55 protein-coding genes, 1 tRNA gene and 4 pseudogenes (1 of these 60 cut by a window edge) are annotated in these 55,758 nt (G+C 61.1%); 31 read left to right on the forward strand and 29 right to left on the reverse strand.

Translation table 11 applies throughout. The features are described from left to right. Positions 1–54: 54 nt before the first annotated feature. Positions 55–305 (forward strand): annotated as a pseudogene (locus tag G9X68_RS06955) (hypothetical protein); the annotation flags it as partial. A 20-nt stretch (positions 306–325) separates the two neighbouring features. Here G9X68_RS06955 and G9X68_RS06960 read toward each other — a convergent pair. After that, positions 326–925, reverse strand: coding sequence for a hypothetical protein (locus G9X68_RS06960; RefSeq protein ID WP_171601774.1), 600 nt, complete (start codon positions 923–925; stop codon positions 326–328). Between the two features lie 280 nt (positions 926–1,205). Here G9X68_RS06960 and G9X68_RS06965 point away from each other — a divergent pair, with 280 nt between their 5' ends. From G9X68_RS06965 to G9X68_RS31635, 3 genes and pseudogenes are all read left to right on the forward strand, one after another. After that, positions 1,206–1,631, forward strand: coding sequence for a hypothetical protein (locus G9X68_RS06965; protein ID WP_171601775.1), 426 nt, complete (start codon positions 1,206–1,208; stop codon positions 1,629–1,631). 213 nt (positions 1,632–1,844) lie between these two features. Beyond that, positions 1,845–2,210 (forward strand): annotated as a pseudogene (locus G9X68_RS06970) (hypothetical protein); the annotation flags it as partial. After that, positions 2,208–2,288: pseudogene (locus G9X68_RS31635) on the forward strand (DUF982 domain-containing protein); the annotation flags it as partial. The pseudogenes G9X68_RS06970 and G9X68_RS31635, both read left to right, overlap by 3 nt. Positions 2,289–2,380: 92 nt before the next feature. Here G9X68_RS31635 and G9X68_RS06975 read toward each other — a convergent pair. The 6 genes from G9X68_RS06975 to G9X68_RS07000 all read right to left on the reverse strand — a co-directional run bounded on the left by G9X68_RS06975 (position 2,381) and on the right by G9X68_RS07000 (position 11,648). Then, on the reverse strand, positions 2,381–2,599 hold the full coding sequence (locus G9X68_RS06975) for a hypothetical protein (protein ID WP_171601776.1): 219 nt from the start codon (positions 2,597–2,599) through the stop codon (positions 2,381–2,383). 29 nt (positions 2,600–2,628) lie between these two features. Further along, complete coding sequence (locus tag G9X68_RS06980) at positions 2,629–4,560, reverse strand: hypothetical protein (RefSeq protein WP_171601777.1); 1,932 nt, start codon at positions 4,558–4,560, stop codon at positions 2,629–2,631. A gap of 562 nt (positions 4,561–5,122) precedes the next feature. Then, complete coding sequence (locus tag G9X68_RS06985; RefSeq protein WP_171601778.1) at positions 5,123–6,994, reverse strand: adenylate/guanylate cyclase domain-containing protein; 1,872 nt, start codon at positions 6,992–6,994, stop codon at positions 5,123–5,125. A gap of 590 nt (positions 6,995–7,584) precedes the next feature. Beyond that, positions 7,585–7,661 (reverse strand) — tRNA-Arg (locus G9X68_RS06990). Between the two features lie 122 nt (positions 7,662–7,783). Then, entirely contained in the window at positions 7,784–9,304 is a 1,521-nt protein-coding gene (locus G9X68_RS06995; protein WP_171601779.1) for an ATP-binding protein, read from the reverse strand. Between the two features lie 346 nt (positions 9,305–9,650). Continuing rightward, positions 9,651–11,648 carry a methyl-accepting chemotaxis protein gene (locus G9X68_RS07000; protein WP_171601780.1) on the reverse strand — a complete coding sequence of 666 codons (1,998 nt, stop codon included), beginning with the start codon at positions 11,646–11,648 and terminating at the stop codon, positions 9,651–9,653. A 417-nt stretch (positions 11,649–12,065) separates the two neighbouring features. On the opposite strand from G9X68_RS07000, the gene rpmH reads away from it, so the two are divergent. From rpmH to G9X68_RS07045, 9 genes are all read left to right on the forward strand, one after another. After that, positions 12,066–12,200, forward strand: coding sequence for a 50S ribosomal protein L34 (rpmH, locus tag G9X68_RS07005; protein ID WP_003545006.1), 135 nt, complete (start codon positions 12,066–12,068; stop codon positions 12,198–12,200). A gap of 20 nt (positions 12,201–12,220) precedes the next feature. Continuing rightward, complete coding sequence (rnpA, locus tag G9X68_RS07010) at positions 12,221–12,622, forward strand: ribonuclease P protein component (protein WP_171601781.1); 402 nt, start codon at positions 12,221–12,223, stop codon at positions 12,620–12,622. Next, positions 12,622–14,412: a membrane protein insertase YidC gene (gene yidC, locus G9X68_RS07015; RefSeq protein ID WP_171601782.1), complete on the forward strand. Its 1,791-nt coding sequence runs from the start codon at positions 12,622–12,624 to the stop codon at positions 14,410–14,412. Before rnpA ends, yidC begins: the two co-directional genes overlap by 1 nt. A 350-nt stretch (positions 14,413–14,762) precedes the next feature. Then, positions 14,763–15,527: an SDR family oxidoreductase gene (locus G9X68_RS07020; protein ID WP_171601783.1), complete on the forward strand. Its 765-nt coding sequence runs from the start codon at positions 14,763–14,765 to the stop codon at positions 15,525–15,527. A 219-nt stretch (positions 15,528–15,746) separates the two neighbouring features. After that, complete coding sequence (gene yihA, locus G9X68_RS07025) at positions 15,747–16,400, forward strand: ribosome biogenesis GTP-binding protein YihA/YsxC (RefSeq protein WP_171601784.1); 654 nt, start codon at positions 15,747–15,749, stop codon at positions 16,398–16,400. Between the two features lie 267 nt (positions 16,401–16,667). Beyond that, complete coding sequence (locus G9X68_RS07030; RefSeq protein ID WP_018244551.1) at positions 16,668–16,877, forward strand: cold-shock protein; 210 nt, start codon at positions 16,668–16,670, stop codon at positions 16,875–16,877. A 133-nt stretch (positions 16,878–17,010) separates the two neighbouring features. Further along, entirely contained in the window at positions 17,011–17,235 is a 225-nt protein-coding gene (locus G9X68_RS07035) for a hypothetical protein (protein WP_027666179.1), read from the forward strand. A gap of 121 nt (positions 17,236–17,356) precedes the next feature. After that, complete coding sequence (locus G9X68_RS07040) at positions 17,357–17,632, forward strand: hypothetical protein (RefSeq protein WP_171602174.1); 276 nt, start codon at positions 17,357–17,359, stop codon at positions 17,630–17,632. A 136-nt stretch (positions 17,633–17,768) separates the two neighbouring features. Then, positions 17,769–18,845 carry a sensor histidine kinase gene (locus tag G9X68_RS07045; protein ID WP_171601785.1) on the forward strand — a complete coding sequence of 359 codons (1,077 nt, stop codon included), beginning with the start codon at positions 17,769–17,771 and terminating at the stop codon, positions 18,843–18,845. A gap of 171 nt (positions 18,846–19,016) precedes the next feature. On the opposite strand, the gene G9X68_RS07050 is transcribed toward G9X68_RS07045, so the two are convergent. The 3 genes from G9X68_RS07050 to G9X68_RS07060 all read right to left on the reverse strand — a co-directional run bounded on the left by G9X68_RS07050 (position 19,017) and on the right by G9X68_RS07060 (position 20,966). Next, complete coding sequence (locus tag G9X68_RS07050; RefSeq protein ID WP_171601786.1) at positions 19,017–19,571, reverse strand: fasciclin domain-containing protein; 555 nt, start codon at positions 19,569–19,571, stop codon at positions 19,017–19,019. A gap of 139 nt (positions 19,572–19,710) precedes the next feature. Continuing rightward, complete coding sequence (locus G9X68_RS07055) at positions 19,711–20,430, reverse strand: anti-sigma factor (RefSeq protein WP_171601787.1); 720 nt, start codon at positions 20,428–20,430, stop codon at positions 19,711–19,713. Beyond that, the gene (locus G9X68_RS07060; protein WP_171601788.1) at positions 20,427–20,966 is read right to left on the reverse strand and encodes a sigma-70 family RNA polymerase sigma factor; all 540 of its coding nucleotides are present in this window, start codon (positions 20,964–20,966) and stop codon (positions 20,427–20,429) included. The genes G9X68_RS07055 and G9X68_RS07060 overlap by 4 nt, the downstream gene beginning before the upstream one ends. A gap of 143 nt (positions 20,967–21,109) precedes the next feature. On the opposite strand from G9X68_RS07060, the gene argB reads away from it, so the two are divergent. Together argB and G9X68_RS07070 are read left to right on the forward strand one after the other, a co-directional pair. Next, positions 21,110–21,997 carry an acetylglutamate kinase gene (gene argB / locus G9X68_RS07065; protein ID WP_171601789.1) on the forward strand — a complete coding sequence of 296 codons (888 nt, stop codon included), beginning with the start codon at positions 21,110–21,112 and terminating at the stop codon, positions 21,995–21,997. A gap of 69 nt (positions 21,998–22,066) precedes the next feature. Further along, positions 22,067–23,215, forward strand: coding sequence for an alpha-hydroxy acid oxidase (locus G9X68_RS07070; protein WP_171601790.1), 1,149 nt, complete (start codon positions 22,067–22,069; stop codon positions 23,213–23,215). A 67-nt stretch (positions 23,216–23,282) separates the two neighbouring features. Here G9X68_RS07070 and G9X68_RS07075 read toward each other — a convergent pair whose 3' ends face one another. From G9X68_RS07075 to bchE, 3 genes are read right to left on the reverse strand one after another with little or no spacing between them, the layout of a single operon-like run. Next, entirely contained in the window at positions 23,283–24,053 is a 771-nt protein-coding gene (locus G9X68_RS07075) for an isocitrate lyase/PEP mutase family protein (RefSeq protein WP_171601791.1), read from the reverse strand. Further along, entirely contained in the window at positions 24,050–25,126 is a 1,077-nt protein-coding gene (locus G9X68_RS07080; RefSeq protein WP_171601792.1) for a bifunctional transcriptional activator/DNA repair enzyme AdaA, read from the reverse strand. Before G9X68_RS07080 ends, G9X68_RS07075 begins: the two co-directional genes overlap by 4 nt. A 55-nt stretch (positions 25,127–25,181) precedes the next feature. Then, positions 25,182–26,711: a magnesium-protoporphyrin IX monomethyl ester anaerobic oxidative cyclase gene (bchE, locus tag G9X68_RS07085; RefSeq protein WP_171601793.1), complete on the reverse strand. Its 1,530-nt coding sequence runs from the start codon at positions 26,709–26,711 to the stop codon at positions 25,182–25,184. Positions 26,712–26,900: 189 nt separating this feature from the next. Between bchE and G9X68_RS07090 the strand changes: the two genes are divergently transcribed. Then, positions 26,901–27,608: a pyrimidine 5'-nucleotidase gene (locus tag G9X68_RS07090; RefSeq protein WP_171601794.1), complete on the forward strand. Its 708-nt coding sequence runs from the start codon at positions 26,901–26,903 to the stop codon at positions 27,606–27,608. Positions 27,609–27,713: 105 nt separating this feature from the next. Further along, positions 27,714–28,352 (forward strand): EF-hand domain-containing protein, encoded by a 639-nt coding sequence (locus G9X68_RS07095; protein ID WP_171601795.1) that lies wholly within the window; start codon positions 27,714–27,716, stop codon positions 28,350–28,352. 86 nt (positions 28,353–28,438) lie between these two features. On the opposite strand, the gene G9X68_RS07100 is transcribed toward G9X68_RS07095, so the two are convergent. Beyond that, positions 28,439–29,305: an LOG family protein gene (locus G9X68_RS07100; protein WP_171601796.1), complete on the reverse strand. Its 867-nt coding sequence runs from the start codon at positions 29,303–29,305 to the stop codon at positions 28,439–28,441. A 192-nt stretch (positions 29,306–29,497) separates the two neighbouring features. On the opposite strand from G9X68_RS07100, the gene dapD reads away from it, so the two are divergent. The 3 genes from dapD to G9X68_RS07115 all read left to right on the forward strand — a co-directional run bounded on the left by dapD (position 29,498) and on the right by G9X68_RS07115 (position 32,236). Continuing rightward, complete coding sequence (gene dapD, locus G9X68_RS07105) at positions 29,498–30,358, forward strand: 2,3,4,5-tetrahydropyridine-2,6-dicarboxylate N-succinyltransferase (protein ID WP_171601797.1); 861 nt, start codon at positions 29,498–29,500, stop codon at positions 30,356–30,358. A 101-nt stretch (positions 30,359–30,459) separates the two neighbouring features. Next, the gene (gene dapE / locus G9X68_RS07110; protein ID WP_171601798.1) at positions 30,460–31,653 is read left to right on the forward strand and encodes a succinyl-diaminopimelate desuccinylase; all 1,194 of its coding nucleotides are present in this window, start codon (positions 30,460–30,462) and stop codon (positions 31,651–31,653) included. Continuing rightward, a complete protein-coding gene (locus G9X68_RS07115; protein ID WP_171601799.1) occupies positions 31,640–32,236 on the forward strand; it encodes a hypothetical protein in 597 nt (198 codons plus the stop codon). The genes dapE and G9X68_RS07115 overlap by 14 nt, the downstream gene beginning before the upstream one ends. 6 nt (positions 32,237–32,242) lie before the next feature. On the opposite strand, the gene truA is transcribed toward G9X68_RS07115, so the two are convergent. The 6 genes from truA to G9X68_RS07145 all read right to left on the reverse strand — a co-directional run bounded on the left by truA (position 32,243) and on the right by G9X68_RS07145 (position 36,887). Beyond that, on the reverse strand, positions 32,243–33,055 hold the full coding sequence (gene truA, locus G9X68_RS07120) for a tRNA pseudouridine(38-40) synthase TruA (RefSeq protein ID WP_171601800.1): 813 nt from the start codon (positions 33,053–33,055) through the stop codon (positions 32,243–32,245). Beyond that, entirely contained in the window at positions 33,055–33,990 is a 936-nt protein-coding gene (gene fmt, locus G9X68_RS07125) for a methionyl-tRNA formyltransferase (RefSeq protein ID WP_171601801.1), read from the reverse strand. The genes truA and fmt overlap by 1 nt, the downstream gene beginning before the upstream one ends. Before the next feature lie 20 nt (positions 33,991–34,010). After that, positions 34,011–34,433, reverse strand: a complete 423-nt coding sequence (locus tag G9X68_RS07130; RefSeq protein ID WP_171601802.1) for a type II toxin-antitoxin system VapC family toxin — start codon at positions 34,431–34,433, stop codon at positions 34,011–34,013. After that, on the reverse strand, positions 34,430–34,714 hold the full coding sequence (locus G9X68_RS07135) for a FitA-like ribbon-helix-helix domain-containing protein (RefSeq protein WP_171602175.1): 285 nt from the start codon (positions 34,712–34,714) through the stop codon (positions 34,430–34,432). Before G9X68_RS07135 ends, G9X68_RS07130 begins: the two co-directional genes overlap by 4 nt. Before the next feature lie 63 nt (positions 34,715–34,777). Then, complete coding sequence (gene def / locus G9X68_RS07140) at positions 34,778–35,293, reverse strand: peptide deformylase (protein ID WP_020397424.1); 516 nt, start codon at positions 35,291–35,293, stop codon at positions 34,778–34,780. Between the two features lie 97 nt (positions 35,294–35,390). Then, positions 35,391–36,887, reverse strand: a complete 1,497-nt coding sequence (locus tag G9X68_RS07145; RefSeq protein WP_171601803.1) for a globin-coupled sensor protein — start codon at positions 36,885–36,887, stop codon at positions 35,391–35,393. Positions 36,888–37,094: 207 nt separating this feature from the next. On the opposite strand from G9X68_RS07145, the gene G9X68_RS07150 reads away from it, so the two are divergent. The 3 genes and pseudogenes from G9X68_RS07150 (at position 37,095) to G9X68_RS07160 (ending at position 42,010) form a co-directional block, all read left to right on the forward strand. Next, positions 37,095–38,321 carry a DNA recombination protein RmuC gene (locus tag G9X68_RS07150; protein WP_171601804.1) on the forward strand — a complete coding sequence of 409 codons (1,227 nt, stop codon included), beginning with the start codon at positions 37,095–37,097 and terminating at the stop codon, positions 38,319–38,321. Positions 38,322–38,425: 104 nt separating this feature from the next. Continuing rightward, the gene (locus G9X68_RS07155; RefSeq protein ID WP_171601805.1) at positions 38,426–39,325 is read left to right on the forward strand and encodes a ribokinase; all 900 of its coding nucleotides are present in this window, start codon (positions 38,426–38,428) and stop codon (positions 39,323–39,325) included. A 346-nt stretch (positions 39,326–39,671) separates the two neighbouring features. Then, positions 39,672–42,010, forward strand: a pseudogene (locus G9X68_RS07160) (methyl-accepting chemotaxis protein). Positions 42,011–42,083: 73 nt separating this feature from the next. Here the strand turns inward: G9X68_RS07160 and ptsN are convergent. The 7 genes from ptsN to lptC all read right to left on the reverse strand — a co-directional run bounded on the left by ptsN (position 42,084) and on the right by lptC (position 48,380). Beyond that, on the reverse strand, positions 42,084–42,548 hold the full coding sequence (ptsN, locus tag G9X68_RS07165; RefSeq protein ID WP_017995882.1) for a PTS IIA-like nitrogen regulatory protein PtsN: 465 nt from the start codon (positions 42,546–42,548) through the stop codon (positions 42,084–42,086). A 70-nt stretch (positions 42,549–42,618) separates the two neighbouring features. Then, positions 42,619–43,194 (reverse strand): ribosome hibernation-promoting factor, HPF/YfiA family, encoded by a 576-nt coding sequence (gene hpf / locus G9X68_RS07170; protein ID WP_017958734.1) that lies wholly within the window; start codon positions 43,192–43,194, stop codon positions 42,619–42,621. A gap of 292 nt (positions 43,195–43,486) precedes the next feature. Next, positions 43,487–44,410, reverse strand: coding sequence for a DMT family transporter (locus G9X68_RS07175; protein WP_171601806.1), 924 nt, complete (start codon positions 44,408–44,410; stop codon positions 43,487–43,489). Positions 44,411–44,536: 126 nt separating this feature from the next. Continuing rightward, complete coding sequence (gene rpoN / locus G9X68_RS07180) at positions 44,537–46,096, reverse strand: RNA polymerase factor sigma-54 (RefSeq protein ID WP_171601807.1); 1,560 nt, start codon at positions 46,094–46,096, stop codon at positions 44,537–44,539. Positions 46,097–46,249: 153 nt separating this feature from the next. Beyond that, on the reverse strand, positions 46,250–47,026 hold the full coding sequence (gene lptB, locus G9X68_RS07185; protein WP_003556077.1) for an LPS export ABC transporter ATP-binding protein: 777 nt from the start codon (positions 47,024–47,026) through the stop codon (positions 46,250–46,252). Positions 47,027–47,066: 40 nt separating this feature from the next. Then, the gene (locus G9X68_RS07190) at positions 47,067–47,699 is read right to left on the reverse strand and encodes an LptA/OstA family protein (protein ID WP_171601808.1); all 633 of its coding nucleotides are present in this window, start codon (positions 47,697–47,699) and stop codon (positions 47,067–47,069) included. A 15-nt stretch (positions 47,700–47,714) separates the two neighbouring features. Then, complete coding sequence (gene lptC, locus G9X68_RS07195; RefSeq protein WP_171601809.1) at positions 47,715–48,380, reverse strand: LPS export ABC transporter periplasmic protein LptC; 666 nt, start codon at positions 48,378–48,380, stop codon at positions 47,715–47,717. A 225-nt stretch (positions 48,381–48,605) separates the two neighbouring features. Here lptC and sppA point away from each other — a divergent pair, with 225 nt between their 5' ends. The 3 genes from sppA to G9X68_RS07210 all read left to right on the forward strand — a co-directional run bounded on the left by sppA (position 48,606) and on the right by G9X68_RS07210 (position 50,379). Continuing rightward, entirely contained in the window at positions 48,606–49,556 is a 951-nt protein-coding gene (gene sppA / locus G9X68_RS07200; RefSeq protein WP_171601810.1) for a signal peptide peptidase SppA, read from the forward strand. Positions 49,557–49,585: 29 nt separating this feature from the next. Then, a complete protein-coding gene (locus G9X68_RS07205) occupies positions 49,586–49,885 on the forward strand; it encodes an integration host factor subunit beta (RefSeq protein WP_003544934.1) in 300 nt (99 codons plus the stop codon). A 161-nt stretch (positions 49,886–50,046) separates the two neighbouring features. After that, positions 50,047–50,379 (forward strand): LapA family protein, encoded by a 333-nt coding sequence (locus G9X68_RS07210; RefSeq protein WP_171601811.1) that lies wholly within the window; start codon positions 50,047–50,049, stop codon positions 50,377–50,379. A gap of 41 nt (positions 50,380–50,420) precedes the next feature. On the opposite strand, the gene G9X68_RS07215 is transcribed toward G9X68_RS07210, so the two are convergent. Both G9X68_RS07215 and G9X68_RS07220 read right to left on the reverse strand, forming a co-directional pair. After that, complete coding sequence (locus tag G9X68_RS07215) at positions 50,421–50,855, reverse strand: GNAT family N-acetyltransferase (protein ID WP_168307935.1); 435 nt, start codon at positions 50,853–50,855, stop codon at positions 50,421–50,423. A 37-nt stretch (positions 50,856–50,892) separates the two neighbouring features. After that, on the reverse strand, positions 50,893–51,348 hold the full coding sequence (locus G9X68_RS07220) for an SRPBCC family protein (RefSeq protein ID WP_171601812.1): 456 nt from the start codon (positions 51,346–51,348) through the stop codon (positions 50,893–50,895). A gap of 112 nt (positions 51,349–51,460) precedes the next feature. On the opposite strand from G9X68_RS07220, the gene G9X68_RS07225 reads away from it, so the two are divergent. The 5 genes from G9X68_RS07225 to G9X68_RS07245 all read left to right on the forward strand — a co-directional run. Further along, entirely contained in the window at positions 51,461–52,051 is a 591-nt protein-coding gene (locus G9X68_RS07225) for an NUDIX hydrolase (RefSeq protein ID WP_171601813.1), read from the forward strand. Positions 52,052–52,237: 186 nt separating this feature from the next. Next, positions 52,238–53,323, forward strand: a complete 1,086-nt coding sequence (locus G9X68_RS07230) for a class I SAM-dependent methyltransferase (protein WP_171601814.1) — start codon at positions 52,238–52,240, stop codon at positions 53,321–53,323. Further along, a complete protein-coding gene (locus tag G9X68_RS07235) occupies positions 53,320–54,180 on the forward strand; it encodes a TrmH family RNA methyltransferase (protein WP_171601815.1) in 861 nt (286 codons plus the stop codon). Before G9X68_RS07230 ends, G9X68_RS07235 begins: the two co-directional genes overlap by 4 nt. Then, positions 54,177–54,680 (forward strand): signal peptidase II, encoded by a 504-nt coding sequence (lspA, locus tag G9X68_RS07240; protein ID WP_003544911.1) that lies wholly within the window; start codon positions 54,177–54,179, stop codon positions 54,678–54,680. The genes G9X68_RS07235 and lspA overlap by 4 nt, the downstream gene beginning before the upstream one ends. 55 nt (positions 54,681–54,735) lie before the next feature. Further along, a protein-coding gene (locus tag G9X68_RS07245; RefSeq protein WP_171601816.1) for a PAS domain-containing hybrid sensor histidine kinase/response regulator crosses the window boundary here: on the forward strand, positions 54,736–55,758 show its beginning. The gene runs 1,260 nt beyond the window's last position; the window shows 1,023 of its 2,283 coding nt (coding positions 1–1,023); the start codon lies at positions 54,736–54,738; its stop codon lies off the right edge, out of view.

Raw genomic sequence — 55,758 nt, forward strand, 5'->3', positions numbered from 1 at the left:
GATGGCTTGCCTGCGAATTTCGGTCGGTCGGCGCCGCCTTGAGGTTGGAGACGGCTCGGCATGGATGTCGTCTTCGTCGGCGAATATGTGTCGACACAGGTGCACGCGCTCAAGGACCGAATTCCCCCACTTATTGGCTCTATGAGGCTTTCTGCCTTCTGCTTCGCACGACTTCGGCTGGGAAGATCGGGGGGCGGGAAACGGAGTTCCTGATCGTGGCGAAGTGTTTCGCTGGAGCCTCCCCCGCCAGACTCTATATAGCACTTCGGAATCCCGAAATTGGTTGGGGCATTGAAATCATTTAATGTTTCCTCATGTCGACATCTCACAAAGCGCGGCGGATTTCGGAATCCCGAAGTGGTGGGATTTCGGGATTCCGAAGTGGGACTTTTTTCTTCCTGCCGACGCGACCGCGTTTGTCGGCGGCAAGCTTGCGGTCGGTCTCGGACCATTTCCGGCATCTTTCCGCCGTGCATCGTTTCCATTCATCCGTCGGTGGCGCACCCTCGTGATCACCGACAAAGGTCAGCGTGAATCGGTTGGGATGCGCGACACCGCTGCCCGCCCGGTCGCGGCGAACTTTTATCAGCCCCTTATATTCGAGCTCATCGATCGCATCGGCCACATATTCGCCGGTCACGCCGTAAGACACGAACTGAGGATGGGTCACGATCAGCTTGCCGTTTTCGAAGGCGGCGTGGGCCGCGTGCTCGATGACGATGCGGAAGAAGGCGCGGCAGGCATTCGCACTCAATGTGGTGAAGGCCGGGGATTCCAGCAGCTGAATCGTCAACCACTGCCAGCGAAGGCTACCGTCGTCGCGCCCGCTTTCTTCCGATCTGGGCGGAGCGGTATGCTTGCGCACCATCGCCCGCGTCTTGCCCGCATTGGTTCGGCTCTTGTCACGAGGGTTGAATTCCGCCATCAGCCCCTCGCCCCCGCCGCCAGCCGATCCTTCGGCAATCTGCCTGTGCTGCGAGACCGGCAATTCTGTTCATAAAGCGGGCGACGGCCCGGGCTCGTCCCGGCGACCAACTCGCCGATAGGGAAAAATTTGCTCGACATCCGGCATTCCATGGTTGCAATCACGGGCAACCTAGCGCAAGAACGATCCATGAACTAGGAAAATATTCTTAGTCTTGATCTTACATTGTTCGGTTGCGCCTGCTACGATCAGCGCCTGAATATCGAGGGGTAGGAGCGCGATGGGAATGATCGGCATGAGGGAAAAGAGCGTGGTGGTTTGCGGCAAGCGGCTGCTGGCATTGATTTCGATCCTGCTGGGAAGCGCCGTTCAGGCTTTTTCCTGCGATCAGCCGGTCGTGATCTCGAATTGGTCCTTCTGTGCGACCGGCAATGTGAGCGCTGAGGGCGGCGCCGCTGATTGGAAAATCGTTCCCGCGTGGACTCGCAAGGACGCCATAAGCGCGTATTTCGGAAATGATCCGCGGCTCTTGGCAAACCACGGGCTTTGCAACGCCAAATTCCAGCGCGTCGTCCTCTGCCAGCCGGGATGGCAAACGGGCAACCCGGATGAGTGCTCATATCTGGTTTGCAGCGGCTATTACTCATCCTTGTTCGGGAAGGAAGAAAGGGAAGCCTATGAGAGAGACCACCCGACCGCTCAATAGTTTTCGCTTCACTGTCTTGGGGCAGAGACTGGAGCGGCCGATGAGAAGTACTTATCCTTGATCTCCCGATCTCGATCTTGAAAACCTGAAGCAGTTTCGCGCAAAACGATTATCGCAGCGTCGGCACTACCCATTCTCTTCATCAGCCAATAAGCTCGCGGCCGGCAGCCGGAAGGCGCCCTACAACCTTCAATGTTCAGAGGCCCTGCCCGCATGACATCACTGTGCTGGAAGAGATTTGTCTGGTTTTGCGTTTGCCTCATACTCTCCCATCCGGCATGGTCCGCCGGCGGCATCGAGATCCTGAGCTACGCGCCGGCGACGGGCGTCGAGCGCAGCTACCGCGTTCAAAAAGCGACCGAGACTGATATGTCGTTCTGGTTCGACAAGCCAGGCGCCTCGGCCATGACGGTGCGCGGCGCGTTTCGCCAGCGTATGACGGTCCTGTCGCGGGTTGAAGACGGCATGCGGGTCCGCTGGTCCCTCAGCGCCGACTTGCCGGAAGGCATTGCGGGCCTTGCCGATAGCTACCAGATGAACCTGCTATATCGGAATTCCCCCACGGCCTATGGCACCGCGGGCAAACGAAACCGGGAAGAGGCGCGGCAGGCGTTCATCGATGCTGCGATCGAAGCCGGAATACCGATCAAGGAATAAAGCCGCGACCCGTGCGGTGCCTATTTGGCGCTGGAAGGCGAGCGGTCATCTCGGCCCGCCATCCAGCGTGATGACGCAGAGATTATGCGCGATCAGCCATCATAATGGCCCGACAATGCTGCGTCCGCGGACTTGACAACCACGGCCAGATTGACACCCTTCGTCACGATTGACCCGGTCGCGCGAAGGTCGGTCACCGCTTTCAGCCCACCCGACTGGGGAGACGGAAGAGGCACAACCGTGCCGGCATCCAGATCAGCGATCCAGAGATCATCGTCGCCTTCAACACTAATAACAACAACTCTAGCCATGCTTTTTTCCCACTTCTAATGATTGATGTTTAAAATCCAGCTTTCTTCAGGCCTTCTCGGTAAAGATCCTTATGCCATTGCTCCTTACTCGGAACTGCGGACAGCCATTTGTCCACATCGAAGTCCGGGTTGACTTCGCGAAACCTCCTTACGAACGTCCGCGCCTTATCCTGGTGGCCCAACATGGCCCAGTTTGCGGCCGATAGCCTGTCGGCCAAGCTGGCATCGGCCATTTGCCCAATGTAATCCAGCGAAGCTTCGAATTCGCCAAGGGCATAATTTGCTCCGGCAGCCGTCCAGAAATAGGTGTCGGGGCTGAGCGGGTTCAAATCGATTGCCCGCTCGATCTTTCGCAAGGCGATGGCAGGGAGCGAACAATGAACCAAAGTGTCCGCGTAGTCGGCAATAACATCCGCATAATGCGGGGCAAGGCTCTCTGCCACTTCCATTGCCTCGGCGCTTTCGTCAAATGCACCCTGCAACAATTTCGCCACGCCAAACTCGCGATAACCATCGGCAAAATCCGAACGCGTTTCGGTGGCCTGGTTTGCCAAAGTCTCTGCCGTTTTCAACAGATCGATATCGCCTCGCGCGGTCAGCAACCATTCCTTGGAGTAAGTCCGTGCCATCGAACTCAGTGCCGGTGCGAAATCGGGGCTGACGCTGAGCGCGGCTTTCATCTCCTTGCGCGCACGCCGTAGGTTCGGAAGCGTCAGGCGCGCCAGATGCCGCCTGCCAACGAGATATCGATGGTAGGCAGCCGGATTCAGATCCTCACGTAACGCCTCATGGCGCTCGATTTCGCTGGATATGGAAAGAGCAATCCGTCGAGAGACAGTCCTCCTGTCTTTGACAAGATCTCCATGATCAAGGCTGAATCTTTCTGCCCAGACAATTTGATTCTGGTCAAAAAAGATCAATTGAGCGAACAGGGTGACGCCATCGCCCGCATTGCTGATCCGAGTGTCGAGAATGTAATTGACGTGGAGTCGTTCGAAGAAAGCCTTCTGGGTCTCCATGTGGTGGCCAATTTGCACCGCCGAATATGGGGCTATGACCTGCAGGCTGTTGAAGGCGCAAAATCCAATCGTGATATCCTCCACCAAAGACGCGGCTAAAAAACCGGCTTGGGGATGAATGGATTGATTTCTGGGTGGAAGCAGCACCAGGCGAGGAATTGCAATGCTGAGGTCCTCGGGCTCAAGGGAAACAGCTGTTGCGTGTTTTTCCCTTGAAGGCGCTAGAGCCGGGAGAACGGGTTTTGTGTCACCACCGTCGGATGCGGCGCGTACTGCGATCCCTCGCGAAATCGACATGCGCCGCTGTTCGAAATGGTTTCGAAGGGATTCAACTTCTTCCTCCGCCTTGAATATCTCTATCAGCAACTGCAGCGTATCCGGATCCTTCGGTTCCGTCCGAAACAGGATAATGGCGGCCTTTCGCAGGAGTTCGGATTCCGTTCTCGACTGCGCCCGTCGAGATACCGTTTTCAATGTATGTGCGAGAAGGTCGATATGGCATTTTTCGCGCTCGGCAAACCAGTGTTGAAACTCGCGACTGTGGCAGTGAACCGGCCCCAGAAAGGGCTGGTTCAGTAGCTTCACGAGATGCTTAAGCAGGGAGAACGACGCGACCGATTCGTCTATCTCGGATAGCAGAAGGTCGGAAGACAAGGACTCTCGGTCGAGAGAGACCATGTTGCCCTGGGATGAAAGAATGTTTATTCCGAGTTCTGTTTGACGGGCCTTGATTCTCGAAATCAGCTTACGCAAAGTCGAAAGTGCGACGTCCCTATCGGCATCGCCCCACAGAAAACGAGCCAAGGTCGTTCGATCCGCCGAACCTCGACCGGTCGTCAACAAATAGACGAGAAGCAGCAACCCTTTCTCGGGAAATGCGACGAGGCTCCCCTGTCCGTCAACGAGCTGCAACCTACCAAAGGTGTTCAGAACAAAAGTCATTTTGCCTTTACGTCACCACATCCGGGTGTTCACATGAAAAAGTGAAATGCGCGCATTGTAATAACAAAGTCGCGAACTCGTTACGCGGCGGGCACTTTGTCCCAATGGCCCGCGAAATTCAATATGCGCGCGTGACGCAAAGGTTGCATTATGCTTGGGGTCCTCGCCAGTACGAATGGATTTTCGCAAACCAATTTATAGCCAGTTATCTTTAGAAGAATTCTATACCTAAGATCGCTCCCTCAAGCACGTTGGATAGCCGTTTTTACGCATTTTCGGCAGAGTTAGAGGTATCCTTAGGAAAATTACTACAAAACCGAGAACTAAAATCAATCAATTGAGCAGCCCTACTTGCGCTGTTGTTGGTGAAATTTTCACCTGATCGCCCGAACGAATGCACGCTTCGAGAAAGCACCCGGCGGATTCCCTACGGCAAAAGGTTAGGGCACATTTTCAGTGAAAAAGAGAAATGGCGCGCCCGACGAGATGAAAATGGGCACTCCTATGTGATTGTTTTCCTATACTGTTGGCACAGCCAATTGCCGCGACGCTGACAGGAACGTCAAGCCGTCTCCGGGGCTTTGGCTCTCGCCAGGTCCTGCAGGAACTCTTCCATCAAGGGCTTGTCGCCGAACCGGCGATAAGCCCTTTCCGCCTCCAGCGAGAATGCCGGATGGACTTCAACAAGGCTCGCCATGGTAGCCTGCGCCTTTTCAAGCTCTCCGCTTCCACCCTGCAACGCGGCTTGGATGAGAAGGCAATTCGCATCGCGGGGCGCTCTGACAAGACACTCGCTGATGACCGTGGCCGCCTCTTCGCGGCGGCCATCGGCATAAAGCGCCTGACCATGCACATAGGCATAATATTCCGGCGCCATAGGGTGCAGTCGGCGCGCCCGCTCGGCATTGGCGACAGCGTCTGAATACTCTCCAAACCGAACCTGCGCCTTTGCCAGCGCCATCATGCTGTCGGGATCGTTGGGGTTCAGTTCGACCGCGCGCTGCGCCGCCTGCAGTCCGCCGGAATAGTCCGCCTGCAGTGCAAGTCCGAAACTGATGACCTGATATCCAAAACCGAGATTGGGATCGAGCCGCACGGCCTGCCGCGCCTCACTGAGACCCAGATCCAGCTCGGGCGCGGCCGCCTGACCGCCGGGCCTTTGCGCCACTTCGCCGATATAGGTCAGCGCAAGGCCTGCGCGGGCTGCGGCATAAGCCGGGTCCATTTCCAGGGCGCGCTGATACAGGCCACGGGCATCGAGAATAGCGTTATGGTCAGTGGCGCCGTGCCGGTAACGGTTGCGGGCCTGCAAGACGAGATCATAGGCCTGCAGATTATCCGTCGGCCGCAGCGCCGCCGCTGCCGCTTCGCTTCGACCGATATAAGGCGCGAGCTGCGCGACGATTTCCGTGGTGAGCTCGCTCTGGACGGCGAAAACGTCAGCAACCTTCTTGTCGAAGCTGCGCGACCACAAGTGCGCCCCCGTGCCTACATCAATGAGCTGCGCCGAAACGCGGAGCTGGTCGCCTTCCCGGCGCGCGCTGCCTTCAACCACGTAATCAACGCCAAGCTTTGCCGCGAGCTTGCGTACATCCGTTTCCTGACCGCGCACCGCATAAGTGGAATCGCGGGCGATGACCTGAAGCTCGGGATTACGAGCGAGCGCCGTGGTCACGTCCTCGGTCAGTCCGTCCGCAAAGTAAGGCTGGTCACCGCTACCGCTCATGGTTGCGAACGGCATGACGGCAATCGAGGGTCTGGGGTCTCGACGGGTCTGGTCTAGAGAGAGTGCAGTTGGGATGCCGCTCACCATCGCTGCCAGCGGAAGGGGTGAAATCTGGGTGCCGATGAGAATGAGAGCGATGGCAGCAACGCCATAAGACCAGCGCGCCGCGCTGCAGCGCAAGACATGTGGCACCTGCTGCCAGATCGACCGGGGAGAGTCCGCCCGCCTTACGCGGTACACTTCAAGCAGCTCGGGAATATTCTTGGCGCGCCTGCGGCCGAGCCGGGCGAACAGATCGCCGCGGTTGCGCTCGGCGGCCATCACCACAGCGCCGCTGACGAATATCTGCCCGGGCTCGGCCATGGCTTCAAGCCGGGCCGCGACGTTCACCCCATCCCCATAGACATCGCCATTATCCTCGATGACATCACCGAGGTTGATGCCGATACGCAGCTTGAAAGGCCCGTCGTCAAAACCTTGCTGGATGGCAAGTGCCGCATCAACGGCCTCGTTGACGCTCGGGAACATCGCAAGGAAGCCGTCACCCATCGTTTTGAAGGTGGTTCCGCCATGGCGGGCGACAGTGGGGTCGATCAGGTGGTCAAAAACGGTGCGCAGCTCCGCATAGGTGGCAGACTCGTCCTCGGCCATCAGCCGGCTATAGTCGACGATGTCAGCGGCCATGATTGCCGCGAGCTTGCGTTGCATTTCAGCCTCCCAACGGAGTGGCCTGGCACACGGCCGGCACTGCTAACAATTAGTGTGCGGCGATCATTCAGACTAGTCCTGCAATTCGGGAAGCGGTAATCACTACAGCTCATAAATGCGTGAATATTGAGACGGTCCGTCAATTGGCGGTCCGCCGGCCTCTACTTCGTCTGGAGCCGTCCCGTCGCCGTACCGATGAGGGCGACGGCAATACACACGGGCAGCCCCTGCTTTGGTGGTATATTCCAGAGCCCGCTTTTCTTCGCGCAAGCGATCGTCACTCGCAGGAGGGCCGCATCGCTTCGCTGAAGGACGAGCGCGATCACGCGAAGGCCGCGCTGGAGCGAGCCTTCGCCGTAGCGTCCCGACACGCGCGTGACTGAGAAGAAGACCGACGCGTTCGCCCGCCTCATGCGGGAGAACGTAACGCAAGGGCCGATACCATTCCGCCGCGCCTACCTTCGCTCCGTTATCGATCAGGTCGAAGTCGATGACGACGAAATCCGCATCCACGGAAGGCGGGACGTTCAGGAGCGTTTCGTGATGAGCGGAGCGGCTGCGGCAGGAGTGCCCAGTTCTTTGTATGGAAATGGCGCACCCGAAGAGATTCGAACTCCTGACCCCCAGATTCGTAGTCTGGTGCTCTATCCAGCTGAGCTACGGGTGCGTGCAAAATGCGGCGGTGCCGCTTGCGTGGCGATCCTCTAAAACGTCCTTCGGGACAATGCAAGAGCATTTCTGAAAAAATCGCTTCTTTGTCTGCCAGCAGCCGCGCCTTGCGAACCCCTGTCACTTTTCGATGTGCGTCCGGCTGCGGTAATCCTCCAGCGAAACCGGGCGATCGGGGATCTCGATGCGGAACTGCGTGCCGACCGTCGGTTTTTCCACCAGCGCGATCGTGCCGCCATGGGCGAGCACCAGCTCGCGGGCGATGGTCAGGCCGAGGCCGGTGCCGCCGGAGCGGGCGGAGCCGCGGAAGGCGGCAAAGAGGTTCTGGCGGGCCTTCAGCGGCATGCCGGGGCCGGTATCGTCTACCGTGATACTGACGACGCTGCCGACCCGCTGGGCGGAAACGGTGATGCGCCGGATAGACCCCGGGCCGCCCTCGCCCGGCGCGGTCAGCGCCTGCAACGCGTTGCGGCAGAGATTGTGGATGACGCGGAAAAGCTGCTCGCCATCGGCATCGACCTTGAGATCGGCGCCGATCTGCTCGACGAATTCGATGCCGCTCTGCGGATCGATCGCCAATATGTCCTTGACCTCCTGGGTCAGTTCCAAAAGCAGGATATGGCGGCGGCGCGGCGCCGATTCGCTCGCCTTGCCGTAGGACAGCACCTCGGTGGTATAACCGACGGCGCGGTCGATGGTGCGCAAGAGCTTCGGGGCGAAGCTCTTGACCATCGGATCGTCGACATCGACCAGCCTGTCCGACATCAGCTGCGCAGAGGCCAGGATATTGCGCATGTCGTGATTGATCTTGGAGACGGCGAGGCCGAGAGCGGCAAGGTTCTTCTGCTGCTTCAGCGTCTTCTGCAGTTCCATCTGCATCGAGGTGAGATTGCGGCCGGCGACCGCCAGTTCGTCGCGGCCGCCGTCGCCGATATAGATATGGGCCGGGTTGTCAGGATCGGAGGAGAATTGCTGCATGCTGCCGGTCAGCCGGCGGATCGGGCCGATGAGGATGCGGTTGATCGCAAAGAAGATCAGCGTCGCCGTGAACAGCGAGATCAGCACCGACAACAACAGGACATTGCGGGAATAGACGAACATCGCCCTGCGCAGCGGCCTGTCCTTCATCACCACCTCGACGCCGGTGTTGGTTTCCCCGACGGGGCCATAGACGCGGATCATCCTGCCGCCACCGAAGACCAGCGTGTCGAGCGCGTCGCGTATCGCCGTTACCGGCGGCACATCGGTGAGATCGTAGGATTCGTCGACGGAGGTCGGCATATCGGTCGTCGCCAACAGCCGCGAGGTGCCCTCCTTGCGCAGCACGATCGCTTTGGTGCCGGTCGCCTCCAAGGTCTCCTTCTGCAGCGCGCGCGGCAGTTCGACCGGCTGCAGCCCATCGATGACGATGGCGGCGGCAGCGGCCGTATTCAGCCTGTCCTGCAGCCAGCGTACGCGCATGCTGGCGACCGAGGGGAAGAAGATGAGGATTTCGGCGAGCATGATAAAGAAGACGGTGAGCCAGAGCAGCTTGCCGGAAAGACCGCCGAACAAGCCGGCAGACGGGCACGGCGCCCTTGCGGCCTCGCCGGCCGCCGGGGTTTCCGCCGAAGGATTGTCGCCCTGATCTCTCATCGGCATTCTCGTCTCGCCCGATCGGCAGCACCAAGGCCGCCCTTACCGTTGAGCTCTACATTAGACCAAGATGCTCCGCTTTCAAATCTTTGCGAGCAGCGTCATGTCGTCACAAAGGAAACGCCGCCCCAGAGGAGGAAGACCCTCCCAACCCCTCCCCACAAGGGAGGGACTAGTTTGCGGCCCGCGCAGCAAATATTAGCCCTTCCGCGGATGAAACGACGAAGTGGGAAGCGCCGGTGCGACAGTTTAAGCCCCTCCCCCTTTGGGGCGGGTCTTTGCCCGGCGCGGACCGGGCAGAAAAACTAACGCCGCCCGGAGGCGGCGTTAAAAGGCGCGTGATCAGTAAAGCTTAGAACTCTTCCCAGCTCTGTTCGGCAGGCGCCGCATTGCCGCCGAAGGCGCGGGCGACCTTGGCGATCGCCCGGCGGGCCGGCGAGGCGACCGGTCTTTGTGGCTCGTTGCGGACGAGTGCCACGGGCGCCGGCGCATCATCCGATAGTTTGAAGCGGGCAATAAGGCTCACCAGCCCATTGGCTTCGGCCGAAAGCCTGTGCGTGGCGGCGGAGGTCTCTTCCACCATCGCGGCATTCTGTTGGGTCACCTGGTCCATCTGGTTGACGGCGGTATTGACCTCCTTGAGGCCGGTCGACTGTTCGGTCGCAGCCGTCGCAATCGAATGGATATGGTCGTTGATGGCGATGACGCGGGTGCCGATTTCAGCCAGCGCCTCGCCGGTCGCCTGGACGAGCTTGACGCCGACCTGCACCTCGTCGCCCGATTTGGTGATCAGTGCCTTGATGTCCTTGGCAGCCGTTGCCGAACGCTGAGCGAGTTCGCGCACTTCCTGCGCCACCACCGCGAAGCCCTTTCCGGCCTCGCCGGCGCGGGCCGCCTCGACGCCGGCGTTCAGCGCCAGCAGGTTGGTCTGGAAGGCGATCTCATCGATGACGTTGATGATCTGGCTGATTTCGCGTGAGGCCTGTTCGATGCGGCCCATCGCCTCGACGGCATTGCGCACGACGACGCCGGAGCGGCCGGCATTCTCCTTGGCTTCGGACACCATGATGGTGGCTTCATGCGCCCGCTCGGTGGAATTCTGGACGACGGCGGTGATTTCGTCGAGCGCTGCCGAGGTCTCTTCGAGGGCGGCTGCCTGCTGCTCGGTGCGCTTCGACAGGTCGTCGCTGGCATTGCGCAGCTCGGCGGTGTTGCCGTTCATCGCTTCCGTCGTTTCGCGCACTTCGCGCATCGTCGCCTGCAGGGTGACGAAGGTATTGTTGACGTTCTGTTGCAACTCGGCGAAGGCACCCTGGAAGTTGCCGCTCATCGTCTGGGTGAGATCGCCTTCAGCAAGGCTTGCGACGACGCGGCGGGTCTCGCCGATGCCGGCATCGACGCTCGACAGCAGCATGTTGATGTTGCCGGCGAACTGGTTGAGGTTGTCGTCCTCGTAGTCCTTGCTGATGCGATGGCTGAAATCGCCGGCCGCGGCCGCGGCCACGACGACGGACATGCTCGACTGCAAGTCGTCGCTCTTGGCGCGCATCGCCGCCTCCTGGGCGTTCAGGCGCTTGACGGCGAGGCCGTTCGCCTTGAAGACCGCAACCGCTGCGGCCATCTCGCCGATTTCGTCGGGACGGCCGGCAAAGGGGACCTCGGCGTCGAAATTGCCGTCGGCGACTTCCTTGATCGCATGGGTGACACGTTTGATCGGGCGGCTCAGATGGCTGGTGCCGATATAGAAGCCCATGCCGATGCCGACCGCGATGCCGATGCCGGTGATGCTGAGGACGAGCATCAACACCCAGGAGCGGAAGCTCTCGATCTCGGCGTTGACGGTCTCCAGTGCTGCCTTGTCGGTGGCGACGACGGCATCGATTTCCGCCTGGAACGCCTTGCGGTTGGCGCGGTTGGCGTCGTTGTTGCCCTGTTGGCCAGCGGCCTCGGGACCGACCTCGGTGCCGAGGCGGGCCGTTTCCGTGCGGAAGGTACGGAATTCCGCGGCACGGGCGACGAGCTTGGCAAAATCGGCCTTCTGGCTCTCGGGAACGAGCGGCGCCCAGCCCGAGATGACCTCGTCGATCTCGTCGAGGCCGGCCATGAGGCCCTTGGCGAAGTTCGGCGTATCCTTGATCGTTTTGGCGGCATAAATGCCACGCGATTCCATGACCACGGCCGTGACGAAACGATTGAGGCGTTCGCCGGCATAGGCGCGGCTGGCGGCATGCTCGTAAGCCGTCAGGTTGCGACTGTATTCGTGCATGGCGGACAATGCCGTTGCGCCGATCAGAAGTGCGACCGCGCCCATCACGCAAACGAGCAGATTAATTTTGCCCCGGATCTTCAATGCAGTGCTCCTAGCTACGCCGCTGCTGGAAAGCAAATTCCCCAGTCGATGCGTTGAATATCGGCGAAATTTATTAAAGTTAGATTTCTAATATTTACGATTACGGCCTCGGAAATGATCCATGTCGGACGCGGCCCGGAGGCGTAAGCGCCTGAAAACCGGGGCTATCGATCTGCTGCCGCGAATATTACAACCACGCAGGGCACGCCTAAATTATTAATACCAGAGTGCGAAAATACCTTGAAGCCGGCAGCGCAGAGTGAAATTATCCGGCATAATTGACTTTTACGACCTTCATCCTTATAAGCCCGCGCACGTCCGGTCACTCAAGCCTTTCATGGCCCGCCCGTTCGAAAAACAACGCTCCTTGCATTATGCAAATTCAAGAAGGGCCGCACTCCGCGGTGTTTAAAATAAATGAAGCGTACCTACCAACCATCCAAGCTTGTTCGCAAGCGTCGCCACGGTTTCCGTGCCCGCATGTCCACGAAGGGTGGCCGCAAGGTCATCGCAGCCCGCCGCGCGCAGGGCCGCAATCGTCTGTCGGCGTAAGCCGGGTTGCCCGGTAAGAGATGGCGGGCGAATTGACGATCAGTGAAAAGAGACACACTGTCGGGCGGCTGAAGAGCCGCCCGCAGTTTCTTGCCGCGCGCGAGGGCGAAAAACGCCGGGGCGGCCTCTTCCTCCTCGAAGTCCTCGACCGGAAGGAACCCGACAGTCAGGCACGCGTCGGTTTTACAGTCACCAAAAAACATGGCAACGCGGTCGAACGGAACCGCATGCGCCGCCGCCTGAAAGAGGCGGTGCGGCTTCATGCGGGGTTTGCAATGCAGCCCGGACACGACTATGTGGTTGTCGCGCGCAGGGACGTGCTGGACGCGTCCTTCCAGGAATTGGCCGCGGAACTGAAATCCCGCGTGGAAACCAGGCCGAAACACCGGCGCTCCGGAGACGGACGCCCCAGGAACGTATGATGGAAAACAACCGCAATTATTTCATTGCGATCGCTCTCTCGGTGCTGATCGTCCTCGGCTGGCAGTTTCTCTATATGAATCCGCGCATCGAGGCCCAGCGCAAGGCGCAGGAAGCCCAGAAGGCTCAGCAACAGACCGAGCAAGTGCAGCAGCCGGCAGCCGGCGGCCAGGCACCGGCCCAGCCGAGCGGTACGGCACCTTCCGGCCAAGCAGCCGCGACAGCGACGCTCGAGCAGGCGCTGCAGAAGTCCCCGCGCGTCGTCATCGATACGCCGGCACTTTCCGGCTCGATCAATCTGGCCGGCGCCCGCCTCGACGATCTGAAGCTCAAGGGCTATCACGAGACCGTCGACGACTCGAGCCCGATCATCACGCTGTTCAGCCCGGCGGAAACCAAGGACGGCTATTTCACCGAACTCGGCTATATCGGCAGCGACGCGACAGGCGCCGTTCCCGGCGCGGCGACGCTCTGGACCGCGCCCGAGGGCGCCAAGCTCACCGAAAAGACGCCGGTGACGCTCTCCTACACCAATGACAAGGGCCTGACCTTCACTCGCACCATTTCCGTCGACGAACGGTACATGTTCACCGTCGCCGACAAGATCGAGAATACCGGCCAGGCGCCCGCATCGCTTTCTTCCTACGGCCGGGTGACGCGGTACAACAAGCCGACGACGCCCTCCGTCTACGTGCTGCATGAAGGCTTCATCGGCGTGATCGGCGACGGCCTGATCGAAACCAAATATAGCGCCGTCGAGGAGGAAGCCGTCACGCCGGCGAAATCCACCGGCGGATGGCTTGGCATCACCGACAAATATTGGGCGGCGACGATCGTTCCGCCGCAAAGTGCGGCCTATGAGGCGCGCTTCTCCCACTTTGCCGATGGCCAGCCGCGCTATCAGGCCGATTACAAGGATGATGCCTTCACCGTTGCGCCGGGCCAGTCGATCGAGCTGAAGAACCTCGTCTTCGCCGGCGCCAAGGAAGTGCCTGTCATCGACGGTTATGAGGCCAGCTACTCGATCCCGAAGTTCGACCGGCTGATCGACTGGGGCTGGTTCTATTTCATCACCAAGCCGATGTTCAAGCTGATGGACTTCTTCTTCCGCTACTTCGGCAATTTCGGCGTGGCGATCCTGTGCACGACCATCGTCGTCAAGCTCCTGTTCTTCCCGCTTGCCAGCAAGCAGTACGCTTCGATGGCGAACATGAAGCGCATGCAGCCTAAGATGGAGGAGTTGAAGGCAAAATTCGGCGACGACCGCATGGGGCTGCAACAGGCGATGATGCAGCTCTACAAGGAAGAGAAGATCAATCCGATCGCCGGCTGCTGGCCGGTGGCGCTGCAGATCCCGATCTTTTTCTCGCTCTACAAGGTGATCTACATCACCATCGAGATGCGGCACGCGCCCTTCTTCGGCTGGATCAAGGACCTTTCGGCGCCCGACCCGACGACGATCGTCAATCTGTTCGGCCTTTTGCCTTTCGAGGGGCCGGCGCTGCTACACCTCGGCGTCTGGCCGCTGATCATGGGCATCACCATGTTCGTGCAGATGCGCATGAACCCGACGCCGCCCGATCCGACACAGGCGATGATCTTCAACTGGATGCCGCTGGTGTTCATGTTCATGCTGGCCAGCTTCCCGGCCGGCCTGGTCATCTACTGGGCCTGGAACAACACGCTCTCGGTTGCCCAGCAGGGGCTGATCATGAAGCGCCACGGCGTCAAGGTCGAACTCTTCGACAATCTGAAGGGTCTGTTCCGACGAAAAGAAGTACCGTCGAAATGACGCTTGCCAAGCCCCGCTCCGGCGGGGCTTTTCATTTCTGGGTCTTGCGAAGCCTCATGTCTTCGATCGAGGTGGCCGAGGTCCCGGAGCAGCGCTTGACAGAGCCGACCCCGTCACGCTAGCCATGCTGTTACAAGCCCCTGAGCGGGCGCTGTCGTAGGCGTTACCGTTATCCAACGCGTCCTTTGTCGAGAAGGTCCCAGCCGGGAGATCTCGATGAAAAACGACGCCACGGTAAGCCCCCATCGTACACAGAGGATATTCGGGGATTATCGCGGACTTGTACCGCGATTGTCGCTGTCTTCCCGGTTTGCCGTGGCCTTCCCTCAACCACTATGGAAGGCTACCCAATGAATATCACAGGTAACACCATTCTCATCACCGGCGGCACCAGCGGTATCGGCCGTGCGCTTGCTGAAGCTTTTCATGATCGCGGCAATCGCGTCATCATCGCCGGTCGGCGCGGGGACCTGCTCGAGCAGATCACCGCCGGCCATCCCGGCATGACCGGCCTCCCGCTCGACCTCGGCGATCCGGACTCTGTGCTGCGCCTTCAAGCCGAAGTCCAGACACGCTTCCCGCAGCTCAACATCCTGATTGCCAATGCCGGGATCTCACGGGCAGAAGACATGATTGTGGAAAGCTGGGATACCTCAGACGCCCAGGCGATTGTCGAGATCAACATCCTCGGCGTCTTGCGCGTGACCGCCGCTTTCCTGCCCCTTCTGAAGCGGCAGCCGGACGCAACGATCATGGCGACAAGTTCTGCCTTGGCTTTCGTGCCGCGTGCCGATTTTCCGGCCTACTGCGCCAGCAAGGCTTTCGTGCATTCGTGGCTTCAGTCACTACGCCATCAACTCCGTGGCTTTCCGATTGAGGTGCTGGAGCTTTCACCTCCCTATGTTCAGACCGAACTGACGGGCGCCGGTCAAGCGACAGACCCGCGCGCCATGCCTGTCGATGTCTACGTCTCCGCAGTCATGGATCTCCTGGAAAGAAAGGATCATGTGCGCGGCGAGGTGTTGCTCGAACGCGATTTCGCCCGTAGGTGGGCGGAACGGGATGGCCACTATGATGTCATTTTCGACGCGATGAATCCCGCGAAGGAAGCGTAGGTCTCCATCACGGGGTTCAGGCAGCGGACCGGAGGCCTTCGGGCCTCCTTTTCAGCGGCTGCGACGAGAGTTCAGCCGAGCTGAGGTCGGCGAAGCGGCTTGCCTGGCAAATGTTCCGACGAGCGCTTCGCATCAGCAGTCAGCCCGTCAAAGCTTGACATCCGCCCACAAAACCACGAAGCCCGGTAAAAGTCCGAACCCAGAGATTGCAGAACCCGCATGTCCGACATCGAAAAGCCGCTCTTCGGCCACCCATGGATTTTCATCCGCGGCGTGCCCTCCCTGAATTTCCTCCCGCCGGAAGGGCCGCTGGAAGTGGCCTTCGCCGGTCGCTCGAATGTCGGCAAGTCGTCGCTGATCAATGCGCTGGTCGGCCAGAAAGGTCTGGCGCGCACATCGAATACGCCGGGACGCACGCAGGAACTGAACTATTTCGTGCCGGACGGTTATTCCGGCGAAGGCGGCGACCTGCCGCCGACGGCGATCGTCGACATGCCGGGTTATGGCTATGCGCAGGCGCCGAAGGAGCAGGTCGACAAGTGGACCAAGCTCGTCTTCGATTATCTGCGCGGCCGCGCGACGCTGAAGCGCGTCTATGTGCTGATCGACAGCCGCCACGGTATCAAGAAGAATGACGACGATGTGCTTGATCTGCTCGACAAGGCCGCCGTCTCCTACCAGATCGTGCTGACCAAGACCGACAAGATCAAGGCGGCTGGTGTGCCGAAGCTGCTTGCCGAGACGGCGGAAAAGATCCGCAAACGCCCGGCTGCCTATCCCGGCGTTCTGTCCACCTCGTCCGAAAAGGGCGATGGACTGGACGAACTGCGCCAAGCGATCGCCGAAACCGTCGGTATCGCCCGCTGGATGTAGAAGGCCTGCGCACGCCGGACGCAAAGCCGGGTTTGGTGTAAAGGTCTCCGCGACATCCCACGGTTGAGCATGGTGCCAACGGAAAACTAATGGTTGACGACGCAACCCGGATGAGCTAGATAGCGACCATCGAATTTTGCTTGCTGGCTTGGTTATCGCGCGATTGGCACCGCGCCCTGAACGAACTTCCTTTCAAAAATCGCTATCACCATCCGCATCGCCTTGGCGTTGCGGTTCTTCAATATTGCTATGAAAGGGTTCATCATCATGGCCACTGGCACAGTTAAATGGTTCAATTCCACCAAAGGCTTCGGCTTCATTCAGCCTGACAATGGCGGCGACGACGCCTTCGTTCACATCTCCGCCGTCGAGCGCGCCGGAATGCGCGACCTCGTCGAAGGCCAGAAGATCGGCTTCGACCTCGAGCGTGACAACAAGTCGGGCAAGATGTCCGCTTGCAATCTCCAGAACGCTTAAATCGGTATCTGCTTCCCTTTGACCACGGATGTACTGGCACTGCCGGAAGCACGTTATCAATCCAAGGCCAGGCGATTTGCCTGGCCTTTTTTGTTTTCGCTCGCGCGTCGAGCCCTCCCATATCGGAGCCAACATGACAGAGACATACAGCAAATCTCGCCAGCGGGCGGAGATTGCCTTCGGCAACGTCCAGACCCAGTTCTTCGCAAAGAACCAGGCGGCCGAAGAACTCGAATCCGACGCCCAGTCGCAACAGGCAAAGACGTTGCGGCTTCGGGAAGCCCGGCTTGCGAGGGAACATAGTAACCGGGTGTCGGCAACCTCTGCCCTCATTGCGAAACGCGCCAGAGCCCGCTGAGATCGCGCACCGATCGACAAGGATCGAGATTTAAAACGCGTCTGAAATGACGGGCTTGCAGATCGGGCGCTACAGCACGACCCAAAGCGTGCTGGCATTCACTCGCATCAAGGAAGCATCAATGGCAGAGACTCCGCAGGAACTTCAGTCGATCAATACGGCCTGGCAGATCGCCATTCAGGAAATTCTGCGCATGGTGATCAGAGACATGTATCACGGCGGCGGCGAGGCTTCGTTCAAGACGCATATCAAGCGTATCGAAGTAGCAGCCGTCGACAGTATTTACACGGATTTGCGGCTGCGCGGGACTGATGAGTGGACGGAAGTGCTAGTCAAGGAAAGGGCGAGCAATTTCGTCACGACCCTGCTGACGTCATTTACCTATGACCGGGCTTAAATCACGAATAATCGCCGAGTTAAGAAACGGCTTGCATGGACTGACCGGCGTTGATTGCGCTTGCGTCCCTGCAGTTTTTAAAGCAACCCTAGTTCTCCTGTTGTCCGGGAGCAGCCGCGTCCACGAGTAATATTTGATGACCGATAGCAAAGACCAGCCGATTTCGCCGGAAGGCGTCGGCAACTTGCCCCATCTTGCCGAAGCCCTTGATGATGACCGGTTTCGACACTTTCTCGACCATGTGCCATTCGCGGTGGCTGTCTCCGAACTCGGTGGCGACGAGCCGCTGATTTATGTCAATCTCGAATTCGAACGGCTGACGGCGCTTGAGGCAACCCAAGTCCAGGGAAAGCCCTGGCCTGACATTGAATTGAAATCTACCGCCGTCTCCGGAGAGGTGCCGCTTACCGCCGCTGTGACCTCTGCAGAAGAGTATATTGGTGCCTTCTCGCTGGTGGCCGAACCCGAGAGCACCGTCATTATCGACGTCTGGTCGAATACGATCGTCGACGATGATGACACGCCGCTTTTCCGATTGGTGGCCTTTGCTGCCCGCAATGAGGCGACGGCCGCGGAGAGCTTCAGCGAACTGCTGACGGAGAAAGATATCCTTCTGCGGGAACTTCAGCATCGCGTGAAGAATAATCTTCAGATGATCACGGCACTCATCCGAATGGAGGCGCGCAATGCTCAACAGAATGAGGAAAGCGAGAGGTTTGCACGGCTTGCCGGGCGGATTGAAGCCTTGGCCCTGCTCTATCGCTCACTGTCGGACGAAGAGAAAGGCGCCACAGTCGATCTTGGCACCTATGTCAGCCAGATTGCCGCCTCGGTGATGGCGGCACACGCCGTGGAAGGGATCCGGCTGGACATGAAGGTCGATACCTGGCCGGTGTCGGTCGATGTCGCCATGCCGGCCGGCCTCGTCATCAACGAACTCCTCACGAATACGCTGAAGCATGCCTTCGTGGGGCGCGATGGCGGCGAAATCACGCTCCGTTGTGTCGTCGGCGATACCGGGTGCAGGATCACTGTCGCTGACAATGGGGTCGGTCTTCCCCAGGATGTGACTTGGCCGCAGCCGGGAAAGCTGAGCGCGATGATCGTGCAGTCGCTGAAGCAGAATGCCCGCGCCGAGGTTGAAGTCAACTCTTCCCCTGACACCGGCATGAGTGTCTCCCTCGTCTTCCCGAGATCCGAAGCAACCCAATAGAGCGCCGCGCGTCTTTTCAGACGCGCTAAGGACGCTCTATCACTTTGAATCTGCGCGTAATCCTTTCCGAAAATCGATTCCGATTTTCGGGGTTATGCGCTAGCCACCTCATCGATTTGTGTTTGGGGCGCCCCGAAGAGCGCCCCAATGCGTCTGCCGATACGGGCGGGCTTACATCTTCGGCAGCAGCACCTTGTCGACGACGTGGATGACTCCGTTCGACTGCTTGACGTCGGCGATCGTCACATGGGAGACGCCGCCGTTTTCATCGGTCAGGCTGATCTTGCCCATGTTTTCCTTGGCTTTCAGCACGCAGCCGCCGACGGTCTTGATGTCGTGCTCGCCACCGTCATCCTTGATCATCTTGGCAACGGTCTTGGCCATCGCATCGGCGGCAACGACGTGGCAGGTCAGAACCTTGGTCAGCGTTGCCTTGTTTTCCGGCTTCAGCAGCGTATCGACGGTGCCCTTCGGCAGGGCGGCAAAAGCTTCGTTGGTCGGCGCAAAGACGGTGAAGGGGCCCTTGCCCTCGAGCGTGCCGACCAGGCCGGCTGCCTTGACGGCTGCGACCAGCGTCGTGTGATCCTTGGAGTTCACGGCGTTCTCGATGATGTTCTTGCTTTCGAACATCGCAGCACCGCCGACCGTCGGGTTTTTCGCGGCGGCAAAGGCGACGGCGGACATGGCAGTGGCGAGCGCGAAGCCGCGCAATACGGACTTGATCATGATTTTCTCCTCACCGGACACCATCCGCGGGCTTTATGCCTGAGCGTCGTCCGGACAATTCGAACTACGGAGGGCCGCGCCGAAGAGTTTCAGACAGGAGAAATTTGATTGACGGCGGGCACGATCATTGCCGGTGCGCTTATGGTCGGTGCAGGGCGCCGCTTGCGATCACCGGACCGGTCGCCTGGCCGGTCGGCGAACCGCCGAAGGGTTCGAGACTGACGGCAAGTGTTGCGCCATCGGCTATCATGCTGCGCAGTTCGGCGGGAATGACAAGTTCACCGCTTTCGCCCGGCTGGAAGACGCCGAGCGATCTCGTCATGCCGCTGCCCGGTACCAGCCAAAGTTCCAGCGACTTCTCCTCCGGCTTGCCGGCGGCCACCGGCACGATCTTCAGCCGACCGCTCTGAAGCTCGTAGGAGGCGAGAAGATTGATGGTGCTGTTCTGGCCCGAAAGAGAGGCCACCAGTGGTGCGGGCCCCTGCGGCTCCGGCATCACGCCGGAGGCGAAGATGACGGCGCTGACGGCGACGACGATGCAGGCGAAGCTCAGCGAGCGCCAGAAAACGGCGGAATTCCAGAGCCCCTGCGAAAAGGATGGGGGCTTTTGGCCATCGCCGAACAGCCGCGCCTCGATCTGCTTGAAGGTTTCCCGGTTCGGAGCAACGCCTTCATACTCGTCGTTGAAGGAGGAGAGGTTGGTTTCCCAGCGGCTGACGATCGCAGCGAAGGGGCGGTCGTGGCGCATGCGCTCTTCCACCACCCGGCGATCCTGCAACGACAGGACGCCAAGCACATATTCGCCGGCGAGAACCTCGTCGCGGGAGCGGTCTCCCTTGCTTTTGTCGGGCGATGTCATCGTTCCATGCACTCTCTCAGTTTCAAGAGGCTGCGCCTGAGCCAGGTCCGCATCGTGTTCAGCGGGACACCAAACTGATCGGCCAGTTCCTGATAGCTCAGCCCTTCGACATAAGCCCGTTTCACCGCGACCGCACGATCAGCTTCCAACTCTTCCATGCAGGTGTCAATCCGCCTTCCTTCATCCTTGGTCACCGTCTGCATTTCCGGGTCGTGCCCGGCATCGGCTAGATCGTAGACCGTGTCCAATTCGTCGGCGACGGGCTTGCGCGCCCGCAGCGCATCGATCGAGCGGTTGCGGGCAATTGCGGCCAGCCATGCCGAGGACGAACCCGAGGCGACGGAGAAGCTGCGAGCGCGTTGCCAGATGCTGATATAGACTTCCTGCAGGGCTTCTTCGGCTTCCGTGCGATCCTTCAAGATACGCAGGCAGATCGAGAAAAGTTTCGGTCCGGTCTGGTTGTAAAGGGCCACGAAAGCCCTGCGATCGCCGAGTGCGACGCGGCCGATCAAGTCTGCGATCTCATCGCCTTGCATGCCGTTCCTCATCTCAAGCTTGCGTGAGCCAGACGGTAACGACGTCCGGCTCCGCGACAGATACGAAAAACTATTGCCCTCTGGATTATTCCCTCTGTCAGAAACTTGCGATAAAAGGCCGCGAACAATTCTGCGGGGTTCCCATGAACGAAACCGAAAGCGAAATGCAGGCACGGCTTCTGGCCAAGGCACTGCCCTTCATGCAGCGTTACGAGAACAAGACGATTGTCGTGAAATATGGCGGCCACGCCATGGGCAATCCCGAACTCGGCAAGGCCTTTGCCAGCGACATCGCGCTGTTGAAGCAATCGGGCGTCAACCCGATCGTCGTTCACGGCGGCGGCCCGCAGATCGGCGCCATGCTGAGCAAGATGGGCATCGAATCGAAATTCGAGGGCGGCCTTCGCGTCACCGACCAGAAAACGGTCGAGATCGTCGAGATGGTGCTCGCCGGCTCGATCAACAAGGAAATCGTCGCGCTCATCAACCAGACCGGCGAATGGGCGATCGGCCTTTGCGGCAAGGACGGCAACATGGTCTTCGCCGAAAAGGCGCGCAAGACCATCAAGGATCCAGATTCGAACATCGAGCGCGTGCTCGATCTCGGCTTCGTCGGCGAAGTGGTCGAGGTCGACCGGACGCTGCTCGATCTGCTTGCCCGCTCCGAGATGATCCCGGTCATCGCCCCCGTGGCGCCTGGCCGCGACGGCGCCACCTACAATATCAATGCCGATACCTTCGCCGGCGCCATTGCCGGTGCGTTGAACGCCACCCGGCTGCTGTTCCTGACCGATGTGCCCGGCGTGCTCGACAAGAACGGCCAGCTCATCAAGGAGCTTTCTGTCGCCGAAGCGCACGCGCTGATCGCCGACGGCACGATTTCCGGCGGCATGATCCCGAAGGTCGAGACCTGCATCGATGCGATCAAGGCCGGCGTGCAGGGTGTCGTCATCCTGAACGGCAAGACTGCCCATTCCGTCCTGCTCGAGATCTTCACCGAGCATGGTATCGGAACGCTGATCATTCCCTGAACGAGGCTGCGCCCTTTACCAGCATGAAGGCGGATCTTCCGCACACCGGAACAGGGTATCGAGGAAAAAATGCGCCTGACAGACTGCTATAATTTTCGCGATTTCCGGCGCATGGCCAAACGGCGTCTTCCCGGGCCGATATTCGACTATATAGACGGCGGCGCCGATGACGAGGTGACGTACCGGCGCAATACCGCGGCCTTCGAGGCTTGCGATCTGGTGCCCGATGTTTTGCGCGGTGTGGCCGATGTCGACATGTCGGTGACCGTCATGGGGCAGAAGCTCGCAATGCCGGTCTATTGCTCACCGACGGCGTTGCAGCGGCTTTTTCACCACCAGGGGGAGCGGGCGGTCGCGGCAGCGGCGGCAAAACATGGCACGATGTTCGGCGTCTCCTCGCTCGGCACGATCAGCCTCGAGGAAGCGAGACGGATCAGCAACGGGCCGCAGGTCTATCAGTTCTATTTCCACAAGGACCGCGGCCTCAACCGCGAGATGATGGCGCGAGCGAAAAATGCCGGCGTGCAGGCGATGATGCTGACGGTCGACAGCATCACCGGTGGCAACCGCGAGCGCGACAAGCGCACGGGTTTTGCCATTCCCTTCAAGCTCAATCTTGCCGGCATGACCCAGTTCGCGATCAAGCCCTCCTGGGCAATCGACTGGCTGACGCACGAGCGCTTCGCCCTGCCGCAGCTCGAAAACCACGTCAAGATGGATGGCGGCGCTCTGTCGATCAGCCGATACTTCACCGAGATGCTGGACCCCTCGATGTCGTGGGACGACGTGGCGGAGATGGTGCGCGAATGGGGCCGGCCATTCTGCCTGAAGGGCATCATGTCGGTGGAAGACGCCAAGCGCGCGGCCGAGATCGGCTGCAGCGGCATCGTGCTTTCCAATCATGGCGGACGCCAGCTCGACGGCTCGCGCAGCGCATTCGACCAGCTGGCCGAGATCGTCGACGCCGTGGGCGATCGGATCGACGTGATGATGGATGGCGGCGTGCAGCGGGGAACGCATGTTCTTAAAGCGCTGTCGTTGGGGGCGAAGGCCGTCGGGCTCGGACGCTACTACCTCTTCCCGCTTGCCGCTGCCGGACAGCCCGGCGTCGAACGGGCGCTGGAGACGATGCGCACCGAGATCGAGCGCGGCATGAAGTTGATGGGCTGCACCTCGGTCAGCCAGCTGACGCGGCGAAATCTGCGCTTCCGTTCCTGAGCGGAACGGGATTTCATTGCGGGCGGCAGCCTGTCGCAGCAGACCTGCGGCCCTCGGGCATTCGACGTCAGAGCAGGCTATAAATCGCCGCCGCCTCCTGTTTCAGCTTTTCCATCATTGATCGGTAAGGCCCCGGACCATAGCTGACGCGGCCGACGCCGAGCCTGGCCAGCGCCTTCACGTCCGGAGCGCCCGTCCGCATCATGATGTTGACCGGCAGCGGCGATGCGGCGCAGATCTTCTCGATCAAGGCGGGATCGATCAGGCCCGGCACGAAGAAGCCGCTGCCGCCGGCGGCCGCATAGGCCCTGCCGCGCTCGATCGCCTCGTCCACCAGACCGGCATGTTTGGAAAGATCGCTCTCGGCGAGGAAGAGATCGGTACGGGCATTGATGAAGAAGGGGATGCCCTTGCTTTCTGCCATGGCGCGAATGGCGCGGATGCGAGCCGCCTGCCTCTCGGCCGGATAAAGCCCGCCACCGCCGACCACTTGATCTTCGAAATTGATGCCGACGGCGCCGGCCTCCACCACCTTGGCAACGTTGGCCGCCGCACCGTCAGGCTCAGCCGAATAGGCGCCTTCGAAATCGATCGAAAGCGGCAGGTCTACGGCAGCGGTGATGGACTTCGCCGTTTCGACCAGCACCGACATCGGCAGCTTCTCGCCGTCGACATAACCATGCGCAGCGGCGACCGACCAGCTTCCCGTCGCAAGCGCCTTGGCGCCGCCATCGGCAACCGCCTTCGCCGTCCCGGCATCCCAGATATTGTAAAGAACAACCGGGTCGCCCTTGCGGTGCAATGCTCCGAATGCCTTGGCCTTTTCAGTCTGGTTCATGCCGTCTCCTCCACGTTAGGTGCTTGTGCTCCGATTTTCTCTTCATGCCGCAGCAGCCATTGCTTGCGCCAGAGCCCGCCGCCATAGCCGGTCAACGAACCATCCGCGCCGAGGATGCGATGGCAGGGCACGATGATGGCAAGCTGATTGGCGCCATTGGCGCGGCCGACGGCCCGCACGACTTCCGGCCTTTCCATTTCCCTTGCCAGATCGCCATAGGCGCGCGTCTGGCCGGCAGGAATCTCCATGAGCTTTGCCCAGACATGTTTTTCGAAGGGTGTGCCGCCGAGCGCCAATGGCGTCTTGAAGATGGTGAGCCGCCCTTCGAAATAATCGCGGATCTCCGCCTCAATCTGGTCGATCGCCGGCGTGCGGCCGATCGCGACCGAGGAGCGGGTGCGCTTCTGCAGTGCTTCGAGCTCGGTCGGCAGCGCCTTACGGTCGTGGAATTCGAGAAGATGCAGATGCGTCTGGTCGGCGACGGCCACCATCGGTCCGAGCGGCGTGTCGAACCAGTCGGCAAAGAGCAGTTCACGGTTCTGCGAGAGCGCCGGCGCCTTGCCGACCAGCCGCTGGAAAGCCGTCCGGAAACCACTTGGGGAGTCATATCCCGCATCGAGCTGCGCATCGATGACGCGCGCGCCATCGGCCAGCTGCCGGGCCGCTTCACCCAGCCGGCGATAGCGGACGATATCGTGGAAGGTCATGCCGAGCCCGCGTTTGAAGGCGCGGCGCACGGTCGAAGGATCGTGGCCGCGGCGCACAAGCTCATCCTCGGTCCAGCGCAACTGCGGCTCGCGGTCGAGTGCAGCAAGCAGCTCGTCGACGATCGGCTCCCTGCCCGGCTGCTCCAGCGGCCTGCAGCGCTGGCACGGGCGGAAGCCCGAGAGCATGCAGGCGGCGATCGTGTCGAAGAAGAGCGTATTTTCCCGCTTCGGCTTGCGCGCCGGGCAGGTCAGACGGCAGAAGATGCCGGTCGTCTTCACGCAGACATAGGCCTGGCCCTCAAAATCGGCACTGCGCGCGATCAGGGCATCATAGAGCGTATCGTCATCGGGGCGTTCGAAAAGCATGCCCGCTTTCTAACATCCCGTGCCTGCGCCGTCCGCCGAAAATCGGGCGTCTATTTTATTCCGCCGCATCGAGGCTTTTCACATGCCGTTGCGGGCGCAACATGGATTCCTCCTCTGAATCCTGCGGGGCGCCCCAGAAATTCTCGAGCGTCGGGCCACCCTTGAGATGGCGGCGGCGGAAGAGGAATTCGAGGATCTCATGAAACCAGACGCGACGACCCATTTGCGTATACCAGCGCATGGAATGGCGTTGCTCGCGATCGCGATGAAAGAGGATGCGCATTAACGCCTTCGGCCGCGCCTGGACCGCCACCTCGATGAGCTTAACGCAGGCGACCAGCACGATCGGGTTGAGATGCCGCATCTTCAGCACCTGATGCTTGTAGTCCCATTTACGGATATCGGTTTCGATGACCTGTCGATCGCGGGCGATACGGAAGAAGGGTGTCCAGCGATGTGGCGTCACATAGAGCGCCTGGATCTGGTCGGGATCATAGGAGAGCAATTGCCGGAAGCCGCGCCAGAGGTGGCTCAGCTTCTCCTCCTCGAAACCGACGACCCAGGTCGCCATGGACAGGATATCGTGTTGGCGCAGAAGGCGGATCGCCTCCCTGTCGGTTGTCTTGGCTCCTCCCTTCTTGATCAGCGTCAAGGTCGCCTCGTCGGAGTTCTCCATACCGATCAACCAGCGCACGACACCCGCCTTGCGGTAGAGATGCAGGATATCGGCATCGCGGACGATATCATCGGCCCGTGTCGATCCGACGATCTGCACCGGCACATTCTGGGTGATCATCGCTTCTAGAAAAGCGAGCCACGCCTTTCGCGAGGAGGTCGGATTCTCGTCGGCGAGATTGATAAGTTCCACACCCTCTTCGCGATAAAGCCTGGCGATCTCGCGGGCAAACAGTTCCGGCGAGCGGTGACGCCAGCGGGTCCAGAAGCCGCGCTGGCCGCAGTAGTTGCAAAGATGCGGACAGCCGCGCGAAAACTGCATGACGACAGCGCGCTTGCCGCCCCAATAACTGTAGTGGCGATGATCGATCAGCTCCCAGCCGACGCGATAGGCATCGAGATCGGCGATCGCCTGCGCCGGCTGTGTTGCCAGGACTTCGCCATCGCCATCGCGAAAGGCGATGCCGGGAATGGTTGCGAGCGGGCGATGTGTCGCCAGGGCTTCGGCGAGGCGCCGCATCGTTTCCTCGCCTTCGCCACGCACCAGGATATCGAATGCCGCAGTCTCGGCCAGCACCTCCCGCCAGTGATAGGTCGGGAAGACACCGCCATAGATGATGGAGATTTTCGGATCGCGGCATTTGATCGCCTCGGCGATTGCACGGGCGGTGGGATGAGCCGAGGTCGAGCCCGAATGGCCGATCAACACCAGGTCGGGGTCACCGATCACCGCACGGCTGACAATCTCGGCTATCGTCATCGGCCCGAATTCGGCATCGACGAGACTGACGATATGACCGTCGTCGATCAGTGGGCCGCCGACCGAAAGAAGGCCGAGCGGTGGAAGGTGATCATCGGGAATGCGACTGCCGATCGCCGTATGCGGCGGATTGATCAGAACGATCTTCATGCGACTTTACCCCTTGCGGGTCCCCCTGTCTGATGCAGGCAGAAAGTCACCAGCAATCAATGGCAATATTCAGCCTAAATCCTCTTAAAGTTGTGAAAATCTGACGGCATTTTTGCGGAAGCCGATGGCAGGCGAACCAGAGAGCCAAAAGCCTTTGGTTTCCCGCAGCAGCCGTGCCATAAGACCGCCATGACCAAGATCGACCGCACGCCTGACAAAGCCGATTTCCAGCACGTCACAGACTGGGTCTTCGACCTCGACAACACGCTCTATCCGCATCATGTCAATCTCTTCGCGCAGATCGACAAGAACATGACCGCCTATGTCGCGGCACTCCTGCAGATGGAGCGGGAAGAGGCGCGCAAGCTGCAGAAGCAATATTACCTCGAGCATGGCACGACGCTGCAGGGCCTGATGATCCATCACGGTATCGACCCGAACGACTTTCTCGAAAAGGCGCATGCGATCGACTACGCGGCGCTGACGCCGCAGCCGGAACTTGGCGAGGCGATCAAGGCGCTGCCGGGGCGCAAGTTCATTTTCACCAATGGCAGCGTCAAGCATGCCGAAATGACGGCGGAGGCGCTCGGCATTCTCGAACATTTCGACGACATCTTCGATATCGTCGCCGCCGACTACGTGCCGAAGCCGGCGCAGGCGACCTACGACAAGTTCACGGCGCTGAAGCGCGTCGAAACCACCAAGGCGGCCATGTTCGAGGATCTGCCGCGCAACCTGACGGTGCCGAAGGCGCTCGGCATGCAGACCGTGCTGCTGGTGCCACGCAATCTGGAAGAGACAGTGGTCGAATGGTGGGAAAAGACCAGCGGCGAAGAGGATCATATCGATTTCGTCACCGACGATCTCGCTGCCTTCCTCGGCAAGATTACCGGCTGAAGTATTACGAAGTTTTCACTTAAGCTTACCGATGTTTAACTGGGTCTTCCGGGTCCGCGGCCATATCTTCTTTCGTGAGGGGACATCTTACGAAAGGCAAACACGATGTACCGCAACAAGCTGATACTGGCAGCGCTTTCCTCCACCCTCATCTTCGGCGCCGCCGCTGGGACAGGCTTTGCCGCACCCGGTGACGGGCCGCGTCAGCACCCCGGCAGGCACGGTCCTGTGCACGGTCCGGGACCGGCCGCCTTCCGCGAAATCACCTATGTCAGAATGCTCAAGCAGTTCGACACCAACAAGGACGGACAGATCTCCAAGGACGAGGCGACCGCCGGCATCGACAAGATCTTCGCTGCGATCGACACCAACAATGACGGCTCGCTGACCCCAGGCGAAATCGGCGCATACCAGAAAGCGCAGATGCAGGCGATGAGAGATCAGCGCAAGCAGGATGCCAGCAATAACAAGGATGCGAATACCGCAGACGCGACGCCTGATAATAACGACCAGGGCCGTCCGCCTCAGGGTGGTCACGAAGGTCGTGACGGCCATCGCTGGATGCGCCATGGCGGCAACATCATGCGTGCCTCGATCATGATGCACCGGGTCGACACCGACCAGAACGGCCAGATTTCCAAACAGGAAGCTGAAGCCGGCATGGACAAGCTGTTCACTCGGATGGACCGCAACAAGGACGGCGTCATCTCGATCGACGACATGCCGGACCGGCCACTTCTGTAAGGCCGGACGAGCCGATATATCCCCACTCTTTCCCTGCTCCGGTGGGGAAAGAGTGGGAGATTCGTCGAAACGCCGCGTTCTGGCTCCTATTCGCGGTGTTCGTAGAAATTCTGCACGATCTTCCATGCCTCTTCGGCCGTATCGACGAAGCTGATCAGCTTGACGTCGTCGGGCGCAATCGTCCCGAATTCCGCCAATGCGTCGAAATTGATGATGCTCCTCCAGAACGCCTCCCCGAAAAGGATCAGCGGCAGGCGCTCCATGCGGCCGGTCTGGATCAACGTCAGGCACTCGAAGAATTCGTCGAGCGTGCCGAAGCCGCCGGGAAAGACGGCGATCGCCTTGGCGCGCACCATGAAGTGCATCTTGCGGATGGCGAAATAGTGGAAGTTGAAGCTGAGTTCCGGCGTCACATAGGCGTTCGGCGCCTGCTCGTGCGGCAATACGATGTTGAGGCCGATCGAAGGGGCGCCCTCGTCGGCCGCGCCGCGATTGCCGGCCTCCATGACACCGGGGCCGCCGCCGGTGACGATGACATATTCCTGGAAATCGAAGCTGGCCGAATATTTCGAGCAGAGACGGGCAAATTTGCGCGCCTCGTCATAATAGACGGACGCCGCCTCCAGATTGGCGCGCTGGATGTCGTTGCGCGCCGCCCAGGCACTCTGGCCGGGGGCGGGAATGCGGGCGCCGCCGAACATGACGACGGTCGAGCGGATGCCGCGTTCGGTCAGCATCATTTCCGGCTTCATCAGTTCCAGCTGCAGGCGGATCGGCCGCAGCTCCTCACGGCAGAGGAAATCCTCGTCGACATAGGCAAGGCGGTAGGCAGGCGACATCGTCTGCGGCGTTTTCGGCACGGCTTCGGCGCGCTGCTTGTCGGTCGAGCTGCTCTTCAGCGGGTCCCATACACCATCCTTGCGCCGCGAACCGCCGTTTCGTCCCTTCGCCATGTCGAAATGCCTTTCAGTATTGCCGGCCACGAAGCCGGATATGTCGCTATAACGCCTTGAATCCAGATATGATCTTGTCGGAAAAATCATTCCGTTCTACGGCTTCATGCTGTAGAGCAGGATACACCCCGCCAACCGCATTCCGGAGACCCCGCCGTCTCCACGATAAAGATCGAAGTTTAAGGAATTCTCATGAGCGCCACCGACCTCGCATCCCTCGAAAAGATCATCGAAACCGCCTTCGACAATCGCGACAATGTGAACACGTCGACGAAGGGCGAGGTTCGCGATGCGGTCGAAGCAGCGCTCGATCTACTCGATGCCGGCAAGGCCCGTGTCGCCGAACGCTCCGCCGACGGCGCCTGGTCGGTCAATCAATGGCTGAAGAAGGCCGTGCTGCTGTCCTTCCGCCTCAACGACATGGACGTGGTGAAGGGCGGCTCGGGCAACTCCACCTGGTGGGACAAGGTTCCTTCGAAGTTCGAAAACTGGGGCGAGAACCACTTCCGCGCCGCCGGCTTCCGCGCCGTGCCGAACTGCGTCGTGCGCCGCTCGGCCTATATCGCCCCGAACGCGATCCTGATGCCCTCCTTCGTCAATCTCGGCGCCTATGTCGGCGAAGGCACGATGGTCGATACCTGGGCGACGGTCGGCTCCTGCGCGCAGATCGGCAAACATGTGCATCTCTCCGGCGGCGTCGGCATCGGCGGCGTTCTGGAGCCGATGCAGGCCGGCCCGACGATCATCGAGGACAATTGCTTCATCGGCGCCCGTTCCGAGGTGGTCGAAGGCTGCATCGTGCGCGAAGGCTCGGTGCTCGGCATGGGCGTCTTTATCGGAAAGTCGACCAAGATCGTCGACCGCGCCACCGGCGAGGTGACCTACGGCGAAGTGCCGCCCTATTCCGTCGTCGTCGCCGGCTCGATGCCGTCGGGCAATGCGACGATGGGCAACGGCCAGCCGGCGCCGCATCTCTACTGCGCCGTCATCGTCAAGCGCGTCGATGAAAAGACCCGCTCGAAGACCGGCATCAACGAGCTGCTCAGAGATTGATGACACCGGGACGTTGATCCGGTAAACAGACGGCGTCTTTTTACGCGAGGCGGCCCCGCCTTGCCATGTCTTTGCCATTCCCGCCGGATAGTCCGACCGCCATGACCGCTACCGACCCCGTCGCTAATCTTCAGACGCTGATTCGCTGCCCGTCCGTGACGCCCGCCGAAGGCGGCGCACTGTCGGCGCTGGAGGCGATGCTTGCGCCGCTCGGCTTTGCGGTCGACAGGGTGAAGGCGAGCGAAGAGGGAACACCCGACATCGAAAACCTCTATGCCCGCCTCGGCAAGGACGGTCCGCATTTGATGTTTGCCGGCCATACCGATGTCGTGCCGGTCGGCGACGAAGCCGCCTGGACGCATCCACCCTTTGCCGCCGAGATTTCCAAGGGCGAGCTTTTCGGCCGCGGCGCAGTCGACATGAAGGGCGGCATCGCCTGTTTCGTCGCCGCCGCCGCCCGCCATATCGAGAAGAACGGGCCACCGGCCGGCTCGATCTCCTTCCTCATCACCGGCGACGAAGAAGGCCCGGCGATCAACGGCACGATCAAGCTGCTGCAATGGGCGGCCGAACGCGGCGAGCGCTGGGATGCCTGCCTTGTCGGCGAGCCGACCAATCCGGACAGGCTCGGCGACATGATCAAGATCGGCCGGCGCGGTTCGCTGTCGGGCAAGATCACGGTTCACGGCGTGCAGGGCCATGCCGCCTATCCGCACCTCGCCGACAATCCGGTGCGCGGCGTGCTGCAGCTGACGCAGGCGCTGATGGACCCGCCGTTTGACGGCGGCACCGACGATTTCCAGCCGTCGAACCTCGAAGTGACCACGGTCGATGTCGGCAATCCGGCAACCAACGTCATCCCGGCCAAGGCATCGGCAAGCTTCAACATCCGCTTCAACGACAGCTGGACCGTCGAAACGCTGCGTGCCGAAATCCTGCGCCGTCTCGACGCCGCCGCCCGGGATGGTGCCTTGCGGCCGGGCCGCCAACCGGTGGCCTATGATATCATCTGGGCCGACCGGCCGAGCCATGTCTTCCTGACGCGCAACAATGCGCTGATCGCCTCGCTGTCGTCGGCCGTCGAAAGCGTTGCCGGTCAGTCGCCGCGGCTTTCGACCACCGGCGGCACGTCGGATGCGCGCTTCATCAAGGATTATTGCCCGGTCGTCGAGTTCGGCCTTGTCGGCCAGACGATGCACATGGTCGATGAGCGCGTCGCTGTCGCCGATCTGGAGACGCTGACGGCAATCTACGAAACCTTCATCGCCCGCTGGTTCGCCAATGCCGGGCTTTAGGGAGGTTCAATATTATCTGGCCGGCCTCTGGCTGCTCATCCGGCTGGATCCGCGCGGCTTCCGCTACCTCGATATGTCCGAGCGCGGCGTCAACCGTTCGTTCTGGGCAATGCTCTGGTGCCTGCCGCCGATGGGTATTTCATGGCTCTGGTGGCGACAGGCCTTCCTGCGGGCGATGCCGCCGGAAGCCGATGTCGATTTTCCCTTCTATATCAGGCTCGGCCTCGTCGAGGTCGCCAACTGGTTCGTGCCGCTGATCTTTGCCGGGCTGCTGCTGCTTGCCTTCCGAATGGGCGAGCGTTTCGCACCCGTCGTCGTCAGCGTCAACTGGCTCGGTGTGCCGCTCTCCTATATCAACGGGCTGCTGCTGGCGCTGGTGTTCTTCCTGCCCGCCTCCGTCGGGCTCGTCTCGCTGCTGCTGCTGGCCTTCATGTTGGCGCAGGTCTTCGTACTGGCGCGCATTCTCCGGATGATCTGCCATGGCCATGCGCTGATGACCGGGGCGCTGACACTGGTGCTGCTCGTGCCGTCGATGATCCTTTCGGAATATCTGCAGCACTTCCTCGGCATCTATCCCGTCTGACCAAGCTTACGAGGGATCATCAGCATCCTCGTCATTGGTATCGGTGACCGGCCTTCGGCGGTCGGGGATCACGTCGGGATAATCCACCTGCATGAAATAGAGCCCGTCCGGCGGCGCCACCGGGCCGCAGGCCTTGCGGTCGCGTGCCTCGAGCGCCGCCTCGACATCATCAGGCGTCCACTTGCCTTCGCCGGCGAGCTTCAGCGTGCCGGCGAAGGAACGGATCTGGTTGTGGAGAAAACTCTGCGCCGTGGCGCGGATCTCGATCAACTCGCCATTGCGCGTCACATCCAGCCGGTCGAGCGTGCGGACCGGGCTGCTTGCCTGGCAATGGGCGGCGCGGAAGGTGGAGAAATCGTGCTTGCCGACCAGCCTCTGGGCGGCGGCATGCATGACCTCGTGATCGAGCACCTTCGGCACCCACCAGGCCTTGCCGGCTTCGAGCGCCAGCGGCGCCCGGCGGCTGACGATGCGATAGAGGTAATGGCGCCGCAGCGCCGAAAAGCGCGCATCGAAAAATTCGGCAGCCGCCTCGACATCGAGAATGGAGACCCGCTCGCCGGCAAGCCTCAGATGCGCGTTCAAGGCATTCTGCAGCTGGTAGGGCGACCAGTCCTTCGAAAGATCGGCATGGATCACCTGCCCCATGGCATGGACGCCGGAATCAGTGCGTCCGGCGCCGCGCACCGACACCGTCTCACCGGTCAGCGACAGCACCGCCGCCTCGATCGCGCCCTGCACCGAAGGGCCGTTCTCCTGCCGCTGCCAGCCGACATAAGGGCCGCCGTCATATTCGACGGTCATGCGGAAACGCGGCATCAGGACAGCCTCGTACCCGCCGCCAGCGGCGTGCCCCTGAGGAAGTCGGCCGCCGCCAGCGGCTTGCCGCCGGCCTTCTGCAGTCTGGTCAGCCGCACCGCGCCCGAGCCGCAGGCGACCACGAGATCGTCCGTCAGCAGTTGCCCGGCAGCACCCTGCCCTTCAGCCAGCTCGGACGCCAGCACCTTCACCCGCTCCGGCTTGCCGCCGACTTCGAGCTCGAACCAGGCACCCGGAAACGGCGCCAGGCCGCGGATGTGATTGTGCACGTCCCCGGCGTTCCTGGAAAAATCGATGCGCGTCTCGGCCTTGTCGATCTTGGCGGCATAGAGCACGCCCTCTTCCGGCTGCGGCGTCAGCGGCAAGTCGTTCATTTCGAGTTTCACCATGGCTTCCGCCATCGCCTTGGCGCCCACGTGCATCAGCCGGTCGTGCAGCTCGCCAGCCGTCATGTTCGGGCCGATCTCGACCTCGCGGGTGAGTGCCACGGCGCCGGTATCCAGACCCTTGTCCATCTTCATCACCATCATGCCGGTCTTTGTGTCGCCGGCCATGATCGCCCGCTGGATCGGTGCCGCACCCCGCCAGCGCGGCAGCAGCGAGGCATGACCGTTGTAGCAGCCATCGCGGGTGCCGTTCAAAATCGCTTCCGGCAGTAACAACCCGTAGGCAACGACGACGCCGACATCGGCCTTCAAGCCACGAAACCTCTCGCGCTCCTCGGGATCCTTGAAATTGACGGGGGTGAAGACCGGCAGGCCGAGCAGTTCGGCCGCCTGATGCACTGGCGATTTCTGTAGATCGAGGCCGCGCCGCCCACCCGGCCGCGGCGGCTGCGTATAGACCGCAACAATCCTGTGCCCGGCATCGACGAGCAGGCGCAGGGTCGGAACCGAGAACTCCGGGGTTCCCATGAAGATGATGCGAAGAGACATTTTATCTCGCCAATTGAGGATCAACCGTCTTCAAACGGGTTTACGAGCTTGAGATCAAACCCCTCGAAATCTCGGGTATTGCGGGTCGCAAGCGTCGCGCCGTTGACAAGGCAGATGGCGGCAATCATAGCATCCTGGACCGAAATCGGCCGCCCCATGCTTTCGCGTTTCGCCCGCAAGCGACCGGTTGCCATAGCCGTTTCCAAATCCCAGCCGACGATACGATCGCGAAACTGGCCTTTTACCAAATTCTCGATCGCGCGAAAGAAGCGGTCCGATCCTGTCTTCAAGAAAACCCTTTCGGCGCCGTAAATCTGTTCCATCAAGCCGACCGTGCAAAGCCAGATTCTCGAGCCATCCTGCCGCAATATCCAGGCCTTCACCTTTTCATTCGGCAAAGGCCTGGCGAACTCGGAAATCACATTCGTATCGAGAACAATCATTCGAAATCCTCGAACGGACGGCCGAAATCCTTTTTCCGCGCGGCCTCGATTTCGTCCATGATTGCAGCAAATTCATCGTCTACCGCGTTTTCGCTGACGAAAGCGGCACGTATCGCGTCATACGCCGACAAAGTCTCGGGCTTTGCTTCGGCTTTCCTTTTCAGCGCTTCGCGCAAAAGCTCCTTGGCCTCGTCAGAAAGACTGTTTCCGCTGCGCTGGGCCGATTGCGCAATGTCTCGCTTCAATGCTTCGGAAATGTTTCTGATCAGAAAATCACCCATTCGGCACCTCACTATGATATCAATGATATCATAGTGTCTCGCCAATGAATTTTCAACGCGGCGTCAGAGCGCCTTCGACTTCGCCGCCTTGGTGAATTTCTTGATCACCATCTCCCGCTTCAGCCGCGAAATATAATCGATGAAGAGCACGCCGTTCAGGTGGTCGATCTCGTGCTGCAGGCAGGTGGCGAGCAGGCCGTCGGCTTCCACGGTCTGTTCCTTGCCGTTTCGGTCGAGATATTTGACCGAGACGACAGCCGGGCGCTCGACCTCGGCATAATAGTCCGGAATCGAAAGACAGCCTTCCTCATAGACGGAGCGCTCGTCGGAGGATTTGACGATCTCCGGATTGATGAAGACCTGCGGCTGCTTTTCCTCGCCTTCGCGCGAGATGTCGATAACGAGCATGCGGCGCGGCACGCCGATCTGGATCGCCGCAAGGCCGATGCCCGGCGCGTCGTACATGGTTTCCAGCATATCGTCGGCAAGACGCTGCAGGTCGGAGTCCACCCGCTCGATCGGCTTGGACAGCTGGCGGAGAACGGGATCGGGAAGAATGATGAGTGGCTTGATGGTCATGGCGTTCCCATAACCCATCTTTTCCGACTATGGAATTATCCGGCAGGCGGGGAATACGCTTTTTTGCATCCCCGCCCGGAATTTCGCCATATTCCCCTCAGGCTGCCCGAAGGGCCGCACCGGCTGAACGGCCCTCCGGCCGGGCGCGGAAGCGCCGCAGCAGCTCGATCAGGGTTTCCACCTCGTCCTTGAGGCGGCGGGTTTCCGCTGAAGAGTGCTCGACCATGTCCGAATTCTGCTGGGTGATCGCACCCATGTTGCGGACGGCGATGCTGACCTCGTTGACGCCGGTCGCCTGATCGCGGGCGGCGGCGGCGATATCGGCGACGAAACGGTTGATGATGTCGATGCGGCTAATCATGTCGTTCAGCGCCTCGCCGGTGCTGGAGACGATGCCGACGCCCTGATTGACCTGTGTCGAGCTCTGCGAGATCAGGTTCTTGATCTCCTTGGCCGCTTCCGCGGTGCGCTGGGCGAGCTGGCGGACTTCCTGGGCGACGACGGCAAAACCCTTGCCGGCATCGCCGGCACGGGCCGCCTCAACGCCGGCGTTCAGCGCCAGCAGATTGGTTTGGAAGGCGATCTCATCGATGACGCCGATGATCTTGGAGATCCCGGTCGAGGATTTCTCGATGCCGGCCATCGCCGAGACGGCGCTGGTGACGAGTTCGCCGGAGTTCTTCGCCTTCTCTTGCGTCTCGCGCACGGCGTCCGACGCCTTCTCGGCATTGGCGGCCGTCTGGCCGACGCTGACAGAAAGCTGCTGCAGGGCGGCCGAGCTCTCCTCGACGCCTGCCGCCTGCTGCGCAGTGCGCAGCGCCAGATCGTTGGTTGCCTTGGAAATGACGTCGGCGCCGCTCATGATACGGCCTGAGGTCTCACGCACGGAGGCAAAGGACTGGCTTAGCGCCCTGACGGCGCGGTTGTAATCCTCGGCCATCTGCCGGAAATTGCCCGGCAGATCGGACGGCAGGGTGGCCTCGAGATCGCCGTTCGACAGCGCTTCCAGGCCGCGGCGCAGCTGCTCCAGCGCGATCGCCTGGTCGGATTCGGCCTGAGCGCGTTCCTCCTCCAGTGCCTGACGCTTGGCTTCGAGCGTCTCGAGATAGACCGAGATGGAATAATCCATGTCGAGCATGCCGGCCTTGATGACGGCCGACAGCTTCTCGGCCAATGCCTTGCCCTCTCGGCGCGCGAAGATCGACGGCCATTGCTTCTCCATGATGCCCTTGACTAGTTCGGACATGACGATGGCGTAACCGCCAATATACCAGCGCGGCTCCAGCCCGATACGGGCATGGGTGCGGCCGACCGCGGTCACGCCGTTGACATAGCTCTCGTCGAACGCGCCGCCGGCGAGATTGGCCCAATGGTCCTGCTGGCGCTTCTTGGCGTGGCCGACATGGTTCTTATCGGCGAAGAAGCCCGCGACAGCCGGGGTCTTGGCGATCTTGGCGTAGAATTTATCGAGGGCGCCACCGATCAGCTCTGATATGACCGGGCGCAGATCCCGCATCGACTTGCGCGCTGCCTCATCCAGTTCGATGAAATCGAGGCGCTGCCTGAGGGCACTGTCGGTCTGCTGGGCGGTCATGGAGATCTCTGTACTTGGCGCGACGCGCGCGGGAAGGAATTTCTGCGCCGCAGGTTTTGGCCAATATGGTTGAGCAATCGTTAAATCGGACGACGATTTCTTCTGCCCCGAGCGAGGAAGAGCGGTCGCTTGCGAGGATATTGAGGCCCACCCATTCCGTTCACGTTTTGATCTATATATCGCCATTTCTTCTGTTATGCTTGCGGCATGACCATCCATTCCGAATCGCTCTCTCTTGCCCTTGCCTCGATCAGCCCGGCCATGCTGGCGCTTATCGGCGCCGTTCTCGCCGCCCTCGCCCTGCTGGTGATCGTGCTTCTGCTGCGCGGCGCCAGCCTTCGCCGCGAGCAGGCGGAGGAAGCGAGCTTTCGTGCTCAGGAAAACGAAGCGCGGATGGCCGAGCTTTTGAAGATCCAGGCGGAGATGCAGGGCCGCATCGCGGCGATGACCGAGGTCTTCGGCGCACGGCAGAGCGAACTCAACCAGACGATCAGCCAACGCCTCGACGGCATGTCGCAGCGCGTCAGCTCGACGATCACCGAGCAGACGAAATCGACGCATGAGAACCTGCAGCGGCTGCAGGAGCGGCTGGCGGTCATCGATGCCGCGCAGAACAATATCCAGACGCTCGCCAAGGATGTCGTCGGGCTGCAGGCCATTTTGTCCAACAAGCAGACGCGCGGCGCCTTCGGCCAGTCCAGGATGGAAACGATCGTCGCCGACGGTCTGCCGATGGGCGCCTACGCCTTCCAGCAGACGCTGTCCAACGGTTCGAGGCCGGACTGCACGATCCGCATGCCGAACGGCGCGCCGCCGCTGGTGATCGACGCGAAATTTCCGCTCGAAGCCTGGAACGCGATCCGCGACGCCGGCAGTCCCGAGGCCGGCAAGATCGCCGGCCAGCAGTTCCGCCGCGACATGGAGGTCCACATAAGGGACATTTCCGAGAAATATCTGATCCAGGGCGAAACCCAGGATACGGCCTTTCTCTTCGTGCCGTCAGAATCGATCTTCGCCGAGATCCACGAGCACTTCGAGCCGGTGGTGCAGAAGGCGCATCGCGCACGCATCGTCATCGTCTCGCCGTCGCTGCTGATGCTGTCGATCCAGGTCATCCAGGCCGTGCTCAAGGACCAGCGCATGCGGGCGCAGGCGCATCTAATCCAGGGCGAAGTGGCGATCCTGATGGACGATCTCAGCCGCCTCGATGAGCGGGTGCGCAAACTGCAGGGCCATTTCGCCATGGCGCAGAAGGATATCGACATGGTGGTCACGTCAGCCGACAAGCTCACCAAGCGCGGCGCCAGGATCGAAGCGCTGGAATTCGAGGCGGGGGGCGGCGATGCAAAAACCGCCCGCGACGGCGAAGCCGCGGTCAAATCGGTCGAAAGCCGCACCGGCCTTCTCAAGCTCCGGGTGGTTGACGAGGAGTGACCGCTTCGGGCAGTGTCTCGCCCGCATGAAGCACTAGGAGCATGATGTCGTGCGAAAACCGATCACACTTTTCGGCATCATGCTCTAGAAGACGGGACACATTCATGATCACAGTTTTCGGGTCCATCAACATGGATCTCATCGCCACGACCGAGCGCCTGCCGAAGCCCGGCGAGACGGTGGCCGGCAACGGCTTTGCCACGGCCGCCGGCGGCAAGGGCGCCAACCAGGCGCTGGCAGCGCGCCGCGCCGGACGTTACGTGCATATGGCCGGCGCCGTCGGCAAGGATGCCTTCGCTGCGGAGGCGCTTGCCCTGCTCGATGATGCAGGCACCGACCTTTCTCTGATCAAACATGTCGACGGTCCCACAGGTGCGGCGCTGATCCTTGTCGGCGGCGACGGCGAAAACATGATTGCCGTCGTTCCCGGCGCCAATGGCTTCGTCACGCCCGCCGATGCCGAGACGGCGATCGGCCGCATGAACGAAGGCGATATCCTGATGCTGCAGCTCGAAGTGCCGGCTGCCGCCGTCGAACGCGCGCTGTCGGCCGCCCGCGCCAAGGGCGTCACCAGCATCCTCAACCTCGCGCCGCTGATCCCCGATGCGGCCCGCCTCGGCCGGCTCGCCGATATCGTCATCGCCAACGAGACCGAGTTCGAGCGGCTCGCCGGGCAGGAGGGCATGGACGCCCAAGCGCGCGAGGCAGCCCTTGTGCGCCTGCATGCGGAGACGGGCCAGACGCTGATCGTGACGCTCGGCGCCGACGGGGTCATAGCCATTCGCGACGGCGCGATTTCAAGGGCGCAGGGTCTCAAGATCGAACCTGTCGATACGGTTGGCGCCGGAGACACTTTCTGCGGCTATTTCGCCGCCAGCCTCGACGACGGCCTCGATTTTGTCTCGGCGCTACGCCGTGCGGCGGTTGCCGGTTCGCTCGCATGCCTCAAGGCCGGGGCGCAACCTTCGATCCCTTTGAGCGAGGAAGTCGCAGACAGGATATAGTCCGCGTCTCTTTGCGAAGCCGTCGGCAAAACTCCCTGTAATTCAGGGCGTTCCGGCGATTTTCATGGCCCCGTTCGATAGAGTTTCATTCAAATTTAAGAGATTTCCGGCGATGTTCCTCATGGCCGCCGGCGTCTCCCACCTTCTGGAATCCGGCCGTCACTGCATAATTCCTTAAATCGGAATCGATTTAAGGATAAAATTATGCAGCGTTTCAAAGTGCTACAGCGTCCTTTGCGCGTCTGAAAAGACGCGCAGCGCTGTAGGCGGCGGCTCCATGACGGGGCGAAGCCTTTGCTCCTGCGCCGGAGAATGCCCGTTCGGCGCATCCTTGCCCGAGGACCCCATGTTCATTTTTCGCATGAAATCGCTTGCCGCGAAACTCATCGTCATCACCGGCATCGCCATCGCACTTGTTCTCATCGTTTCGAACTTTTTCCTCATCGGCCAGACCCGGGATCGCGTCCAGACGCTGACGATGGATCAGGCCAACCTCGAGGCAAAATCGATCGCCAATGAAATCGCCGCCAATGTCGGGGAGCTCGCCAGCGCCGCGCGTACCATGTCGGGTGTCATCGGCCGCGGCCATGAAGGCAAGTCGCTCGATCGCAAGGGCATGATCAACGTGCTGAAGGCCAATCTCGAGCAGAATGCCTTCGCCTTCGGCAGCTGGTTCTGCGAGCAGCTCGGCGCGCTTGACGGCAAGAGCACCGAGATCGCCAACAACAATGACGAAGGCACCAACAAGAACGGCGCCTTCACGCCTTACTGGTCGAAGACCAAGGACGGCGGCATCCAATATTCGACCTTCGACAATGATTATACCGCCGCATGGTGGAAGCTCGCCGCCGACAGCGGCAAGGGCGCGATCACCACGCCCTATATGGCCGAAGGAACCGACGTGCCGACGCTGCTGACCTCGATTGCCTATCCGGTCATGTCTGATGGTAAGATGATCGGCGTCGGCGGCGTCGACATTTCGCTGAAGTCGCTGACCGACAAGCTGCAGGCGCTGCATCCCTTCGGTTCGGGCCGCGTCACGCTGCTGTCGCAGGCCGGCAACTGGATCGTCGCGCCGATCCCCGACCTGATGACCAAGGAATATGACGGCGAAGGTGCCGACATCGTCAAGTCGGCGCTGTCGAGCAAACAGCCCGGCCTCGTCAGGAACCTCACCTATGACGGCCTCGATCCCTTCGATCGCGTCGTCTATCCCTTCTCGGTTCCCGGCGTCAACGCCACCTGGGTCGTGCTCGTCGACGTGCCGCACACGGCGATCAACGCGCCGGTGCGAGACCAGACCTACATGATGATCATCAACGGGCTGATCGTGCTTGGCGCCGTCATGCTGGCGCTCTATTTCGCCGTCCGCTCTTTCGTGCAGCGGCCGCTCGGCGGGCTTGTCGCCAGCGTCAGGGCGCTGAGCGACGGCCAATATGACGAACCGGTCGCTGCCCAGGACCGCAGCGACGAGGTCGGTTCGGTCGCCAAGGCGCTGGAAGGCTTTCGCTTCACGCTCGCCGACAGCCGCCGCCTCGAAGACGAGGCCGCCGACCAGCGCAAGCCGCCGAGACCGAGCGCAGCCGCTCGGAATCGGAACGCCAGGAATCGGTGTCGCTGCAGCGCCATATCGTCTCAATCGTCGGCGCCGGCCTTTCCGCGCTGTCGCAGGGCAATCTCGGCTACCGCATCACCGACGAGTTCCCCGGCGAATACGGCAAGCTGAAACAGGATTTCAACGCCGCGCTCGCGAGCCTCGAAGAGACCATCAACACGATGAACCTCAGCGTCGCCAATATCGGCTCCGGCACCGGTGAAATCAGCAACAGCGCTTCCGATCTCGCCAAGCGCACCGAGCAGCAGGCAGCCAGCCTGGAAGAGACGGCGGCCGCGCTCAACGAGCTCACCGCGCAGGTCGATTCCAGCGCCGAAAATGCGCGCACGGCAGCCGACAACGTCAACCTCGCCTGCCAGGATGCCGAAAAGTCCGGTGAAGTGGTGCAGAAGGCAATCGCCTCGATGCAAGGGATCGAACAATCTTCGACGGAGGTTTCGCGGATCATCGGCGTCATCGACGAGATCGCCTTCCAGACCAACCTGCTGGCGCTCAACGCCGGTGTCGAGGCGGCGCGTGCCGGGGAAGCCGGCAAGGGTTTTGCCGTCGTCGCCCAGGAGGTGCGCGAACTTGCACAGCGTTCTGCCAATGCCGCCAAGGAAATCAAGACGCTGATCAACAGTTCGGCCGTCCAGGTCAAGGAGGGCGTCGATCTCGTCGGGCGCGCCGGCAGCACGCTGCACAAGATCGCCGAACAGGTGATGGGCATCAACGACCTCATCCGGCAGATTTCGGCATCGGCCAGCGAACAGGCTGTCGGCCTGAAGGAAATCAATCAAGCCATGAACCAGATGGACCAGGTGACGCAGCAGAATGCGGCGATGGTAGAGGAAGCGACCGCGGCCAGCGTCGCACTCAACGACGAGGCACGAACGCTGAAGGCGCTCGCCACCCGCTTCAATGTCTCGGGTTCGGGCAACGCCGCAGCCCTTGCCTCTGTCGCGCAAAAGATGCGGGCACCGGCGACTTCAGCCCCTTCGCCTCGCGCGAGCGCCCCGGCGGTCCGTCGCGCGACTGCCCCGTCGCGCGGATCCGCTGCCGTGGCACAGGACAACTGGGAAGAGTTCTGATCGTTCAGCCCCTCATAATGCAAAAGGCGCCTGGGAGACCCGGCGCCTTTTCACATTCGGAGATTAATGCAGCTCAGGCAGCGTTCGACGTCTGCTCTTCGTTGAGGAAGGCGTAGATCGCCGAGGCGGAATCGGTGGCGCGCAGCTTGGCGACCAGATCGTGATCGCGCAGCACGCGGGCGATACGCGACAGAGCCTTGAGATGATCGGCGCCCGCGCCTTCCGGTGCAAGCAGCAGGAACACGAGGTCGACCGGCTGGTCGTCCAGCGCCTCGAAATCGACCGGCTGCTCCAGCCGGGCGAAGATGCCGACGATCGAATGGATGTTTCCCAGCTTGCCGTGGGGAATGGCGATGCCGTTGCCGACTCCGGTCGAGCCCAGGCGTTCCCGCTGCAGGATGACGTCGAAGATCTCCCGTTCGGAAAGCCCGGTGATCCTGGAGGCTCTTGCAGCCAATTCCTGAAGCAACTGTTTCTTGGAATTTACTCTGAGGGCGGGAATGATCGCATCCTGATGGAGCAAATCTGCCAATGCCATTTCTTTTTCCTTCTGTCGCCGGGATCAAATGCAAGGAGCGGCGGCAATGCCGCCGCTCACCACGCTGATCTCAGCCTTTGATACTGGCCGAATCGATCCAGCCAATATTTCCGTCGTGCCGACGGTAAACGATGTTCAGATGTTCCTTGCCGGGGCTGCGGAACAGGAGAAGCGGCTCGTCGGTCATGTCGAGCGCCATCACTGCGGTGGCGACCGACATGGTCTTCAGCTGCTTCGTGCTTTCTGCGACGATCGCCGGAGCGAAATCGTCGGCGATTTCATCATCGTGATCAGGAACGGAATCCATGACCGTGTAGGAAACCTCTGCAAAACCATTCAGATGGTTTCCGGCGTGATGGTCCTTGAGCTTGCGCTTGTAACGCCGCAGCCGTTTTTCGATCCGCTGGGAGGCGGCGTCGAAAGCCAATTGCGGGTCGGTCGCCTCGCCGGCCGCATGCAACACCACGCCGCTGTCGAGATGCAGCTTGCAATCCGCCGAGTAACGAGAACTCGCCTTTTCCACGGTCACCTGGCCGGAATATCCCCCGTCGAAGTATTTCGTGATGGCCATACCAATTTGGTCCTCGATCTTTTGACGGAAGGATTCACCAATTTCCATATGTTTCCCGGATACACGCACACTCATGGAGTTTCCCTTCTTATGGTCGTTTGCGGGTATCAGTTTACGCCAAGCCTCAGGTTCATCCAAGCACTTCGCACAATCTCAAGCAAGATCGGCTTAGGCCTGCGGGTCCTTGGTGCCCTTCTGATGCTGGGGATAACTCCAGACGCCGTTCGCGGCATCGATTGCGGCGGGCTTCTAGCCAGAGCTTGCCGAAAAGTCAATAGGGCGCCGAATCACCCTCGGCGGCACACGGTCAACGGGTGGCGGATACCTTGCCTGGCAGGGCATGCCGCCGATCGCCACCCAATACATCTTACGCGTTTCGCGCTTGCGTTGCGTCCCTTCTTGCGGGGATCGTCATGGCGGCGACACCCGATATGACGCAGACGAGTCCAATCCAGGCCGTCGGGCTCAGCCTCTCGCCGAGGAAGACGATGCCGATCGCAACACCGATCGGCACCCTGAGATAGGCTTGCGCGGTGGTTCCGACCGAACCCAGCGTCTGAACGAGACGGAAATAGATCACAAAGGCGAGCGCCGTCGAAAAGGCAGAGAGGGCCAGCAGCGCCAGCATCGATGCCGCCGAAGGATCGAGTTCCCACGGCCGATCGACGACGAGACTTATCGGCAAGAGAATGACCGCGCCTGAGGTCAACGAACCGGCCGCCGGCACTGCGGGATCAAGCCCCTTGAAGTTCTTGCTGAAAATCGCGGCACCTGCATAACAGACGGTCGCCAGGATGATGGCAAGCTGCGCCGTCAGGTTTTCACCGAGACCGCCGAGCGCTTCGACGCCGATGACGAGGCAGATGCCGGCAAGCCCGGCCATAACGCCGAAGAGCCTTCGCAGCGTCACCTGCTCATGGCGGGTGATCAGCACGGCCAGCAGGAAGGTGAAGATCGGCGTTGCCGAATTCAGGATGACCGCCAGTCCGGCATCGACGGACTGCTCCGCCCAGGCGATCAGCGTGAAGGGGACGACGCTGTTCAGACAGGCCTGAACGAAAAACCGCCGCCAGGTCGCACGATCGCGCGGCAGACGGACACGCCGGTGGCGCAGGACGGCCAGCAGAATGCCGCCGGCAATCAGCGTGCGGGCGGCTATCAACGTTATCGGCGGGATCGTCTCGACGCCGATCTTGATGAAGCTGTAGGAGGAACCCCAGAGGGTCGCCAGCACCAGCAGCAGGAAAAGCTCCCTGGTAAGGTTCGGATTTTGCGGCGTCATCGTCGGCATTTCGATCTTCGTTGAAGACAATTCAAAGGGTTGCAGCCGTTGCGCGTCTGAAAAGACCTGGGCGCTGGAGAGGAATAATGGGATTTGCAGGCCGGATGCTTCGATCGAGGTCGAAGCATTGCTGCGTCAGAAGCCCGCGACCTTGGCGAGCGCCCGCTTCTCGCGGCGGCGCTGGACCGAAGAGGCAATGTTCATTGCCTCCCTGTATTTCGCAACGGTGCGGCGGGCGAGATCGACACCGCCCTTCTTCAGCATGTCGACGATATCGTCGTCGGAAAGCACCGCCTCCGGGCTCTCCTGCAGGATCAGCGCACGGATCTTGTGACGCACCGCCTCGGCCGAATGGCTGTCACCGCCGGCGACGGCACTGATCGAGACGGTGAAGAAATATTTGAGTTCGAAGAGGCCGCGCGGCGTCAGCATATATTTGTTCGACGTGACGCGGCTGACGGTGGATTCATGCATCTTGATCGCCTCGGCGACCGTTTTCAGGTTCAGCGGGCGCAGGTGATCGACGCCGTGCAGCAGGAAGGCGTCCTGCTGGCGAACGATTTCGCTTGCCACCTTCATGATGGTTTTTGCCCGCTGATCGAGGCTGCGCGTCAGCCAGTTGGCGCTCTGCAGGCAATCGGAGAGGAAGGCGTGATCCTCTCCATTGCGGGTCACGCGGGAAAAATAGGACTGGTTGACCAGCACGCGCGGCAGCGTATCCGGATTGAGCTCGACCAGCCAGCCGCCATCCGAAGAGGCTCTGACGACCACGTCGGGCATGATCGCTTCGGAAACGCCCGCCTCGAACCCGCTGCCGGGCTTGGGATTGAGCTGGCGGATCTCGCCGAGCATGTCGAGAAGATCTTCCTCGTCGACGCCGCAGAGGCGCTTCAGCGTGGCAAAATCGCGCCGAGCAAGCAGTTCAAGGTTTTCGACCAGAGCCTGCATGGCCGGGTCGTATCGGTCCTTCTGCCTGAGCTGGATCGCCAGGCATTCGGCGAGGCTGCGGGCGAAAACACCCGGCGGATCAAGGCTCTGGAGGGTGGCGAGCACGCGCTCGGCCTGTGCGAGGCTCGTGCCCAGCCTCTCGCCGGCCTCGACGATATCGGCCTGCAGATAACCGCAGTCGTCGAGTTGGTCGACGAAATTCTGCGCGATCAGCCGGTCGGCCATGTCAGGCAGGACGAAGGGGATCTGCTGAGCGAGATGATCGCGCAGCGACACCTGGCCGGCGACGAAATCGTCGAGATCGTAGTCGGCGCCCTCGCCGCTGCCCGGCATCGACTTCCACTGGCTGACGAGCTCCGGCGCATCGAGGCGCTGCGGGGCACCATCATCAGGAAAGACATTGGTGTAATTGGCGTCGAGTTCGTCGTTCAGCCGACTGGTGCTGGCGCTGCCGCCATTGTCATACCAATCGCTGGAGAGCGCCTCGGTGCGGTTGTCGTAGCCGTCGTCCGACCCGGCATCCTCCGGCTGATGAGCATATTCTCCATCTTCGGCTTCACCGCGTTCGCCGCCCGCCTCGCCGTCGTTCGACGGAAATTCGAGCAGCGGGTTCTTCTCCACTTCCTGGGCGATGAACTGGTTGAGTTCGAAATGCGTCATCTGCAGCAACTGGATGGATTGCATCAGTTGCGGTGTCATCACCAAAGACTGGGTCTGGCGCAGGAAAAGATTGGCGGACAGTGCCATGACGGACGCGAAACTCCCCTCGATTCCTCCGGGAAACCGCGTCCGATCAAGGCTTCAGGCCACGGAAATCCAAGTTGGCCCAAAAATTGCTTTTTTATCGTATTTGGTCAAGCGGAAGTATGACGGCACGGTGAATTTCTGCGACATCCGGCGTTACAGGCTGAAATTGTCGCCGAGGTAGAGCCGGCGCACTTCCGGATTGTTGACGATGTCGTTGGCCCGGCCATGGGTCAGCACCTCACCGGCATGGATGATGTAGGCGCGGTCGATGAGACCCAGCGTCTCGCGCACATTGTGGTCGGTGATGAGAACGCCGATGCCGCGCGCCGTCAAGTGGTGAACGAGATTCTGGATATCGGCGACCGAGATCGGGTCGACGCCGGCAAAGGGTTCGTCGAGCAGCATGAAGGTCGGGTCGGTCGCAAGCGCACGGGCGATTTCGAGGCGGCGGCGCTCACCGCCGGACAGGGCGACGGCGGCACTCTTGCGCAGCTTCTGGATATGGAATTCCTCCAGCAGCTCGTTCAGCTTCTGCTCGCGCTCGGCCTTGTCCTTCACATGCACTTCGAGGACGGCGCGGATATTCTCTTCCACCGTCAGCCCACGGAAAATCGAGGCTTCCTGCGGCAGGTAACCGACGCCGAGGCGCGAGCGGCGGTACATCGGCATGGTCGTGACGTCGTTGCCATCGATCTCGATCGTGCCTTCATCGACCGGCACCAGGCCGGTGATCATGTAAAAACAGGTGGTCTTGCCGGCGCCGTTCGGGCCGAGCAGGCCGACAGCCTCGCCACGGCGCACCACCAGCGAGACGCCGTTGACGACGCGCCGCGTCGCATAGGTCTTGGTCAGACCCCGTGCGATCAGCGTTCCCTGATAGCGGCTCTTGTCGGCAGCGCCCGCAGCTTGTGGCCCGGGCTTGCCGAACATGGTGGATAGCGATGATAATTTCACGTGGGAGGCCGGCTTCTCAGTTCTGCTTCTGCTGCTGCGCATTCGGCTGCGATTTCGGATCGAGCTGAATCTGGACACGCCCGCCGCAGCTTTCAAGCTCCGCCTGGCCAGTCTGCATGTGAACCGTCAGTTTGCAGCCTTTGAAGACGTTCGGTCCGTCCGACAGCACGACCTGCTTGCCGGTGAGGATGAATGTCTGCGAGGCCATGTCGAAATTGCCGTCATCGGCGGTCGCCGTCTGCGTGCCCGAGGTCAAAAAGACCTTGTCCGTCACCAGGATCTTGTCGATATCGGCACTTCCCGATGCAAGCGAGGCCGACTGCTGCGGCTGCGCTGCGGGCTGCGCGCCGTCAGCGGCCGGCTTTGCCGCCTTGTCCTTGTAATAAACGGTCATCTTGCCGGACTGCATCGTCGTCGTCCCCTGGACGACCTTGACGTTGCCGGTGAAGAGCGCGGTGTGTTCCTGGTCGTGGATCTCCAGCTTGTCGCTTTCGATCTGGATCGGCTGGTCGTTGGACAGCTTCATGCCCGGCATCGTCGCCGTCGCCTGCTGCGCGCCGGCGCCCGTGGCCGTCAGAATAAGGGCAAATGCGCCGGCAATGAATGCCATGCCTGTCTTGCAAGTGGAAATGCGACAATCTTTTGTCATGGATGACCCGGCTGGTTAAGTGCCCTGTTTATGGATGGTGGATGGATCGACATTCATGCGAACATTCCCCTCGAATGTGATCACCCGCCCCTTATCGGTTATCTGAAGCGTCTTCGCAACAATGGAGGCATTGTCCTTGGTGATGGTGACGGGGTCGTCGCTCCGCATGTTTCCGCCCTTGATGTCGAGCTGCGCGGACTGGAAATTCGCATTGAGGCCGCTGCTCAGCACCAGGGTGAAGGGGGCCGTCATATGCAGGTTGTCGGTGGCGCGGTTGTAATCGGCGGTCGAGGCGACGACGCGGGCGATCAGACCGTCATTCATCGGCACGGCGGCCTTGATGGTCTCGAGGGTGATGAGATCGGGATTGCGGATATCCTGCAGCGCTCTTTCGGCCAGCATCGAATAATTGATACCGTCGGAATTGCGACCTGATATCGCCGGCTTTTCCATCACGACCTTGCCATTCTCGATCTTGGCGCCTTCCATCTTGATGTTTTCGGGCAGATAGATGCTGACCAACGCCACCGCGGTGAGGCTCGCCGCGACGATGAGGGCCGCCACCGGCAGCAATATCTTCAGCCGCCGCACGCGGGCGGAATGGAACAACGCATCGCCATAGGCACTGTTGCCGGACCCTGAATAGGCGGCATGTCCGTTGTTCTTCAGGGTATCGAGCATAGGCCTCGTCCATGTGCGGTGATCGCCGCGCCTCGATAACAAAGCCGGCCGCCAATCACAGTTCGTTTCGCATTATTACATTGGCTTGCCAATATGGAATTTTTTCTGCAACAAGCAACAAAACGGAAAAACATTGAAAAGTGGCATTCGTACGGGCCGCTGCCACCCTATTTCACCGGATCGATCGGCGCCATGCCGAAGCCGGTGCCAGCGCTGGAGGTTTCTATGGACAGTTCGATCATCACAGATCGCCGGCGGCTGCGCCGCAAGCTGGGCTTCTGGCGCGTCATCGCGGTGGCCCTCATCGTGGCACTTGGTTTCGCCTTCTACCGCTTTGCCGTGGGCGAGGCCGGGACGCAGCGCCCGCATATCGCCCATGTGACAATTTCCGGGCTGATCGTCGACGACGACGAGCTTCTGGAGCGGCTGAAGAAGGTCGAGACCAGCGACCAGGTGAAGGCAGCGGTGATTTCGATCTCCTCGCCCGGCGGCACGACCTATGGCGGCGAGAAAGTCTTCAAGGCGATCCGGGCGATATCTGCCAAGAAGCCCGTCGTCTCCGACGTGCGCACGCTTGCCGCTTCCGCCGGCTACATGATCGCCACCGCCGGCGATACGATTATTGCCGGCGACAGCTCGATCACCGGTTCGATCGGCGTCATCTTTCAGTATCCGCAGATCCAGCCGCTGCTCGACAAAATCGGCGTCTCGCTGCAGGAGATCAAGTCCTCGCCGCTGAAGGCCGAGCCCTCACCCTTTCACGAGGCGAGCGAGGACGCCAAGGCGATGATCCGCAACATGGTGGTCGACAGCTACAACTGGTTCGTCGACCTGGTCGCCGACCGGCGCAAGCTGCCGCGTGACGAGGTGCTGAAACTGGCCGACGGCACGATCTATACCGGCCGCCAGGCGCTGAAGGCGAAACTCGTCGATGCGATCGGCGGCGAGGCTGAGATCCGCGCCTATCTGACGTCACGCGGCGTTAACGCCGATCTGCCGATGGTGGACTGGGACAGGAAGAGCAATACGCCCTTTCTGCTCGCTGGGGCTGTTTCTCGGTTGATTGCGATCTTCGGTTATGATGATCTCGTGAAAACCCAGGATATCAATGGAATCCTGCCCCCAAAGTTGCTTCTTGACGGGCTGCTTTCAGTTTGGCAGGTTGGCCGCGATTGATAAGAAATCAATAATTTAAGGGGGCGAATGTGATCAAGTCCGAATTGGTGCAGATTGTTGCGGCACGCAACCCGCATCTCTATCATCGCGACGTCGAGAATATCGTCAACGCGGTTCTCGACGAGATCACGGATGCACTGGCTGCGGGTAACCGAGTCGAATTGCGCGGCTTTGGCGCCTTTTCGGTCAAGAACCGCCCTTCGCGCTCCGGCCGCAACCCGCGGACCGGCGATACCGTCTTCGTCGAGGAGAAGTGGGTTCCCTTCTTCAAGACCGGCAAGGAGCTGCGCGAGCGGCTTAATCCCGGTCAGGCCGACGAAGAGGATTGAGCCGTCGCTGCCTGCGGCGAAACCGCACTTGAACTCGATGCCCGTTTTCCTATTCTTGGTAACGCATCGTGCTTTATGCGTCTTACAAGGACGCATAGCGCTGCAAGCATGAAACGCGCCCTTCAAAAAGACCGGCGCAATCTGCCGCGTGGAGACCTCAAATGGCCAAGAAGATCGTCAACCTGTTGATTTTGCTGCCGCTCGGCGTCATCCTCATCGTCTTCTGCGTCGCCAACCGGCAGAGCGTCACGCTCGCCTTCAATCCGTTCCGGCCGGAAGACCAGGTGCTTGCGATTTCCGCGCCCTTCTTCGTCTTCCTGGTCGTCTCGCTGATCACAGGCATGCTGATCGGGGCGGCCGCCACCTGGTTCAGCCAGGGCAAACACCGCAAGCGTGCCCGTACCGAGGCCAAGGAAGCCATCCGCTGGCAGAGTGAGGCCGATCGCCACAAGAACCGTGCCGAGGAAATCGCCGGACAGCTGCCGGCGCGGTAAAACGGGTCAATATTCGACAGGCTCGGTATTTCTGCGGCCCGTCAAACCGGAAAATAGCTCAATTCCTCATAGTCGCCCTCGGGCGAGGCGCCGTTGCCGGTTACCTGGAAACCGTGGGCGAGATAGAATGCCTTCGCCCGCCGGTTCTTCACCAGGCATTTCAGCCGGTACCGGTGTTGCGGCCATTCCGGCAGGGCGTGCAGCAGCGCCGTGCCTGCACCCTGGCCCTGGAATTCCGGTTTTAGGTAGAGCATGTGGATGAAATCGTCCTCCGGCCAGAGCGACAGGAAGCCGGCGACGCTGCCGCTTTCATGCGCGCAGACGAAGACCGTCTCGCCATTGGTATGGGCGGCGAAATCCTCGCGGTGGAATTTGCCCGGATCGACCCAGACGAATGTTTCGCGGCGCACGGAAAGATAAATCTCCGCGAGCATTTCCTGATCTTCCGCCCGCGGCGGCCTGATGGTCCACGTCATAATTCCGATTTAAACGAAGCCTCAATCTGCGCCAAGCCTAACCGGCCGCCATTTTGGCGACGACGGCAGCATTGAAATCCGAGAAGAAACCTTCGGCGAGCCTCTGCGAGGTCGAATCGAGCAGACGCGCGCCGAGCTGGGCGAGCCTGCCGCCGAGTTCGGCCTTCGACCGGTAGTGCAGGATGGTCTCGGCACCCCTTTCCTCAAGCACGATATCGGCACTCCCCCTGGCGAAGCCGGCAAGACCGCCCTTGCCTTCGGCCGACAACGTGTAACTCTTCGGCGCATCGACATTGGAAAGCGTCAGCAGCCCGTGGAAGGTGGCTGACAGCAGGCTGAACCTGACCTTGATGGTCGCCTCGAAGACATCAGGCGACAGCCGCTCGATGCCTTCGCAGCCTGGAATGCAGTCGCGCATGATCTCGGGATCGTTGAGTGCTGCCCAGACGATGTCCCGCGGCGCGGCGATGCGTTCTTCGCCGGTGAAATCCATTTGACGACCCCATCTTCGATTCGCTCATCTTATCCCAGCGGGAAAGCGCTTTGCCAAGGCGGCACGGAATGTTATCTGCCGGTTGCGATCTGGCACATAAGGGATGGGGCCGATGAACGACGAACTGAAGCCCTGGAGCGTGACGGCAAGCCGCATCACCTATGAGGATCGATGGATCCGGATCCGGAGCGACGATTGCGTCACCGCCGATGGAACCGTCGTCGCGCCCTTCCATGTGCTGGACTATCCCGACTGGATCAACGTTATCCCAGTCATGCCCGACGGGCGCGTGCTGCTGACACGGGAATATCGGCACGGCCGCGGCGAGATCGTGCTCGGTCTGGTCGCCGGCAGCCTCGAACCCGGCGACAGCAAGACCGGCGATCCGGCGATGACGGCGGCCCAGCGCGAACTCCGGGAAGAGACCGGCTATGAAGCCTCGACCTTCGTCAAGCTGCTCACCTCCTATCCGAATGCCGCCAGCCACAGCAATTTGGTGACGAGCTGGCTGGCGCTTGGTCTCAGCCGGGTCGGCGAACCGTCTTTCGACCCCGGAGAGAAGGTCGAGCTGCTGTTTGCGGATCTTGCTGCCATCCTCGGCGAACTGCAGTCCGGCGCCGTCATCATGCAGTCTATGCATGTCGCAGCCCTCTATGCGGCGGAAAGCTGGCTTCGCACGCAGGCCTCCGAGGGCTTGAAATAGGCGCCGCATCGGGGAGATCCCTCTCCTCTTGCCCGGGCTTGGCCGGCGGCGCAGTTGATCCGCCCCGCTTTTCTGGGCTACTGCATATTCAAAGTGCCGCAGTGCGATTTGCGCGTTTCAAGACGCGCGACGCTGGAGCGGACGCAAAGCCGATAAGACACCCCGACAGAGACGCGGAAGAACACGTTGAAACAGAGAGAAGGCCGGCCGGGCCAGAAGAAAACATCAGGTCCTTCCGGTGAAAGCCGCAGGGGCGATCGGACAGGGCGGCCGCCGAAGCCGCTCGCGCGGCCTGCGGCGAGCCGCGAGGCTGCTGCGCCTGCCGCCGTCGTGCGCCCTCTGATGACGCGCAGCGGCGAGCGTCCGGCTGAGCGCGTGCCTGTCATCCTCGAATCGCTCGGCGCCGGCGACTTCCACCTTATCGACAGCGGCAACGGCGAAAAGCTCGAGCAATACGGCCCCTATCGCATCATCCGCCCGGAGGCCCAGGCGCTGTGGCGGCCTTCGCTGCCCGCGCACGTTTGGGAAAAGGTCGATGCCGCCTTCACTGGCGATACCGACGAGGAAGGCACCGGCCGCTGGCGCTTTCCGAAGGAGGCGCTCGGCGAGACCTGGCCGCTCAATCTGCTCGGCGTCGATTTCCTCGGCCGCTTCACCTCCTTCCGCCATGTCGGCGTCTTCCCCGAACAGATCGTGCACTGGAGCTGGATGAAAGAGCAGGTCGAAAGGGCCGGCCGACCGCTGAAAGTGCTGAACCTCTTCGGTTATACCGGCGTCGCCTCGCTGGTTGCCGCCGCAGCCGGCGCCGAGGTCACCCATGTCGATGCCTCGAAGAAGGCGATCGGCTGGGCGCGGGAAAACCAGGCGCTCGGGCGCATGGAGAAGCTGCCGATCCGCTGGATCTGCGAGGATGCGATGAAATTCATCCTGCGCGAGGAGCGCCGCGGCAGCCAGTACGATATCATCCTCACCGATCCGCCAAAATTCGGCCGCGGCCCAAATGGCGAAGTCTGGCATCTTTTCGAGCATCTGCCGTTGATGCTCGATGTCTGCCGCGAGATCCTGTCGCCGAAGGCAGTGGGCCTGGTGCTGACGGCCTATTCGATCCGCGCCAGCTTCTATTCGATCCACGAGCTGATGCGCGAGACGATGCGGGGCGCCGGCGGCGTGGTCGAATCCGGCGAGCTGGTGATTCGCGAAGCCGGCACCGACGGCAAAACGCAGGGCCGCGCGCTTTCCACCTCCCTCTTTTCCCGCTGGGTGCCGAAATGAGCAAGGACTTCCACGATCAGGGACCGCGCAGGGTCGGGCAGGTGAAGGAAGTGACCTCGCTCGCCAACCCGATCATCAAGGACATCAAGGCGCTGACGAACAAGAAATCGCGCGAGGAAAGCGGGACGTTCCTGGCCGAAGGACTGAAGCTCGTCATCGATGCGATCGAACTCGGCTGGGCGATTCGCACGCTCGTCTATGCCAAGGCCGCCAAGGGCAAGCCGCTGGTCGAGCAGATGGCGGCAAGGACCGTCGCCTCGGGCGGACTGGTGCTCGAGGTCAGCGAAAAGGTGATCGCCTCGATCACCCGCCGCGACAATCCGCAGATGGTCGTCGGCATCTTCGAGCAGCGCTGGAAGCCGCTCCGGGATATCCGGCCGAGGGATGGCGAGACCTGGGTGGCGCTCGACCGGGTGCGCGACCCCGGCAATCTCGGCACCATCATCCGTACCGCCGATGCGGCCGGCGCTTCCGGCATCATTCTCCTCGGCGAGACGACCGATCCCTTCTCGCTCGAAACGGTACGCGCCACCATGGGCTCGGTCTTTGCCGTTCCGGTCGCGCGGGCGACGCCTGAGGAATTCATCGCCTGGCGGAAATCGGCCGGCGTTTCCGTCGTCGCGACGCATCTTGCCGGCGCGGTCGATTACCGGACGATCGACTACCGGAAAAAGCCCGTCGTGCTGTTGATGGGCAACGAGCAATCCGGCCTGCCGGAGCAACTGGCGAAAGAGGCCGACGCGCTTGCCCGCATTCCGCAGCAGGGCCGCGCCGATTCACTGAACCTCGCCGTCGCCACCGCCGTCATGCTTTTCGAGGTACGCCGGCATCTCCTCTCACTTGCCGAGGGCAAATGACCGAACAGACGCATGCACGCCCGGCGCTGTTTTCGCGCCCAGCGCCGATCCTCTTCTTCATCGTCGTCGCCGTTCTGATCGACCAAGCCGTCAAGATCGCCGTCGATCATTACCTGCCGCTGCAGGAGGCAGTGCCCGTCGTTCCGATGCTGGCGCTCTACCGGACCTACAATCTCGGCGTCGCCTTTTCGATGCTGTCCGGCATGGACGGCTGGTTCATCGTCGGCATGCGGCTCGTCATCGTCGCCTTTGTCATCTGGCTGTGGTACCGCACGGCGAAGGATCGCTGGATCGCCCATCTCGGTTATGCGCTGATCATCGCAGGCGCGATCGGCAATCTCGTCGACCGCTTCGCCTATGGGCATGTGATCGATTACATTCTTTTCTATACCGAGAGCTGGTCCTTCGCGGTCTTCAATCTCGCCGACAGTTTCATCACCATCGGGGCCGGCTGCGTCATTCTCGACGAGCTGCTGTTGCCGAAAAAGGCCGGCCGCTAAAATCTTATCGAAATCCTGAAGGCATTCGGAACGGGCCTCATGTTAGCCAGATAGCATGCAGAACCTGGGACAGTTGCAGGAAAGATTGTCCGCCGCCTTCGGTGGACCCGCCGCCAAGCCGCATGAAAAGCGGATGGAGGCGGTCTTCTCACGGCCGAACGCAGCGGCACCCCGGGGTGCCGATGACCGCCAGGGCGGGCCTGCACCGACACGGCGCCTGCTGTTCTACTGGCTTGGCGGCGCCGGCCTTCTTGCCGCAACGATCCTGATGTTGCTTGCCCATGCCGGCGATCCGCTGCTGCTTTCGGGCGGTCTCGTCGTTCTTGGCCTTGCCGTCATCGCCAGTTATGCTTTGCTGATGGTTCGCTCGCGCAGGGCCGGGCAGCGCCCCGGTCAACCCATGCCGGATTGGAACGCCGGCGCAAAGCTGTTCGCCGACGTGCACGACGTGCTCGGCGATATTACGGTCGGCCGCACCATGGACCGGCGCATCATCTCCGCCAACGATACTTTTCGCCGCCTGACCGGGCGGTTGCGTCCGGAAGGACGCACCTGCGAGGAGATCGGGCTTGCCTTCCGCCCGGGTCCGATACCGCATTGCTACGATGTCGAGATCTCGACGCCGGAGGGCCAGCGTATCTTCCTCTGGCGCGACGTCGTCACTCGCGACCCGGCGAACGGCCGTCTGCTGCTGCAGAGCGTTGCCCGCGACGTGACCGACGAGCGGCTGATCGCGCAGGGCCGCGAGGAGGCCCGCCAGAAGGCCGAATATAACAGCGCCGCCAAATCGAGGCTGCTTGCCACCGTCAGCCACGAGGTGCGCACGCCGCTTTCCGGCATCCTCGGCATGACACACTTGCTCGCCGAGACGCGGCTGACGCAGGAGCAGCAGGACTATCTGGCGAATATCCGCCAATCCGGCCACGCACTGACGCAGTTGGTCGAGGACCTGCTCGATTTCTCCACGATCGAGGTCGGCCGCTTCGCGCTGCATCCGCGCTCGGAATCGCTGCGCAAGCTCTTGGAAAGCGTCGTCGAGATGCTCGCCCACCGGGCGCATGAAAAGGGTATCGAGATC

The organism is Rhizobium changzhiense (assembly GCF_013087625.1).
Lineage (GTDB): Bacteria > Pseudomonadota > Alphaproteobacteria > Rhizobiales > Rhizobiaceae > Rhizobium > Rhizobium sophorae.

Bases quoted from the DNA above. Each gene is read 5' to 3' on its own strand.
- G9X68_RS06960 (WP_171601774.1), bottom strand. From the start codon at position 925: ATGGCGGAATTCAACCCTCGTGACAAGAGCCGAACCAATGCGGGCAAG.
- G9X68_RS06965 (WP_171601775.1), top strand. From the start codon at position 1,206: ATGGGAATGATCGGCATGAGGGAAAAGAGCGTGGTGGTTTGCGGCAAG.
- G9X68_RS06975 (WP_171601776.1), bottom strand. From the start codon at position 2,599: ATGGCTAGAGTTGTTGTTATTAGTGTTGAAGGCGACGATGATCTCTGG.
- G9X68_RS06980 (WP_171601777.1), bottom strand. From the start codon at position 4,560: ATGACTTTTGTTCTGAACACCTTTGGTAGGTTGCAGCTCGTTGACGGA.
- G9X68_RS06985 (WP_171601778.1), bottom strand. From the start codon at position 6,994: ATGCAACGCAAGCTCGCGGCAATCATGGCCGCTGACATCGTCGACTAT.
- G9X68_RS06995 (WP_171601779.1), bottom strand. From the start codon at position 9,304: ATGCCGATGAGAGATCAGGGCGACAATCCTTCGGCGGAAACCCCGGCG.
- rpmH (WP_003545006.1), top strand. From the start codon at position 12,066: ATGAAGCGTACCTACCAACCATCCAAGCTTGTTCGCAAGCGTCGCCAC.
- rnpA (WP_171601781.1), top strand. From the start codon at position 12,221: ATGGCGGGCGAATTGACGATCAGTGAAAAGAGACACACTGTCGGGCGG.
- yidC (WP_171601782.1), top strand. From the start codon at position 12,622: ATGGAAAACAACCGCAATTATTTCATTGCGATCGCTCTCTCGGTGCTG.
- G9X68_RS07020 (WP_171601783.1), top strand. From the start codon at position 14,763: ATGAATATCACAGGTAACACCATTCTCATCACCGGCGGCACCAGCGGT.
- yihA (WP_171601784.1), top strand. From the start codon at position 15,747: ATGTCCGACATCGAAAAGCCGCTCTTCGGCCACCCATGGATTTTCATC.
- G9X68_RS07030 (WP_018244551.1), top strand. From the start codon at position 16,668: ATGGCCACTGGCACAGTTAAATGGTTCAATTCCACCAAAGGCTTCGGC.
- G9X68_RS07035 (WP_027666179.1), top strand. From the start codon at position 17,011: ATGACAGAGACATACAGCAAATCTCGCCAGCGGGCGGAGATTGCCTTC.
- G9X68_RS07040 (WP_171602174.1), top strand. From the start codon at position 17,357: ATGGCAGAGACTCCGCAGGAACTTCAGTCGATCAATACGGCCTGGCAG.
- G9X68_RS07045 (WP_171601785.1), top strand. From the start codon at position 17,769: ATGACCGATAGCAAAGACCAGCCGATTTCGCCGGAAGGCGTCGGCAAC.
- G9X68_RS07050 (WP_171601786.1), bottom strand. From the start codon at position 19,571: ATGATCAAGTCCGTATTGCGCGGCTTCGCGCTCGCCACTGCCATGTCC.
- G9X68_RS07055 (WP_171601787.1), bottom strand. From the start codon at position 20,430: ATGACATCGCCCGACAAAAGCAAGGGAGACCGCTCCCGCGACGAGGTT.
- G9X68_RS07060 (WP_171601788.1), bottom strand. From the start codon at position 20,966: ATGCAAGGCGATGAGATCGCAGACTTGATCGGCCGCGTCGCACTCGGC.
- argB (WP_171601789.1), top strand. From the start codon at position 21,110: ATGAACGAAACCGAAAGCGAAATGCAGGCACGGCTTCTGGCCAAGGCA.
- G9X68_RS07070 (WP_171601790.1), top strand. From the start codon at position 22,067: ATGCGCCTGACAGACTGCTATAATTTTCGCGATTTCCGGCGCATGGCC.
- G9X68_RS07075 (WP_171601791.1), bottom strand. From the start codon at position 24,053: ATGAACCAGACTGAAAAGGCCAAGGCATTCGGAGCATTGCACCGCAAG.
- G9X68_RS07080 (WP_171601792.1), bottom strand. From the start codon at position 25,126: ATGCTTTTCGAACGCCCCGATGACGATACGCTCTATGATGCCCTGATC.
- bchE (WP_171601793.1), bottom strand. From the start codon at position 26,711: ATGAAGATCGTTCTGATCAATCCGCCGCATACGGCGATCGGCAGTCGC.
- G9X68_RS07090 (WP_171601794.1), top strand. From the start codon at position 26,901: ATGACCAAGATCGACCGCACGCCTGACAAAGCCGATTTCCAGCACGTC.
- G9X68_RS07095 (WP_171601795.1), top strand. From the start codon at position 27,714: ATGTACCGCAACAAGCTGATACTGGCAGCGCTTTCCTCCACCCTCATC.
- G9X68_RS07100 (WP_171601796.1), bottom strand. From the start codon at position 29,305: ATGGCGAAGGGACGAAACGGCGGTTCGCGGCGCAAGGATGGTGTATGG.
- dapD (WP_171601797.1), top strand. From the start codon at position 29,498: ATGAGCGCCACCGACCTCGCATCCCTCGAAAAGATCATCGAAACCGCC.
- dapE (WP_171601798.1), top strand. From the start codon at position 30,460: ATGACCGCTACCGACCCCGTCGCTAATCTTCAGACGCTGATTCGCTGC.
- G9X68_RS07115 (WP_171601799.1), top strand. From the start codon at position 31,640: ATGCCGGGCTTTAGGGAGGTTCAATATTATCTGGCCGGCCTCTGGCTG.
- truA (WP_171601800.1), bottom strand. From the start codon at position 33,055: ATGCCGCGTTTCCGCATGACCGTCGAATATGACGGCGGCCCTTATGTC.
- fmt (WP_171601801.1), bottom strand. From the start codon at position 33,990: ATGTCTCTTCGCATCATCTTCATGGGAACCCCGGAGTTCTCGGTTCCG.
- G9X68_RS07130 (WP_171601802.1), bottom strand. From the start codon at position 34,433: ATGATTGTTCTCGATACGAATGTGATTTCCGAGTTCGCCAGGCCTTTG.
- G9X68_RS07135 (WP_171602175.1), bottom strand. From the start codon at position 34,714: ATGGGTGATTTTCTGATCAGAAACATTTCCGAAGCATTGAAGCGAGAC.
- def (WP_020397424.1), bottom strand. From the start codon at position 35,293: ATGACCATCAAGCCACTCATCATTCTTCCCGATCCCGTTCTCCGCCAG.
- G9X68_RS07145 (WP_171601803.1), bottom strand. From the start codon at position 36,887: ATGACCGCCCAGCAGACCGACAGTGCCCTCAGGCAGCGCCTCGATTTC.
- G9X68_RS07150 (WP_171601804.1), top strand. From the start codon at position 37,095: ATGACCATCCATTCCGAATCGCTCTCTCTTGCCCTTGCCTCGATCAGC.
- G9X68_RS07155 (WP_171601805.1), top strand. From the start codon at position 38,426: ATGATCACAGTTTTCGGGTCCATCAACATGGATCTCATCGCCACGACC.
- ptsN (WP_017995882.1), bottom strand. From the start codon at position 42,548: ATGGCATTGGCAGATTTGCTCCATCAGGATGCGATCATTCCCGCCCTC.
- hpf (WP_017958734.1), bottom strand. From the start codon at position 43,194: ATGAGTGTGCGTGTATCCGGGAAACATATGGAAATTGGTGAATCCTTC.
- G9X68_RS07175 (WP_171601806.1), bottom strand. From the start codon at position 44,410: ATGCCGACGATGACGCCGCAAAATCCGAACCTTACCAGGGAGCTTTTC.
- rpoN (WP_171601807.1), bottom strand. From the start codon at position 46,096: ATGGCACTGTCCGCCAATCTTTTCCTGCGCCAGACCCAGTCTTTGGTG.
- lptB (WP_003556077.1), bottom strand. From the start codon at position 47,026: ATGTTCGGCAAGCCCGGGCCACAAGCTGCGGGCGCTGCCGACAAGAGC.
- G9X68_RS07190 (WP_171601808.1), bottom strand. From the start codon at position 47,699: ATGACAAAAGATTGTCGCATTTCCACTTGCAAGACAGGCATGGCATTC.
- lptC (WP_171601809.1), bottom strand. From the start codon at position 48,380: ATGCTCGATACCCTGAAGAACAACGGACATGCCGCCTATTCAGGGTCC.
- sppA (WP_171601810.1), top strand. From the start codon at position 48,606: ATGGACAGTTCGATCATCACAGATCGCCGGCGGCTGCGCCGCAAGCTG.
- G9X68_RS07210 (WP_171601811.1), top strand. From the start codon at position 50,047: ATGGCCAAGAAGATCGTCAACCTGTTGATTTTGCTGCCGCTCGGCGTC.
- G9X68_RS07215 (WP_168307935.1), bottom strand. From the start codon at position 50,855: ATGACGTGGACCATCAGGCCGCCGCGGGCGGAAGATCAGGAAATGCTC.
- G9X68_RS07220 (WP_171601812.1), bottom strand. From the start codon at position 51,348: ATGGATTTCACCGGCGAAGAACGCATCGCCGCGCCGCGGGACATCGTC.
- G9X68_RS07225 (WP_171601813.1), top strand. From the start codon at position 51,461: ATGAACGACGAACTGAAGCCCTGGAGCGTGACGGCAAGCCGCATCACC.
- G9X68_RS07235 (WP_171601815.1), top strand. From the start codon at position 53,320: ATGAGCAAGGACTTCCACGATCAGGGACCGCGCAGGGTCGGGCAGGTG.
- lspA (WP_003544911.1), top strand. From the start codon at position 54,177: ATGACCGAACAGACGCATGCACGCCCGGCGCTGTTTTCGCGCCCAGCG.